This window comes from Sphingomonas suaedae (assembly GCF_007833215.1).
Classification (GTDB): Bacteria; Pseudomonadota; Alphaproteobacteria; order Sphingomonadales; family Sphingomonadaceae; genus Sphingomonas; species Sphingomonas suaedae.
Genome location: NZ_CP042239.1, coordinates 2,361,972 through 2,417,177, shown reverse-complemented (window position 1 = coordinate 2,417,177; position 55,206 = coordinate 2,361,972). Strand labels below are relative to the sequence as shown.

54 protein-coding genes, 1 tRNA gene and 1 pseudogene (2 of these 56 running past the window's edge) are annotated in these 55,206 nt (G+C 66.7%); 23 read left to right on the top strand and 33 right to left on the bottom strand.

Annotation, left to right across the window (positions count from 1 at the left end):
* The 6 genes from FPZ54_RS11525 to FPZ54_RS11505 form a co-directional block, all read right to left on the bottom strand.
* Window positions 1-232: the 5' portion of a DUF2849 domain-containing protein gene (locus FPZ54_RS11525; RefSeq protein ID WP_145847363.1), read on the bottom strand. The gene continues 65 nt to the left of window position 1, outside the view; the window shows 232 of its 297 coding nt (coding positions 1-232); its start codon is at window positions 230-232; its stop codon lies beyond the left edge, outside the window.
* Window positions 229-1,026 (bottom strand): uroporphyrinogen-III C-methyltransferase, encoded by a 798-nt coding sequence (gene cobA, locus FPZ54_RS11520; RefSeq protein WP_145847360.1) that lies wholly within the window; start codon window positions 1,024-1,026, stop codon window positions 229-231. The genes FPZ54_RS11525 and cobA overlap by 4 nt, the downstream gene beginning before the upstream one ends.
* A 66-nt stretch (window positions 1,027-1,092) precedes the next feature.
* Window positions 1,093-1,266: a hypothetical protein gene (locus FPZ54_RS19865; RefSeq protein ID WP_186456744.1), complete on the bottom strand. Its 174-nt coding sequence runs from the start codon at window positions 1,264-1,266 to the stop codon at window positions 1,093-1,095.
* Between the two features lie 63 nt (window positions 1,267-1,329).
* Entirely contained in the window at window positions 1,330-2,673 is a 1,344-nt protein-coding gene (locus FPZ54_RS11515) for a glycoside hydrolase 5 family protein (protein ID WP_145847358.1), read from the bottom strand.
* 37 nt (window positions 2,674-2,710) lie between these two features.
* On the bottom strand, window positions 2,711-4,126 hold the full coding sequence (gene astD, locus FPZ54_RS11510) for a succinylglutamate-semialdehyde dehydrogenase (RefSeq protein WP_145847356.1): 1,416 nt from the start codon (window positions 4,124-4,126) through the stop codon (window positions 2,711-2,713).
* A gap of 68 nt (window positions 4,127-4,194) precedes the next feature.
* Entirely contained in the window at window positions 4,195-5,613 is a 1,419-nt protein-coding gene (locus tag FPZ54_RS11505) for a protein adenylyltransferase SelO family protein (protein WP_145847353.1), read from the bottom strand.
* Window positions 5,614-5,631: 18 nt separating this feature from the next.
* Here FPZ54_RS11505 and FPZ54_RS11500 point away from each other — a divergent pair, with 18 nt between their 5' ends.
* From FPZ54_RS11500 to FPZ54_RS11485, 4 genes are all read left to right on the top strand, one after another.
* Window positions 5,632-6,513, top strand: a complete 882-nt coding sequence (locus tag FPZ54_RS11500; protein ID WP_422396529.1) for an alpha/beta fold hydrolase — start codon at window positions 5,632-5,634, stop codon at window positions 6,511-6,513.
* A 464-nt stretch (window positions 6,514-6,977) separates the two neighbouring features.
* On the top strand, window positions 6,978-8,108 hold the full coding sequence (locus FPZ54_RS11495) for a glycosyltransferase family 4 protein (protein ID WP_145847352.1): 1,131 nt from the start codon (window positions 6,978-6,980) through the stop codon (window positions 8,106-8,108).
* Window positions 8,109-8,168: 60 nt separating this feature from the next.
* Complete coding sequence (locus tag FPZ54_RS11490) at window positions 8,169-9,572, top strand: NAD(P)H-dependent flavin oxidoreductase (RefSeq protein ID WP_145847350.1); 1,404 nt, start codon at window positions 8,169-8,171, stop codon at window positions 9,570-9,572.
* 3 nt (window positions 9,573-9,575) lie between these two features.
* Window positions 9,576-10,268 (top strand): glutamine amidotransferase, encoded by a 693-nt coding sequence (locus FPZ54_RS11485; protein ID WP_145847348.1) that lies wholly within the window; start codon window positions 9,576-9,578, stop codon window positions 10,266-10,268.
* On the opposite strand, the gene FPZ54_RS11480 is transcribed toward FPZ54_RS11485, so the two are convergent.
* The 3 genes from FPZ54_RS11480 to FPZ54_RS11470 all read right to left on the bottom strand — a co-directional run bounded on the left by FPZ54_RS11480 (window position 10,265) and on the right by FPZ54_RS11470 (window position 12,827).
* Window positions 10,265-11,671: a coniferyl aldehyde dehydrogenase gene (locus FPZ54_RS11480; protein ID WP_186456743.1), complete on the bottom strand. Its 1,407-nt coding sequence runs from the start codon at window positions 11,669-11,671 to the stop codon at window positions 10,265-10,267. The genes FPZ54_RS11485 and FPZ54_RS11480 overlap by 4 nt on opposite strands.
* 2 nt (window positions 11,672-11,673) lie before the next feature.
* The gene (locus FPZ54_RS11475; protein ID WP_145847344.1) at window positions 11,674-12,417 is read right to left on the bottom strand and encodes a prepilin peptidase; all 744 of its coding nucleotides are present in this window, start codon (window positions 12,415-12,417) and stop codon (window positions 11,674-11,676) included.
* Window positions 12,418-12,572: 155 nt separating this feature from the next.
* Window positions 12,573-12,827: a hypothetical protein gene (locus FPZ54_RS11470; RefSeq protein ID WP_186456742.1), complete on the bottom strand. Its 255-nt coding sequence runs from the start codon at window positions 12,825-12,827 to the stop codon at window positions 12,573-12,575.
* An 86-nt stretch (window positions 12,828-12,913) separates the two neighbouring features.
* On the opposite strand from FPZ54_RS11470, the gene FPZ54_RS11465 reads away from it, so the two are divergent.
* Window positions 12,914-14,101, top strand: coding sequence for an acetyl-CoA C-acyltransferase (locus tag FPZ54_RS11465; RefSeq protein ID WP_145847342.1), 1,188 nt, complete (start codon window positions 12,914-12,916; stop codon window positions 14,099-14,101).
* A gap of 561 nt (window positions 14,102-14,662) precedes the next feature.
* Window positions 14,663-15,595 (top strand): hypothetical protein, encoded by a 933-nt coding sequence (locus FPZ54_RS11460; RefSeq protein WP_145847340.1) that lies wholly within the window; start codon window positions 14,663-14,665, stop codon window positions 15,593-15,595.
* Window positions 15,596-15,979: 384 nt separating this feature from the next.
* On the opposite strand, the gene FPZ54_RS11455 is transcribed toward FPZ54_RS11460, so the two are convergent.
* Window positions 15,980-16,468: an SH3 domain-containing protein gene (locus tag FPZ54_RS11455; protein WP_145847339.1), complete on the bottom strand. Its 489-nt coding sequence runs from the start codon at window positions 16,466-16,468 to the stop codon at window positions 15,980-15,982.
* A gap of 97 nt (window positions 16,469-16,565) precedes the next feature.
* Between FPZ54_RS11455 and FPZ54_RS11450 the strand changes: the two genes are divergently transcribed.
* The 4 genes from FPZ54_RS11450 (at window position 16,566) to FPZ54_RS11435 (ending at window position 18,651) form a co-directional block, all read left to right on the top strand.
* Window positions 16,566-17,561, top strand: a complete 996-nt coding sequence (locus FPZ54_RS11450) for a 2-hydroxyacid dehydrogenase (RefSeq protein ID WP_145847337.1) — start codon at window positions 16,566-16,568, stop codon at window positions 17,559-17,561.
* The gene (locus tag FPZ54_RS11445; protein WP_145847336.1) at window positions 17,561-17,980 is read left to right on the top strand and encodes a VOC family protein; all 420 of its coding nucleotides are present in this window, start codon (window positions 17,561-17,563) and stop codon (window positions 17,978-17,980) included. The genes FPZ54_RS11450 and FPZ54_RS11445 overlap by 1 nt, the downstream gene beginning before the upstream one ends.
* 61 nt (window positions 17,981-18,041) lie before the next feature.
* Window positions 18,042-18,416: a hypothetical protein gene (locus FPZ54_RS11440; protein WP_145847334.1), complete on the top strand. Its 375-nt coding sequence runs from the start codon at window positions 18,042-18,044 to the stop codon at window positions 18,414-18,416.
* A 159-nt stretch (window positions 18,417-18,575) separates the two neighbouring features.
* Window positions 18,576-18,651 (top strand) — tRNA-Trp (locus FPZ54_RS11435).
* Between the two features lie 146 nt (window positions 18,652-18,797).
* Here the strand turns inward: FPZ54_RS11435 and FPZ54_RS11430 are convergent.
* The 9 genes from FPZ54_RS11430 to FPZ54_RS11390 form a co-directional block, all read right to left on the bottom strand.
* A complete protein-coding gene (locus FPZ54_RS11430) occupies window positions 18,798-19,154 on the bottom strand; it encodes a HesB/IscA family protein (RefSeq protein ID WP_145847332.1) in 357 nt (118 codons plus the stop codon).
* A 127-nt stretch (window positions 19,155-19,281) separates the two neighbouring features.
* Window positions 19,282-19,746, bottom strand: coding sequence for an SUF system Fe-S cluster assembly protein (locus tag FPZ54_RS11425; RefSeq protein WP_145847330.1), 465 nt, complete (start codon window positions 19,744-19,746; stop codon window positions 19,282-19,284).
* Window positions 19,743-20,954 carry a cysteine desulfurase gene (locus FPZ54_RS11420; RefSeq protein WP_145847329.1) on the bottom strand — a complete coding sequence of 404 codons (1,212 nt, stop codon included), beginning with the start codon at window positions 20,952-20,954 and terminating at the stop codon, window positions 19,743-19,745. The genes FPZ54_RS11425 and FPZ54_RS11420 overlap by 4 nt, the downstream gene beginning before the upstream one ends.
* A 115-nt stretch (window positions 20,955-21,069) precedes the next feature.
* Window positions 21,070-22,167: a SufD family Fe-S cluster assembly protein gene (locus FPZ54_RS11415; RefSeq protein WP_239019549.1), complete on the bottom strand. Its 1,098-nt coding sequence runs from the start codon at window positions 22,165-22,167 to the stop codon at window positions 21,070-21,072.
* Entirely contained in the window at window positions 22,164-22,484 is a 321-nt protein-coding gene (locus FPZ54_RS11410; protein ID WP_145847325.1) for a hypothetical protein, read from the bottom strand. Before FPZ54_RS11410 ends, FPZ54_RS11415 begins: the two co-directional genes overlap by 4 nt.
* A complete protein-coding gene (gene sufC, locus FPZ54_RS11405; RefSeq protein WP_145847323.1) occupies window positions 22,481-23,224 on the bottom strand; it encodes a Fe-S cluster assembly ATPase SufC in 744 nt (247 codons plus the stop codon). Before sufC ends, FPZ54_RS11410 begins: the two co-directional genes overlap by 4 nt.
* Window positions 23,225-23,365: 141 nt before the next feature.
* On the bottom strand, window positions 23,366-23,848 hold the full coding sequence (locus FPZ54_RS11400) for an energy transducer TonB family protein (protein ID WP_145847321.1): 483 nt from the start codon (window positions 23,846-23,848) through the stop codon (window positions 23,366-23,368).
* Window positions 23,845-25,308: a Fe-S cluster assembly protein SufB gene (gene sufB, locus FPZ54_RS11395; protein ID WP_145847319.1), complete on the bottom strand. Its 1,464-nt coding sequence runs from the start codon at window positions 25,306-25,308 to the stop codon at window positions 23,845-23,847. Before sufB ends, FPZ54_RS11400 begins: the two co-directional genes overlap by 4 nt.
* Window positions 25,308-25,727 carry an SUF system Fe-S cluster assembly regulator gene (locus FPZ54_RS11390; RefSeq protein ID WP_145847316.1) on the bottom strand — a complete coding sequence of 140 codons (420 nt, stop codon included), beginning with the start codon at window positions 25,725-25,727 and terminating at the stop codon, window positions 25,308-25,310. Before FPZ54_RS11390 ends, sufB begins: the two co-directional genes overlap by 1 nt.
* A 141-nt stretch (window positions 25,728-25,868) precedes the next feature.
* Between FPZ54_RS11390 and FPZ54_RS11385 the strand changes: the two genes are divergently transcribed.
* Both FPZ54_RS11385 and FPZ54_RS11380 read left to right on the top strand, forming a co-directional pair.
* Window positions 25,869-26,858 carry a quinone-dependent dihydroorotate dehydrogenase gene (locus FPZ54_RS11385; protein ID WP_145849757.1) on the top strand — a complete coding sequence of 330 codons (990 nt, stop codon included), beginning with the start codon at window positions 25,869-25,871 and terminating at the stop codon, window positions 26,856-26,858.
* 89 nt (window positions 26,859-26,947) lie between these two features.
* Complete coding sequence (locus FPZ54_RS11380; RefSeq protein ID WP_145847314.1) at window positions 26,948-28,771, top strand: AMP-dependent synthetase/ligase; 1,824 nt, start codon at window positions 26,948-26,950, stop codon at window positions 28,769-28,771.
* A gap of 187 nt (window positions 28,772-28,958) precedes the next feature.
* On the opposite strand, the gene FPZ54_RS11375 is transcribed toward FPZ54_RS11380, so the two are convergent.
* The gene (locus tag FPZ54_RS11375) at window positions 28,959-31,841 is read right to left on the bottom strand and encodes a M16 family metallopeptidase (RefSeq protein WP_145847312.1); all 2,883 of its coding nucleotides are present in this window, start codon (window positions 31,839-31,841) and stop codon (window positions 28,959-28,961) included.
* Window positions 31,842-32,018: 177 nt separating this feature from the next.
* On the opposite strand from FPZ54_RS11375, the gene FPZ54_RS11370 reads away from it, so the two are divergent.
* Complete coding sequence (locus FPZ54_RS11370) at window positions 32,019-32,858, top strand: aspartyl/asparaginyl beta-hydroxylase domain-containing protein (protein ID WP_239019548.1); 840 nt, start codon at window positions 32,019-32,021, stop codon at window positions 32,856-32,858.
* 126 nt (window positions 32,859-32,984) lie between these two features.
* Here the strand turns inward: FPZ54_RS11370 and FPZ54_RS11365 are convergent, their stop codons facing one another.
* Window positions 32,985-33,995 carry a LacI family DNA-binding transcriptional regulator gene (locus FPZ54_RS11365; RefSeq protein WP_145847307.1) on the bottom strand — a complete coding sequence of 337 codons (1,011 nt, stop codon included), beginning with the start codon at window positions 33,993-33,995 and terminating at the stop codon, window positions 32,985-32,987.
* Window positions 33,996-34,062: 67 nt separating this feature from the next.
* Between FPZ54_RS11365 and FPZ54_RS11360 the strand changes: the two genes are divergently transcribed.
* Window positions 34,063-34,905, top strand: coding sequence for an endonuclease/exonuclease/phosphatase family protein (locus FPZ54_RS11360; protein WP_145847306.1), 843 nt, complete (start codon window positions 34,063-34,065; stop codon window positions 34,903-34,905).
* 48 nt (window positions 34,906-34,953) lie between these two features.
* On the opposite strand, the gene FPZ54_RS11355 is transcribed toward FPZ54_RS11360, so the two are convergent.
* From FPZ54_RS11355 to FPZ54_RS11320, 8 genes and pseudogenes are all read right to left on the bottom strand, one after another.
* Window positions 34,954-37,044, bottom strand: coding sequence for a sodium-translocating pyrophosphatase (locus FPZ54_RS11355; RefSeq protein WP_145847304.1), 2,091 nt, complete (start codon window positions 37,042-37,044; stop codon window positions 34,954-34,956).
* A 606-nt stretch (window positions 37,045-37,650) separates the two neighbouring features.
* The gene (thiL, locus tag FPZ54_RS11350) at window positions 37,651-38,523 is read right to left on the bottom strand and encodes a thiamine-phosphate kinase (protein WP_145847302.1); all 873 of its coding nucleotides are present in this window, start codon (window positions 38,521-38,523) and stop codon (window positions 37,651-37,653) included.
* A 512-nt stretch (window positions 38,524-39,035) separates the two neighbouring features.
* The gene (locus tag FPZ54_RS11345) at window positions 39,036-40,355 is read right to left on the bottom strand and encodes a cystathionine gamma-synthase family protein (RefSeq protein WP_145847300.1); all 1,320 of its coding nucleotides are present in this window, start codon (window positions 40,353-40,355) and stop codon (window positions 39,036-39,038) included.
* Between the two features lie 58 nt (window positions 40,356-40,413).
* Window positions 40,414-41,185: pseudogene (gene pgeF / locus FPZ54_RS11340) on the bottom strand (peptidoglycan editing factor PgeF).
* Window positions 41,182-41,697, bottom strand: a complete 516-nt coding sequence (locus FPZ54_RS11335; RefSeq protein ID WP_145847298.1) for a GNAT family N-acetyltransferase — start codon at window positions 41,695-41,697, stop codon at window positions 41,182-41,184. The pseudogene pgeF and the gene FPZ54_RS11335 overlap by 4 nt, the downstream one beginning before the upstream one ends.
* Window positions 41,694-42,773: a class I SAM-dependent methyltransferase gene (locus FPZ54_RS11330; protein ID WP_145847296.1), complete on the bottom strand. Its 1,080-nt coding sequence runs from the start codon at window positions 42,771-42,773 to the stop codon at window positions 41,694-41,696. Before FPZ54_RS11330 ends, FPZ54_RS11335 begins: the two co-directional genes overlap by 4 nt.
* A gap of 88 nt (window positions 42,774-42,861) precedes the next feature.
* Entirely contained in the window at window positions 42,862-43,734 is an 873-nt protein-coding gene (lgt, locus tag FPZ54_RS11325; protein ID WP_145847294.1) for a prolipoprotein diacylglyceryl transferase, read from the bottom strand.
* A gap of 153 nt (window positions 43,735-43,887) precedes the next feature.
* Complete coding sequence (locus tag FPZ54_RS11320) at window positions 43,888-44,571, bottom strand: hypothetical protein (RefSeq protein WP_239019546.1); 684 nt, start codon at window positions 44,569-44,571, stop codon at window positions 43,888-43,890.
* Window positions 44,572-44,663: 92 nt separating this feature from the next.
* Between FPZ54_RS11320 and FPZ54_RS11315 the strand changes: the two genes are divergently transcribed.
* From FPZ54_RS11315 to phbB, 5 genes are all read left to right on the top strand, one after another.
* The gene (locus FPZ54_RS11315; RefSeq protein ID WP_145847290.1) at window positions 44,664-45,482 is read left to right on the top strand and encodes a hypothetical protein; all 819 of its coding nucleotides are present in this window, start codon (window positions 44,664-44,666) and stop codon (window positions 45,480-45,482) included.
* 136 nt (window positions 45,483-45,618) lie between these two features.
* Complete coding sequence (locus tag FPZ54_RS20405; RefSeq protein ID WP_338419510.1) at window positions 45,619-46,521, top strand: molybdopterin cofactor-binding domain-containing protein; 903 nt, start codon at window positions 45,619-45,621, stop codon at window positions 46,519-46,521.
* Window positions 46,437-47,846, top strand: coding sequence for a xanthine dehydrogenase family protein molybdopterin-binding subunit (locus FPZ54_RS20400; protein WP_338419509.1), 1,410 nt, complete (start codon window positions 46,437-46,439; stop codon window positions 47,844-47,846). The genes FPZ54_RS20405 and FPZ54_RS20400 overlap by 85 nt, the downstream gene beginning before the upstream one ends.
* On the top strand, window positions 47,846-48,850 hold the full coding sequence (hemH, locus tag FPZ54_RS11305; RefSeq protein WP_145849756.1) for a ferrochelatase: 1,005 nt from the start codon (window positions 47,846-47,848) through the stop codon (window positions 48,848-48,850). The genes FPZ54_RS20400 and hemH overlap by 1 nt, the downstream gene beginning before the upstream one ends.
* 29 nt (window positions 48,851-48,879) lie before the next feature.
* Window positions 48,880-49,602 carry an acetoacetyl-CoA reductase gene (gene phbB / locus FPZ54_RS11300; RefSeq protein ID WP_145847288.1) on the top strand — a complete coding sequence of 241 codons (723 nt, stop codon included), beginning with the start codon at window positions 48,880-48,882 and terminating at the stop codon, window positions 49,600-49,602.
* A 309-nt stretch (window positions 49,603-49,911) separates the two neighbouring features.
* On the opposite strand, the gene FPZ54_RS11295 is transcribed toward phbB, so the two are convergent.
* Window positions 49,912-50,448 (bottom strand): outer membrane protein, encoded by a 537-nt coding sequence (locus FPZ54_RS11295; protein ID WP_145847286.1) that lies wholly within the window; start codon window positions 50,446-50,448, stop codon window positions 49,912-49,914.
* 179 nt (window positions 50,449-50,627) lie between these two features.
* On the bottom strand, window positions 50,628-51,023 hold the full coding sequence (locus FPZ54_RS11290) for a glycine zipper 2TM domain-containing protein (RefSeq protein ID WP_145847284.1): 396 nt from the start codon (window positions 51,021-51,023) through the stop codon (window positions 50,628-50,630).
* 365 nt (window positions 51,024-51,388) lie between these two features.
* Between FPZ54_RS11290 and FPZ54_RS11285 the strand changes: the two genes are divergently transcribed.
* Window positions 51,389-52,366 carry an esterase-like activity of phytase family protein gene (locus FPZ54_RS11285; RefSeq protein WP_145847282.1) on the top strand — a complete coding sequence of 326 codons (978 nt, stop codon included), beginning with the start codon at window positions 51,389-51,391 and terminating at the stop codon, window positions 52,364-52,366.
* Between the two features lie 95 nt (window positions 52,367-52,461).
* On the opposite strand, the gene rpmB is transcribed toward FPZ54_RS11285, so the two are convergent.
* Window positions 52,462-52,752 carry a 50S ribosomal protein L28 gene (gene rpmB, locus FPZ54_RS11280; protein WP_145847280.1) on the bottom strand — a complete coding sequence of 97 codons (291 nt, stop codon included), beginning with the start codon at window positions 52,750-52,752 and terminating at the stop codon, window positions 52,462-52,464.
* 169 nt (window positions 52,753-52,921) lie between these two features.
* Between rpmB and FPZ54_RS11275 the strand changes: the two genes are divergently transcribed.
* Window positions 52,922-53,203 (top strand): hypothetical protein, encoded by a 282-nt coding sequence (locus FPZ54_RS11275; RefSeq protein ID WP_145847278.1) that lies wholly within the window; start codon window positions 52,922-52,924, stop codon window positions 53,201-53,203.
* Between the two features lie 66 nt (window positions 53,204-53,269).
* A complete protein-coding gene (locus FPZ54_RS11270; protein ID WP_239019544.1) occupies window positions 53,270-53,719 on the top strand; it encodes a nucleoside deaminase in 450 nt (149 codons plus the stop codon).
* A gap of 166 nt (window positions 53,720-53,885) precedes the next feature.
* Here the strand turns inward: FPZ54_RS11270 and FPZ54_RS11265 are convergent, their stop codons facing one another.
* A complete protein-coding gene (locus FPZ54_RS11265) occupies window positions 53,886-54,563 on the bottom strand; it encodes a YiaD family glycine zipper/OmpA-like lipoprotein (protein WP_145847276.1) in 678 nt (225 codons plus the stop codon).
* Window positions 54,564-54,690: 127 nt separating this feature from the next.
* Here FPZ54_RS11265 and FPZ54_RS11260 point away from each other — a divergent pair, with 127 nt between their 5' ends.
* A protein-coding gene (locus tag FPZ54_RS11260) for a hemolysin family protein (RefSeq protein ID WP_145847274.1) crosses the window boundary here: on the top strand, window positions 54,691-55,206 show its start. Its footprint extends 798 nt past the window's final position; only the first 516 of its 1,314 coding nucleotides appear in the window; it begins with the start codon at window positions 54,691-54,693; the stop codon falls past the right edge of the window.

Sequence of the window (55,206 nt, the reverse complement as noted above, 5' to 3'; positions counted from 1 at the left end):
GCCCGAGCGCGCGGATGCGGTCCTTGATATGCGCCGGCCGCGGCCCCTCGGGTGTCGCGGTCGCATCGATCACATACGGGCCGTTGACCCGCCGTGCGCCTTCCTCGGCATGGGCGATCGCCTCGCCCTGATCGCCGACATCGACTGCGTCCTCGACATGGCGCGACCAGCCATTGCCGGTCCACCAGGTGACGTCGCCGGTGGCGAGATCGTTTCCGGTCAGCAGCTTCACCCTTCGTCTCCAAGCATCAGTTCGGCCTTGCGCGCCCAGTTGGCGAGCTTGTCCTGCGCGTCCGACAGCGCGACCACTTCGCCGACGACGATGATCGCCGGGCTCTGCACCGCCTCGCGCGCGACCATCGGGCCAAGATCGGCGAGCAGCGTGCGCAGCGCGCGGCTGCCCGGCAGCGTCGCCCGCTCCAGCACCGCGACCGGCATGTCCGGCGCGACGCCGTCGCCCATCAATTTCTCGGCGATATCGGGGCAGGTCGCGACGCCCATATAGATGACCAGCGTGCGGCCCTTGCCCGCCAGCCCCGACCAGTCCTGATCCTTCAGCCCCTTGCACTGGCCCGCGACGAAGCTGACCGCGCTCGACCAGTCGCGATGCGTCAGCGGCAGCATCGCCTCCGCCGCCGCGCCCAGTGCCGAGCTCACGCCCGGGATCACCTCGACCGGCAGCCCGGCGGCACGCACCGCCTCCACCTCTTCGCCGCCGCGACCGAAGATGAACGGGTCGCCGCCCTTCAGCCGCACGACGATCGCGCCGGTCTTCACATGCGCGACGATCAGCGCGTTGATGCCGTCCTGCGGCACGCTGTGCTTTGACCGCTTCTTGGCGACGCTGATGCGGTGCGCCTGCGGGGCGAGGTCGAGCACTCGGCGGTCGACCAGCCCGTCATGGACGAGCACATCGGCACTCCTGAGCGCCTCGACCGCGCGAACCGTCAGCAGGCCCGGATCGCCGGGGCCGGCACCGACCAGAATCACGCGACCGCGCGCTTGGGGATCGAGTAGGGAAGCCATGCAGTGCAGATGGAACCTGGGCGGGCAGGCCACAACCGAGGGTTGCTTGGGCGACGGTTAGCGAATCTATGCCTTGGCAAGTTCGCGGGCGCGCAACGTCAGCCGCATCGCCTCGTCGATCAGGTCGGCCGTGAACGCGGTATCGGTGTGCCCGACGGCGATGGCGAGGCAGTTGCGGGCTTCCTGGGCGAGGCGTTGGGCACGGGACTGGGCGGGCGACGCGAATGAGATTGGTTTCACGGCCCGCTCAATCCGCCGGCCCCCATTCGGTTCCGCGCTTCGCCGCATCGGTCGGCGGAACATTCAGCGCGCGATCGGCTCCCCGATCGTCGCCAGCGCGCGGGCGTGATCGGCGATCAGCGCGCGGGTTGCAGCGTCGCTGTCATAGACGCCGTACCAGCCCTGCGGCTCGTGCGGCGGGTCGCCGAGCAACGGGTCGCCATGGCGATAGCGATGGTCGCCATGCGCCGCCCGCCCCGCGCCGTTCCACGCCCAGAAATTGCTGCCCTGAACCGGCCCGCCAGTGCGGATACTGTCCTCCACGGCGTCGAATACCAGCCGGTAATATCGGTCGCGGAACCGCGTCGATGCCTCCGGGTCATAGCCCCCGCCATCGCGCGGATAGCCGAATTCCTCGATCACCAGCGGCTTGAGAAGCTGGCTGGCAAGCGCGCGGTGCTGCGCGAGATAGTCGCGCACCTTTTCCTCGCCCGCCGCCGCCGTCGCGGCCAGGTCGCGCGCGTCCACCCAGCTCCAGTTGAGCGGCCAGATATGCGCGGTCGCATAGTCGATTTCCGGAATCGCGTGCGCGGTGCGATAGATGTCGGCGCTCTCGACCGTCCCCTTCAGCCCCTCGCTGCCCATCGAAACGAGGTGATTGGGGGCGACCGTCTTGATGAGCCGCGCCGTGTCGCGAATCCAGGCGTAGAAGCCCGGCAGCTTGGGCGCGGCGTCCCGCGCATCTCCGCCCGGGCGCGGCTCGTTGCACAGCTGCCACGCCATGATCGCCGGGTCGTCGCGATAGGCGATGCCCGTCACCGAATTGCTCCGCCCGACGATCGCGCGGACCCAGTCGTGATAGCGCCTTACCGCCCCGGCATTGCCATAGAAGCGCGACGCGGCGTTGGCGAAGGCGGGCCAGGGATGCGCCGGATCGCCCATATCGATATAGGTGCCGGTCTCGTACCAGAGATAGCTGCTCATGCCCCCCGACCATTCCCAGAAATTGGTCAGGTACAGCACCGCCTTCATCCCGCGCTTGCCCAGTTCGGCCAGCGTCCAGTCCAGTCCCGCCAGCAGCGCGGGGTTCCAGTCCGACGCCTTGCCACGAAAGCCGGGCCGGATCGAGTTCTTGAGCGGCCCTTCCTCCGCGCCTGCCAGGATGCGCAGATTGGTGACCCCGTTCGCCGCCAGCGCGTCCAGCTCGCGCAGCAGTCGCGCGCGATTCCCCGACGGCCCTTCCGCGCCGAGCCATGCGGCGTACCAGATGTTTGCGCCGACAAAGCGATAGGGCTTCCCGTCGAGCAGGAATCGGGTCCCGCTACGGCGGACAAAGGGCGAGCGCGCCGTCGCAGCGCTCGGGCCCGATGCGCCCAGCGTTGCGGCCAATCCCGCAGCTCCGGCCAGAATCGCGCGACGGTGGGTCATGGCCTTCCCCTCTCTCTTCCGGTCGGCCTGTCGCGGTTCAGCCGTCGCGCAGCCCGATCCCGATCGATACCCGCGCCTGCTCCGCCTCGCTCGACACCACCGGGTAAGCGCAATAGTCGGCGGCGTAGAAGGCGCTGGGGCGGTGGTTGCCCGACCAGCCGATGCCGCCGAACGGCGCGGCAGAACTGGCGCCGTTGGTCGGCTTGTTCCAGTTGACGATGCCGGCGCGGATATTTGCCCAGAACTGGTCGTAGAGCTGGGGGTCCTGGCTCACCAGGCTCGCCGACAGGCCATAGCGCGTGTCGTTCGCCTCCGCGATCGCCTGTTCGAACGTCTTGGCGCGGATCACCTGCAGGATTGGGCCGAACAGCTCGATATCGGGCTTTTCGCGGGCGTCGGTCATGTCGATCATCGCCGGCGTCACGAACGGCCGCCCCTCGATCGGCCGCTCCATATGCCGCAGCGGCTTGCCGCCAAGGAAGGAGAGTTCGAGGAAACTCTCGGTCAGCAGATCGGCGGTATCATTGTCGATCACCGGGCCCATGAACGGCGCGGGATCGGCGTGCGGCTCGCCGATGATCAGGCGGCCGATCAGCTTGTTGACCTCGCCCACCAGCGGTTCGAACAGCGTCTCGTCGACGATCAGGCGGCGCGCGGCCGTGCAGCGCTGCCCCGCCGTGGTGAAGGCCGACTGCACCACCAGAACTGCGGCGGAATAGATGTCGGGCGTCGACCAGACGACGATCGGGTTGTTGCCCCCCATCTCGAGCGCCAGGATCTTTTCGGGCTTGGAGGCAAAGGCGCGGTTGAGCGCAATGCCGGTCCGCGCCGATCCGGTGAACAACAGCCCGTCGATCCCGTCATGCCCCGCCAGCGCCTTGCCCTCGTCCGGTCCGCCGATCACCAGACGGATGCACCCCTCCGGCACGCCGGCCGCATGGAAACACTCGACCAGGAACGCGCCGGTCGCCGGGGTCTTTTCCGATGGCTTGAACACCACCGCATTGCCCGCCAGCAGCGCCGGGACGATATGGCCGTTGGGCAGATGCGCCGGGAAATTATACGGCCCCAGCACCGCCAGCACGCCATGCGGCTTGTGCCGCAGCGCGAGGCGCGTGTTCATCGGCGCGTCGATCCGCCGCTGCCCGGTGCGCTCGGAAAAGGCGGTGACCGAGATATCGACCTTGGCGATCACCGTTTCGACCTCGGTCCGCGCTTCCCACAGCGGCTTGCCGGTCTCGCGCGCGATCAGGTCGGTAAAGGCGTCGCTCTTCTGCCGCACGACATTGGCGAAGCGGCGCAGCGCCTCGATCCGGAAGGCGAGCGGGCGCGATGCCCAGTCGGCCCAGCTTTCGCGCGCCTTGGCCACCTCCGCATCGACGTCGCCGATCTTCTGGCGCCACAATACCGCCCCCGTCGCGGGCTCGGTTGAGATGATTTCCGATCCGGGCATTCAGTCTTTCTTCGCTTGGAGCCCCCGAGGATAATGCTCCTCTAGCAGCAATGTTGCGCGTTGCCACCTCACCACAAGATTCCGCCACGGGACAGCGCATCGCCCATCTGCCGGACTGCCGCGACCTTGGCGTGGAACGGCCCCCAATCGTCGTCGCGGTCGATCGCAGCCCAGATCGCCTCGACCTCGTCGATCAGCATCGAACAGGGTTCGCCCGCGAAATAGGGGTGGCTGCGCCCGTCGCCGATCGGGACATAGGGCTCTAGCGCCGCACGCACGGCGTCCCATTCGGCGCCGTAGGACGCGGGCAGCGTACCGCCATAGGCATCGAAAAAGAATCGGTCGATCGGATGCCCGGTCGCGACCAGCGCGCCTTCCACCGCTTCCTTCAGCGCCCAGGCGGTCGCGTCCTCGAACGTTCCATCGGGGGTGTCGATCCCCAGTCGGCGCTCAAGGTGGAGGCCATAGGCGGTGCGATAATGGGCCTCGAACTGCTCCAGCCGCGCGATCAGCGGCGGCGCCTCGCTGATCAGCCGCAGCGATACGGCGAGCTGCGCGACATTCCACAGGATCGCATCGGGCTGCCTCCCGAATGCATAGAGGCCGGCATGGTCGAAATAGGCGGCGGTAAAGCCGGGGTCGAAGGTCGGCGCAAAGCGCCACGGGCCGTAATCGAAACTCTCCCCCGTCACATTGATGTTGTCGGTGTTGAGCACGCCATGGACGAAGCCCGCGACCATATATTCGCTCGCCAGCGCTGCGGTGCGCGCAACCACCAGCTCAAAGAACTGCGCCACCGGGTCCTCGTCCGCTCCGACCAGGAACAGCTCGGCCAGACACCAGTCGACCAGCCGCCGCATATTCTCCGAGTCGCCATGATAAGCGAGCCGCTGGAACGTGCCGATGCGTATATGACCATGGCTCATCCGCACCAGCACCGCGGAGCGGGTGGGGGAGGGCTCGTCGTTGCGCTCCAGCGCCTCGCCGGTCTCGACCAGCGAGAAACTGCGCGATGTATGCACGCCCAGCGCCTGCAGCATCTCGGTCGCCAGCACCTCGCGCACGCCGCCCTTCAGCGTCAGCCGACCGTCGCCGAACCGGCTCCACGGCGTCTGTCCGGAGCCTTTGGTGCCAAGCTCCATCAGGTCCTTCATATGGCTGTTGCGCATCTGCGCAAAGGTAAAGCCGCGCCCGTCGCCAAGGTCGGGATTATAGACCCGAAACTGGTGGCCGTGATAGCGCATGGCGAGCGGCTGGGGCAGGTTGCCCGGCAGCGGTTCGAAGCGCGCGAAATGGCGTAGCCACTGATCGTCGCTCAGCCCCTCCAGCCCGACCTCCTCCGCCGCGCGGTCGTTGCGAAAGCGCAGGATGGCCTGTGGAAACCTCGCCGCCTCGACCGCATCGTAAAATGCGTCGCCCAGCTTCAGCAGCACGGGCTCGGGGTGATACCAGGTTGAAAATTGCGGCGCTTGCGGGAAGTCGGTCATGCGGCGATATGGGGCGCGATGGCAACCGCGCGCAACCTGCCCGACTATTCCAACGGCTATTGGTGGTCCGGGGACGGGCTGCGGCTGCATTATCGCGACTATCCGGGACGGGACGACCGCCCGCCCTTGCTGTGCATCCCCGGCCTCACCCGCAATGCGCGGGATTACGAGAAGCTCGCCGAGCGTCTCGCGGGCGAATGGCGGGTGATCGCGGTCGATCTGCGCGGGCGGGGCGAAAGCGCCTATGCCAAGGATCCGATGACCTATGTTCCGCTGACCTATCTCCAGGATCTGGAGGCATTGGTCGCGGAACTGAAACTCACGCGTTTCGTCGCGATCGGCACCTCATTGGGCGGCATCCTGACGATGCTGATGGCATCCACCCATCCGGAGCGGATCGCGGGCGCATTGCTCAACGATGTCGGGCCGGAGATCGACCCGGCGGGCCTCACCCGCATCCGCGGCTATGTCGGCAAGGCCAATTGGCACCCCACCTGGATGCACGCCGCCCGCGCGGTCGCGGAGGCCAATGCCGATGTCTTCCCGACCTATGGCGTCGCCGACTGGCTCGACATGGCCAAGCGCCTCTATCGTCTGACCAGCGCGGGGCGGATCGTGCTCGATTACGACATGAAGATCGCCGAACCCTTCCGCCTCCCCGGCAACGAGGCGGGCCCCGATATGTGGCGCGCCTTCGACGCGCTGAAGGGCAAGCCGCTGCTGCTGGTCCGCGGCGAAACCTCGGACATCCTCTCCGCCCAGATCGCCGGGCGGATGCACGCCGAGGCACCGGGCAGCGAACTGGTCACGATCCCCGACACCGGCCACGCCCCGACGCTGAACGAACCCGAAGCGCTGGCAGCGATCGACCGGCTGTTGGCGCGGGTGGGAACTTCGTAATCTTTTTCATTCTCGCTTCTTGAATTTTCTTCTGCTCTCGCCGCGTCGATCCGGTCAGCGCGCGAGGACCGCTCGACTGCTTGAAGAGGGTAAGGCGCGAGTTTGAGAGCCGCCCTTCCAATGTTGGATCTAATCTGATCTACGCTTGGGGTGGATACCAGCCGACTCCCTTTCCCTTCGCCGCAGACCCCTGACAGTGTCGTTCCCTCGGCGCTTCGATGTCGCATGGGCGTCGCGTTGCAGGTGCAACGCCGTCGCGTAGCTGTCTCGTGCACGGCGTCCATGTGTCGCTTCCCCGGCGCGCGAGTGACGCGCCACTGTCGCCCACCGGTCGTGTCCCCGTCCAGAACCCGTCGCCTTCCCGTCGCGTCGTGGTCGCTTCGGCCCCAAACCCCCTCATTTACGTCAGCTTCGTCGGACACCCCGGTTGACTCCGCCCCGGAAATCAGGACTGCAAAGCGCCGATGACGCTCAATATCCTCCACCTCCACTCCAGCTTTGACCTTGGCGGCAAGGAAGCCCGCGCCGTCCGCCTGATGAACGCGTTCGGCGACCGCGCGAAGCATGTCATCGTTTCCGGGGTGGAGGGGGCCTATGGCGCCCGCGATGCGATCGCCAAGGGCATCCGCTACGAGATCGCCCAGAACCCGCCACCGCTGACCGGCAAGCCGTCGGTGGCGCGGTATGAGGCGATCGCCAAGTTCATGGCCCGCTTCGATCTCGTCCTGACCTATAATTGGGGGGCGATCGACGGGGTGATGGCGCGGCGGGTGTTCGGCAAGAACATGCCGCCGGTGATCCATCATGAGGACGGGTTCAACACCGATGAGGCGTTCCGCCTCAATCCCGTTCGCAATGCCTATCGCCGCATCGCGCTCTCCGCCGCCCATGCGCTGGTCGTGCCCTCGCATCAGCTGGAAAGCATCGCACTGCGGGTTTGGAAACAGCCGCGCGGGCGCGTCCGTCGCATCTCCAACGGCATCGACGTCGCCGCCTATGGCCGCAAGCCCGATCCCAAGGCGATAGCTGGGTTCAAGCGGCTGCCCGGCCATGTCGTGGTCGGCACACTGGCCGGGCTGCGCACCGTCAAGGACCTGCCGATGCTGGTCCGCGCGGTCGGCGGCACCAAGACGCGGACCCAGCTGGTCATCGTCGGCGAGGGGCCGGAGCGCGAGGCGATCGAGGATACGATCGCCAATATGGGGATGGAAAAACAGGTGCTGATGCCCGGATTTCTGCCCGATCCCCACCGTTATATGGGCCTGTTCGATATCTTCGCGCTCTCGTCAAAGAGCGAGCAGCAGCCGATTGCGGTGATGGAGGCGATGGCGGCGGGGCTGCCGATCGCTTCGACGCCGGTGGGCGACGTGGCGCAGATGGTCGATCCGGAGAACCTTCCCACCATCACCCGCGACTGGAACCCGGTGCATTTGCGCGACCGGATCGAAACGCTCGCCGCGCATCCGGAGGTACGCCGCGCCGTCGGCAAGGCGAACCAGGCGCGCGCCCGTGCGTTGTTCGACGAGAAAGCGATGATCGCCGCCTATGCCAGCCTCTATGCGCAGGCGGCGGGGCGACCCGGGGCGCTTGGCTGATTCCCCTCGTAAAGGGGGGAGATCGCCGCTAGTGTCGCGCGAATTTTCTGGAGGATTTCGTTGTTCAAGGGTTTGAAGCCGATTGTCTATAACGGCCAGGAAGTCTGGCCATTGATTGAAGGCGGCAAGGGGGTTGCGGCGACCAACCATGCCTCGGCGGGGGCCTGGGCCGCGGCAGGCGGGATCGGTACGGTCAGCGCGGTCAATGCCGACAGCTATGACGCCGAAGGCAAGATCATCCCCCAGATCTACAAGGCGCTGACCCGGCGCGAACGCCATGAGGAACTGATCGCCTTCGCGATCGAGGGCGCGGTGCAGCAGGTAAAGCGCGCGTTCGAGATTTCGGGCGGAAAGGGCGCGATCAACATCAACGTGTTGTGGGAGATGGGCGGCGCGCAGCGCATCCTGCACGGTGTGCTGGAACGGACCCGCGGCATGGTCGCGGGCGTCACCTGTGGCGCGGGAATGCCCTACAAGCTCAGCGAGATCACCGCCTCCTATGGCGTCAGCTATCTCCCGATCGTATCCTCGGGCCGTGCCTTCCGCGCCTTGTGGAAGCGCGCTTATTCCAAGGCGGCGGAATGGCTCGCGGCGGTGGTGTATGAGGATCCATGGCTTGCCGGCGGGCATAACGGCCTGTCCAATGCCGAGGATCCCCGCGCCCCGCAGGATCCCTATCCCCGCGTCAAGGAGCTGCGCGCGGTGATGCGCGAAGGCGGCATTTCCGACGATGTGCCGATCGTGATGGCCGGCGGGGTCTGGTATCTGCGCGACTGGGCGGACTGGATCGACAATCCCGAGCTTGGCACCATCGCCTTTCAGTTCGGCACCCGCCCGCTGCTGACCAAGGAATCGCCGATTCCTGAAGGGTGGAAGGCGAAGCTGATGGAGATCGAGGAGGGCGATGTGCTTCTCCACCGCTTCTCTCCCACCGGCTTCTACTCCTCTGCGGTCCGCAACCCGTTCCTGCGCAATCTCGAGGCGCGGTCGGAGCGGCAGATACCCTATTCGACCGAACAGGCGGGGGATCACACCTTCCAGCTCGACGCCGGGGTGAAGAGCAGGAATTTCTGGGTGACGCGCAACGATCTGCTGCGCGCTCGCGAATGGGTGGGGCTGGGCTTCACCGAAGCGCTCAAGACGCCCGACAATACGCTGATCTTCGTGGATACGGCGGAGCGCCAGCTGATTCGCAAGGACCAGGCCGATTGTATGGGCTGTCTGAGCCAGTGCAGCTTTTCGAGCTGGGCGGACAGCGAGACGAACTCCACCGGTCGCCTCGCCGACCCGCGTAGCTTCTGCATCCAGAAGACGTTGCAGGACATCGCGCATGGTGGCCCGACCGATCAGAATCTGATGTTTGCGGGCCATTCCGCGTATAATTTCAAGCGCGACCCCTTTTATTCCAACGGGTTCGTGCCGACGGTGAAGCAGCTGGTCGATCGTATCCTCACCGGGGATTGAACGGTGCGGGCGCTCGTCATCCGGCACAAATCCTATGAGGGGCTGGCGGGCTTCGCGGCGCCGATTTCAGCTGCGGGCTATGCGATCGAGACGGTCGATGTCGGCACCCCGGCCTTCGCGACGGCGGATTTCGCGGCCCCCGACCTGCTGGTGCTGATGGGCGGGCCGATGGGCGTTTACGAGCGGGAGGCCCACCCCTGGATCGAGGGCGAAGTCGCCCGGCTGGCGAACCGCCTCGCCACGGGAAAGCCGACGCTCGGCGTGTGTTTCGGCGCGCAGCTGATCGCAGCGGCGCTGGGGGCGGAGGTGTTCGCCGGGCCGGTCAAGGAAGTGGGATTTGTCCCGGTCGAGCTGAGCGACGCTGGTGCCGGGTCGCCGCTCCGCCACCTTCGCGATGTGCCGATCCTGCACTGGCATGGCGACAGCTTTCCGCTGCCCGAGGGGACCGAACTGCTCGCCTCGACTGCGACCTATCGCAACCAGGCGTTCCGTCGCGGTGCGAACCTGCTGGCGCTGCAATTCCATCCGGAGATCGGGTTGGATGATCAGTTCGAACAATGGCTCGACGGGTCGGATGACTATGTGGCGCAGGGCGGGCTGACGATACCTGAACTGCGCGACCAGCACGACCGGCTTGGTCCCGCTGCTGCTGCGGCGGGACGGGCCATGCTCGGCGAATGGCTGGCCGCGCTCTAGCCGATCTGCCGCTTGATCGCCGTATCGGTCACCTTGCCATAGGGCGGCTTGAGCCCGCCAAGCCTGGCGACATCGAGCCTCGACTGTTTGAACACCGATTTGGCGTGGCTGAAGGTGCGGAAACCCGCTTCGCCATGATAGGCGCCCATGCCGGAGGGGCCGATCCCGCCGAACGGCAGTTCTTCCATCGAGACGTGGAAGATCGTGTCGTCGAGACTGACGCCGCCCGAAATCGTCCGGTCGAGAACCTTGCGGCGTTCACCCGCATCGCTGCCGAAATAGTATAGCGCCAGCGGACGGTCGCGGCGGTTCACCTCGGCGATCGCGCCGTCGATGCTGTCGTACTTGCGGACCGGGAGGATCGGGCCGAAAATCTCCTCCTGCATCACCACCATGTCGTCGGTCGGGTTGCGGACGATGTGGAGCGGGAGCTTGCGGGCGTTCGACGCGCCGAAATCCTCTCTGGCGGGGTCCACCACGATCACCTCCGCCCCCTTGACCCGTGCATCGTCGATCGCGGCGGTCAGGCGTTCATAATGCCGGTCATTGACGATCGAGGTATAGTCGGGGTTCGACAACAGCGTCGGGTACATCGCCGATGCTGCGGCGACGAGGCCGTCGACCGCTTCGGCCTCCTGTTCCGCAGCGACCATCAGATAGTCCGGCGCGATGCAGATCTGCCCGGCGTTGAGCATCTTGCCCATCGCCACCCGCTCGGTCGCCTGTTCGAGGTTGGCGGAGCGGCCGAGGATCGCGGGGGATTTTCCGCCCAGTTCCAGCGTCACCGGGGTCAGATTGTCTGCGGCCGCGTGCAGGATGTGGCGGCCGATCCCGGTGGCGCCGGTGAACAGCAGATGATCGAAGGGGAGTGAAGCGAAGTCCTTGCCCACATCCGGCCCGCCGCTGACGAAGGCGAGTTCAGTGGGGTCGAAATAGTTCGGCGCCAGTTCCTCGAACAACGCGGCGGTGGCGGGGGTGAATTCGCTGGTCTTGACCATCGCCCGGTTGCCCGCGGCGAACACCCCGGCAAGCGGGCTCATCACCAGGTTCACCGGGAAATTCCACGGGGAGATGATGCCGACGACGCCCTTGGGTTGATATTCGACCCATGCCTTTGCGCCGAGCAGGCCGAGGGGAAACATCACCGGCTTTTTCTCGCGTCGCGCCCAGCGATCGAGTGACTTGCGCGCATGGTCGAGCGGCGAGACCGATGCGGCGATGTCGGTTATCATCGATTGCTGGCGGCTGCGATGGCCGAAATCCTCGCTCAGCACATCGCAGAAGCGTGCGGCATTGTCGCGCACCATCGCGGCGGCGCGCTTGAGCCGATCCTTGCGGATGTCGAGCGACACCGGCAGTTCCGCCATGAATGCCGCCCGCTGGGCATCGAGAAGATCGCGCATCGTCACACTCCAACCGCATAGAGCCACGCCGGGAAGGCGGCGATGGCGAGCAATGTGCCGAGCGGAAGGCGGCTCGTCATCCCGATTTCGCGGCCCGAGAGCTTCATCGCCAGCGCGACGGCAAGTCCGGTGATGCTGGCGCCGAGCAGGACCGGGGCGAGCATCGACGCGCCGAGCCACAGGCCGATTCCGCCGAACATCTTCGGGTCGCCGCCGCCCAGCCCGTCGCGGCCCCGGACATGGCGATAGGTGAAGGCGACGAGATAGAGCAGGCCGAAACCGATGACGCCGCCCAGGATGCGGTCGATCCAGCCGGGATCGAAGAAGATGCCGTCGATCAGGCCGGTGACCGCGAGCACGGCTGTGAGCCGGTTGGGGAGCCAGAAAGCTGCGAGGTCGAGCGCGGCCAGGGCGAGCAGCAGCCAGCCGAAGATCGCTCCGGCGACCCCCTCCCAGCCCGGCGCGACGAGTCCCGCGGCGACGCCGATCAGCAGGCCCGCGGCTTCGGTGGCAGGGTGGGCGGGGTGGATCGCCGCGCCGCAGCTTCGGCACCGGCCGCGCTGGATCACCCAGCTGAACAGGGGCACGAGTTCGTGCGCGGCGAGCGCCTTGTCGCAGCGATCGCAATGCGATCGGCCCCGCGTGACCCCGCGCCCCTGTGGCCAGCGGATCGCGAGGGTGGCGATGAAGCTGCCGAAGACGAGGCCGAGGATGCCGAGGAGAGCGGGCCAGGCGAGGTCAGGCATTGGCAGCCCCAAATCCTCCCCGGAACAGGGAGGGGGATCGCGGCGCGGAGCGGCGTGGTGGAGGGGGCGATCCGCAACGGAATCCCGTGCCTTGGGCCCCCTCCACCATGCTGCGCATGGTCCCCCTCCCCGTGCGGGGGAGGATTTTGAGTGGCTTACGCATCGACCGGCTTCTTCCGGATCAGGTAGCGATAGACGCCGAAGATGTTGATGCCGAACAGGACCAGGTTCTGCGACAGCAGCGCCTCTTCGCCCTGGATCAACGCGCCGCTGATCCAGGCGATGCTGGATGCCACGAACAGTGCGAAGCCCCAGCCGGTCACGCGGCGGCCATTGTCGAGGCTGACCATGAAGGCGGCGACGATGCCGCTGATCGAGGCGAACCATTTGAGGATGTCGAGCAGTTCCATCGTGCGTCCCTTTTGTACCTGGCCTTTTGCATTTGAAGGGGCGCCCGCCTAGACCGCCCCCAACGCAAACTCCCGGAGAGACTTTCATGTCCACCGATCCCGTCGTTATCGTTTCCTATGCCCGCACCCCGATGGGCAGTATGCAGGGCGCGCTGTCCGACATGACGGCAACGGAGCTGGGCGCGACTGCGGTCGGCGCGGCGGTTGAGCGGGCCGGGCTGAAGGGCGAAGCGATCGAGCGCATCTATATGGGCTGCGTGCTGCCTGCCGGATTGGGCCAGGCGCCGGCGCGCCAGGCGGCGATCCGCGCCGGGCTGCCGCAGCATATCGAGGCGACGACGGTCAACAAGATGTGCGGATCGGGGATGCAGGCGGCGATCATGGCGTCGGACGCGCTGGCGGCGGGATCGGCGGACCTGATCATTGCCGGTGGCCTCGAGAGCATGACCAACGCGCCGTACCTGTCGATGAAGCATCGCAGCGGCGCGCGGATCGGGCATGACCGATTGTTCGACCATATGTTCCTCGACGGGCTGGAGGATGCCTATGAGCCGGGCCGGGCGATGGGGACGTTCGCCGAGGAGATCGCGACCGAGTATCAGTTCACGCGTGAGGCGCAGGACGAGTACGCCATCGCGAGCCTGACGCGGGCGCAACAGGCGCAGCGGTCGGGCAGCTTCGACCGCGAGATCGTTCCGGTCGAGGTCAAGACGCGCAAGGGCGTGGTGACGGTGGCGGTCGACGAGCAGCCGTCCAAGGGCGATCCCGCCAAGATCCCGACGCTGAAGGCCGCGTTCGCCAAGGATGGGACGATCACCGCGGCCAATGCCTCGTCGATCTCCGACGGGGCGGCGGCGCTGGTGATGACGCGGCTGTCGGTCGCAGAGAAATTGGGGCTGACGCCGATCGCGCGGGTGGTGTCGCACGCAGGTCATGCCCATGCCCCGGCACGCTTCACCACGGCGCCGGTGTTCGCGATGCAAAAGGCGCTGGAAAAGGCGGGATGGGGCATCGGCGATGTCGACCTGTTCGAGGTGAACGAGGCATTCGCGGTGGTGGCGATGATCGCGATGCGCGATCTGTCGATTCCGCATGACGTGCTCAACATCAATGGCGGTGCCTGCGCCATGGGACATCCGATCGGGGCGAGCGGGGCGCGGATCATGGCGACGCTGCTCGCGGCGCTGCAGAACAGCGGGCAGAAGCGGGGCATGGCGTCGCTGTGCATCGGCGGCGGTGAGGCGACGGCGGTGGCGCTGGAGCTGATCGACTGACAGCTGTCCGACGAAGCGGACGTTTTTGGGGGTGTTTTCGGGGATCGAGACTGCGACGCGACGGGATGACGCCCGGGAGGGGACATATACGCGACACCTGCGCGACACTGACGCGACAGTCGCGCGCGCCTTCGCGACGCCGACGCGACTGCCGGGCGACGGGTTCGGGGCGGGTAGCGGACCGGGAGGCGCCATCGTCGCGCCAGCCATGCGACATCGACGCGACGCGGGCGCGGCTGCGCCGCGGCGGGGGCATCGGAATCGACCGGGGCGGGGGACGTGCGCATCGACCATTTTATGCGCGATCCGGGGCGTTGTAGGAAAGGTATTTGTCGCTGGGTAGCGTGCAAAACCAGTGGTCATCCCGGCCTTGTGCCGGGATCCACGTCGCCGACCGCGCTGCGCTTGAGCCGAACTGTTCGCGACCGCTGCGCTTATCCCCTTGATCCGCCTTGACCCTGCATTGAGGATAACCCCATCCTGAATAGCTCGAGAACAAATCCCTACGCTCATGCCCCACCCCCATTGCACAGGGTGTCGATATCGCGTAGGGGGTGAGTCATGACGGGGCAAACATCCTCTACCTCAACCGGTCTGTTTGGCGCCGCCCAGCTCGTGGAGCGGTGGCAGGCTGATCTGGCGCGCCTCGATTCGGAGATTGCCGAGAGGCAAGCGGAGCGCGCCGAGGTAGTGCGCAAGCTCGATGCTGCCGAACTGATTGCGCGAGAACTGGCCAGCCTCTCCGATAATGAGACCGGCCGGGAGGCCCCGGTGGCGGAAAATGGTTCTGCGCCCCAGAATTCACATCCGGAGCAGTTTGGACTCACGCCACCCGCTGCGCAGCCCGTTCACAAGCAGCGTAAACCTCGCAAGCCGCGCGAGGGCTTGACTTGGAAAGCGGTGGTCCTTCCGGCGGTGGGGGAGGCAGAAATGGGCCTCACATATGCCGAGCTGCGCAGTGCGGTCGCCGCATCTCCTTTGGGTTCGAAGCTCGATGCAAGCGACAAAGGGTATCATAACGCAATCTCGCGCCTTGCCGGTGATGGGCTGATCATTCGGGATCATGGTCGAGTGTTTACCCCCGAGGCATTCGATCGCTTCATGGCAGCGGTAGAACGGGGCGAGGCGTCCACCACTGTCCCGCAACCGCTTGCTCACTCCCCGATGGGCGAGGCAATCTTGCGCATCGTTTCAGCTCAGCCTGGATTGCTCAACGGCAAGGGGGTCATTCGTGAGCTGAAAAAAGATCCCGAGTTCAACGCGGCTCTCACACCGCATGAAACCGGGGCGTTTAACATTATCGCGAGGCTGGTGCGTCGCGGTCAGATTGTAAGGCGAGATGACGGGCTAATTCAGCCGGGGAAGAACTTTCCCCCTGAATATGCCCGCCACGAGAATGAGGCGCCGAGCGGCAATACCGCTGGCGCCTCAGAAACCGGAGAAGTTGGCGCTTCTCCAAATGAGAACCGATCCGGCTTGCGCCTGATCAGTTGAACCTTGCCTGCGACGGCAGCCGACCGGGGGCGGTTCAATCCCCCGGAGACAGGAAACCGAGCCATGTGGTGCATGACCCGGAGATTACCGGTTAGTCACCGCTAGGTGACCTTCCGACCGGCCCCCTTCCAGAAGGGGCGCGGAGCAACGGCGTATCCCCGTCCACAGGGGGTGCGTCGTTGTGCATTTGTACGCTATAGGAACCTTATGGAACCGTCAAGAATTTCATTGGCTGATGCAGTTAGTGCGAGGCGATTAAGCGATTTCATCGATCAAGCCGAGCGCGATGGCGTCGGCCCTATCAACCGAACCTAGTTCGATGGGTTGGTGGGGCGCATCACAGCGCCCCGACCAGGTCAAACATTCCGGCTTGCGAGCCCGCCCTCAGGGCACTTCTTCGCCCGGCTCGGTCCCCCAGATGCGGTTCTGTTCGACATAGCCGCCGCGGCCGCGGACGTCGAACCAGCACCAGCCGCGGCGGCATTTGCTGATGCGGCCGACCACGCCGGGGGCGGCGCGCCAGTTGACCTTGCCCGAAAAGCGCGGGCTGTCGCGCATTTCGAGGACCGAACCGACGACGACGGCGGTGCGGGTGGCGGAGAGGAGCGAGACGAGCATCCAGCCCTGGGTGCCGTCCGGGTCCTCGACCTTGCGCCAGTCGTTATACACCTCGATCACCTTGATCGGCAGGTCGGCGCGGACATAGAGCCAGCTGGCGGGATAATTGCGGCCCGGACCGGTGCGCATCCGCGCCTTGCCCGCCGAGATTGACGCATAATAAGGCGGCTTGCGCTGCTGCGCCCAGGCGTCGCCGATCGCGCACACGCCGAGCGCAAGCGTGACCAACGCCGCCAGAACCACACGCAACTGCATCGAATCCCCCAAAGTCCGGATCGACGCGACCTTAGAGGGCGCGATGCGTCCGCATCAACCGTTGACGTGCGCGCGTGGCGGGGCCAAGCGATCCGGCATGGCACAGCCGCGCGTCGCCCGCCCCCGCGTGATCGTCACCCGCAAGCTCCCCGATGCGGTCGAGCAGCGGATGGTCGAGCTGTTCGATACGGCGCTCAATCCGGTCGATGCGGGGATGGAGCGCGACGCGCTGATCGCGGCGATCCAGGAGTGCGACGTGCTGGTGCCGACCGTGACCGACACGATCGACGGCGAGCTGATCGCTGCGGCGGGCGAGCGGTTGAAGCTGATCGCCAATTTCGGCGCGGGCGTGAACCATATCGACCTGAAGGCGGCGCGCGCGCGCGGGATCGTCGTCACCAACACGCCGGGCGTGCTGACCGAGGATACCGCCGACATGGCGATGGCGCTGATCGTCGCGGTGCCGCGGCGGCTGGCGGAAGGCGAGAAGCTGGTGCGGTCGGGCGCGTGGACGGGCTGGTCGCCCGGGGGGATGCTGGGGCATCGCATCGGCGGCAAGGCGCTTGGCATCGTCGGCATGGGACGGATCGGCCAGGCGGTGGCGCGGCGTGCGCGCGCGTTCGGCCTGTCGATCCACTATCACAACCGCCACCGCCTGCCCGAGATGGTCGAGGCTGAGCTGGGCGCGACCTGGCATGCCGATCTCGACGCGATGCTGGGGCAGATCGATATCCTGACGATCCACACTCCACTCAACGACGACAGCCGCGACCTGATCGACGCGCGGCGGATCGGGCTGCTCGGCAGCCATGTCTATCTGATCAATGCCTCGCGCGGGGGGATCGTCGACGAAGAAGCGATGATCGACGCGCTGGAAGGGGGGCGGCTGGCCGGGGCGGGGCTGGACGTGTGGCGGTTCGAGCCGCGGATCGATCCGCGGCTGCTGGCGCTGCCCAATGTCGTGATGACGCCGCATATGGGATCGGCGACGCTGGAGGGGCGGCTGGCGACGGGCGACAAGGTGATCGCCAATATCCGCTTCTGGGCCGACGGACACCGGCCCCCCGATCAGGTTCTGGAAGGATGGATGTGATGACGATGCCGCGCTTTCATTTGGCGATTCCGGTCGACGATCTCGAGGCTGGGCGCGCATTCTATGGCGACCTGCTCGGCTGTCCGCAGGGGCGCGAGGACCCGGATCACTGGATCGATTTCGACCTGCGCGGGCATCAGTTGGTGCTGCACAAGGGCGAAGGCGCCGGGGTACGGCTGCGCAACGCGGTCGATGGCGACGCCGTGCCGGTGCCGCATTTCGGGCTGGTGCTCGACTGGGACGACTGGCACGCGCTGGCCGATCGGGTGAAGGCGGCGGGGACCGACTTTGTCATCGAGCCGCATATCCGCTTCGAGGGAAAGCCCGGCGAGCAGGCGACGATGTTCTTCTATGATCCGGCGGGCAATGCGCTGGAATTCAAGGCGTTTCGGGATATCGGGCAGTTGTTCGCGGTTTAGGGGCGGTTTTTCGGCAAGCTACCACGTTGCGGGAATCGGCCGGGGATGAGAGCCTGTGAGAATGGAAAGAGCTCCCTCTCCTCCGGACTGGTATCAGGAAGACGTGGTCTGTGTGGCAATCGTTCCGATCGGCCAGATGGTCGATTGGTCACCTGACAGTTACGAACCCGACCTATCCCTTTGGCCCCCTGAAGGCACATTCCTGCGATTCCAGTCGATCGCGCGCGAACTGGACCTGGAACCGCTGGCAACCCTCAATCCCTATGAGCAATCGCGTCATAGCAAGGACGTGTGCAAGGCGCTGCTCTCGCGGTGGGACGAACTGGCTGTCGCTGTGGAGAACACCCCGGGCGCTGGATGGGTTGCGGCTATCGGATTGATGCTCAAATGCTGCGTCCGATCCGACGGTGTGGAGTTGCTGATCGAAGGCCCGTGACCGCTTGCCTGCTGGCTGACGAACTCTGACAGGCGATTGCGGCGTTCGTAATCGCCGACTATTCCGCCTTCATGATCACGAACGGACATCTCTGGCGATAAGCGCTGCGCGGCCTGTGTGCCGCATGTCCGGCCGTGCGCCCGCTGCGCACCGCTCCGCACGGGTATAGCTCAACTGGTAGAGTAGCTGGTTCCAACCCAGAAGGTTGGGGGTTCGAGTCCCTCTGCCCGTGCCAGAGTCTTTCAGTCCCGACTGGCAGCCTCGCGCCGTTTCTTCAGCGCGCGGGCGATCAGGATTCCGCCGAGGATGAAGCCGCCCGGCGCGAGCAGCACGGTCGCCGCGATGGCGGCGTTGCGGGCGGTGTTCGATTTTTCGGGGGCGTCAGACAGTGAAGCTCTCGCCGCAGCCGCAGGCACCCTTGGCGTTGGGGTTGTTGAACACGAAGCCGGCGGTGAAATCGTCCTCGACCCAGTCCATCGTCGATCCGATGAGGTAGAGGACCGAGGCGCCGTCGACGAACAGCGTGCCGCCGGGCGTGTCGATCCGCTCGTCCATCGCCACCGCCTCGGTCACATAGTCGACCGAATAGGCGAGGCCCGAGCAGCCGCGGCGCGGGGTCGAGAGCTTGACGCCGATCGCGCCCTCCGGCGCGCGCGACATCAGGTCGGCGATGCGCGCCTCCGAGGCGGGGGTCAGCAGGATCGCGGCAGGGCGGGTGCGGGTTTTCGTCTCGGTCATTCTCAATCTCCAAGCCCCTCCCCTTTAGGGGAGGGGTAGGGGGTGGGGCGTCTCGGTCTCACCGAGACCGGGGCCTGTGTGGACAGGCCCCACCCCAACCCCTCCCCTGAAGGGGAGGGGCTAGTTGCTACAGCATCCCCAGTTCGAGCCGGGCCTCGTCGCTCATCTTCGCCGGGTCCCAGGGCGGGTCCCAGACGAGGTTGACCTCGGCATGGCCGACGCCCGGCACCGCGCCGACGCGCAGTTCGACCTCGCCCGGCATCGATTCGGCGACCGGGCAATGCGGGGTGGTGAGCGTCATCGTCACCACGGCATGGCCCGCGTCGGTCACCTCGACATTGTAGATCAGGCCGAGGTCGTAGATGTTGACCGGAATCTCGGGGTCGAAGATGTCCTTGAGCGCATCGATGATCGCGTCATAGGTGGCGCCGCCGGGCTGGCCGGCGGGGACGTCGGCGGGCTTTTGCGCGAGGAAGCCCTCCAGATAGTCGCGCTTGCGCTCGAAGGTCTCTCGGGCATCCTCGACGCGCGCACGGGGCGGGGCGGTGACCGCCTCGACCTCTTCGACTTCGATCCTGCGTTCTTCGTTCATCCGAAGATCCTCGTCACTCTCTCGATTCCCTTGACCAGCGCGTCGATGTCCGACGCGCCATTATAGACGCCGAAGCTGGCGCGTGCGGTGGCGGCGACGCCCAGGCTGTCCATCAGCGGCTGGGCGCAGTGATGCCCGGCGCGGATCGCCACATCGCCTTCATCCAATATGGTGGCGACGTCGTGGGGATGAACCCCCTGTACCTCGAAACTGACGATTCCGGCGCTGTCGGCGGGGCCGAACAGGCGGACGCTGTTGAGGGCCGACAGCGCATAGCGCGCGCGGGCGACAAGCGCGGTCTCGTGCGCGTGGATGCGGGTCAGGCCGATGGCGTCGACATAGTCGATCGCGGCGTGGAGGCCGGTGACGCCGATGATGTGCGGGGTGCCCGCCTCGAACCGGCCCGGCGGGGGGGCGTAGGTCGTCTTTTCGAAGGTCACCCGGTCGATCATCGATCCGCCGCCCTGCCAGGGCGGCATCGCGTCGAGCAGGGCGTGACGGCCCCACAGCACGCCGATGCCGGTCGGGCCGTAGAGCTTGTGGCCCGAGAAGACGTAGAAGTCGCAGCCGAGATCGGTGACGTTGACAGGCAGACGCGGCACGGCCTGGCAGCCGTCGATCAGGATCTTGGCCCCGACGCCGTGCGCCAGTTCGGTGGCGCGCTTCACGTCGAGGACCGAGCCGAGCACGTTCGAGACATGGGCGAGCGCGACCAGCTTGTGCCGGTCGGTCAGCATCGCGGCCATCGCGTCGAGGTCGATGCGGTGATCGTCGGTGAGCGGCACAACGTCGATGGCCGCGCCGGTGCGCTCGGCGGCCATCTGCCAGGGGACGATATTGCTGTGATGCTCGAGCTGACTGAGCAGGATGCGGTCGCCGGGCTTGAGGTTGGGGATTGCCCAGCTCTGCGCGACGAGGTTGATCCCCTCGGTCGCGCCGCGCACGAACACCACCTCGTCCTCGCGCCCGCCGATGAAGGTCGCGACGCGGCGGCGGGCGGCCTCATAGGCGAGGGTCATGTCGGCCGAGCGCTGGTACACGCCGCGGTGGACGGTGGCGTAATCGCGCGCATAGCCGCGCATGATCGCGTCGATCACCGGCTGCGGCTTTTGCGACGTTGCGGCGGTGTCGAGATAGGCCCAGCCCTGCGGGATCGCCGGGAAATCGGCGAGCAGGTCGAGGGGGGCGGTGGCAGTGAGCGTGGTCATAGCCGGTCACTCTCGGCCTGTTCCCCTGCGAAAGCAGGGGGGCAGAGCCACAGGCGGCGCGCTGCTTGACCCTGGGCCCCTGCTTTCGCAGGGGAGCAGTGGGCGCGAAGAATTTTCACAGCGCCGCCCCCAGCCATGCGTCCGCGTCCGCGGCGAAGGCCTCGCGTACCGCTTCATCGCCGATCCGGTCGATCGCGTCGGCGACGAAGGCGCGGGTGAGCAGCGCCTTGGCCTGGGCCTCCGGAATGCCGCGCGACTCGAGGTAGAACAGCGCGCGCGCGTCGAGTTCGCCGACCGTGGCGCCGTGCGCGCACTTCACGTCGTCGGCGAAGATTTCGAGTTCGGGCTTGAGGTTCACCGTCGCGGTGCGCTTGAGCAGCAGGCCGCGCAGCGACTGTTCGCCATCGGTCTTTTGCGCATCGCGGCGGACCTCCGCGCGCGAGGCGATGCTCGCGGTCGAGGTGTCCGCGGCGACCGCGCGCCAGATCTGGCGGCTGGTGCCTTCGGGCATGGCGTGATCGGCGACGGTGGCGGAGTCCACCTTCTCGCTGTCGCGGGTGAGTAGCGCGCCCCCGGCTTCGCCATAGGCGCCTTCGCCGGTGAGGATCATCTGCGCCTCGATCCGCGCGGTGCGGCATCCGGTGACGAGCGCGGTGCTGGCAAAGCTCGCGGCCTTGCCGATCTGCGCCGAGACATAGTCGGTATGCGCGCCGTCATCCTTGAGTATGCGGACCGCGCGCATGAGGCGCGCGCCCTCGGCCAGTTCGACCCAGAGATTGGCGTTGCTCCAGCCGGGGCCGACATGCGTCTCGACCAGCGATGCGACCGAATCCGCCATCATCACGATCTTGTTCGAGAGGTGCGCGACGCCGCCGGTGGTGGCGTGGATGACCTGGATCGGACCGTCGAGCGCGGCCTGTGCCTTGAGATAGAGGACATAGCCCGCCTTTGCGCTCGCGCACGCCGCTTCCGAATAGGGATTGGCGCGCGTCATGATCGGCGCGGCGGAGATGTCGAGCGGTCCGGGGGTGCTGGCGTCGGCGACCAGGGCGCCGTCGACGAACAACAGGCGCGGGCCGGCCAGGTCGAGCCAGAGATGCGCGACATCGGGCGCGGAACCGCGCGGGGTGGCGGCGATCGCGTCGAGCGGCGCGGCGTCGAACCAGCGCCAATCCTCCGCAACGGGGGCGTCGAGGACGAGACCCTGGGTCACTTGCCACCCCGCGCGCGCTTGCGCAGTTCGGCGATCAGGCCCGGCTTGGTCTTCGCGACGCAGGCCTGGATCGCGGCATCGTCGGACTTGCCCTTCTGGACGCATTTCGTCGTTGCGCGGCACAGCCGCTCATCGAGCTTCGGATAGCCGGTGCTGCCGGTCATCCCGCAATGCCACCGGCCCTTGGGATCGCGTCCGACATTGACCGTCACACCCTGAAGACGCTGCCCCACGATCACGATTTCCGCTTCGGTCATCGGCTCGAGTGGCGGCTCCTGAACGGCCGCAGAGAAGAGGGCGAGTGCAGCCAGGATCACGCGGCCACCTGCGCGTAACCCTCACGCTCCAGCTCGAGCGCGAGTTCGGGGCCGCCGGTCTTCACGATGCGGCCATCGGCGAGGATGTGGACGAAGTCCGGCTTCACATAATCGAGCAGCCGTTGATAGTGGGTGATCAGCAATACCGCCTTGTCGGGGGCGCGCATGATGCGGTTGATGCCCTCACCGACGATGCGCAGCGCGTCGATGTCGAGGCCGCTGTCGGTTTCGTCGAGGATCGCGAGGCGGGGGGCGAGGATGCCCATCTGCACCATCTCGTTGCGCTTCTTCTCGCCGCCCGAAAAGCCGACATTGACCGGGCGCTTGAGCATTTCGGCGTCCATCTCCAGCGCGGCGGCCTGGGCACGCGCGAGTTTCAGGAACTCGGCTCCGGACAGCGGTGCCTCGTCGCGCGCGCGGCGCTGGCTGTTGAGGCTTTCGCGCAGGAACTGGACGTTGGAGACGCCGGGGATTTCGACCGGGTACTGAAAGCCGAGGAACAGGCCGGCCGCGGCGCGCTCATGCGGCTCGAGTTCGAGGAGATCGGTGCCGTTGAAGGTCACGCTCCCCTCGGTGACTTCGTAACCGGGCCGGCCGCCCAGGACATAACCGAGCGTCGACTTGCCCGCGCCATTGGGGCCCATGATCGCATGGACCTCGCCTGCGTTGAGGCTGAGGGTCAGGCCCTTGAGGATCGGCTTGCCGTCGATTTCGGCGTGGAGGTTGGTGATCTGGAGCATGTTATCCTGCGTGCAAATTCTCAAAATCGTCACCCTGAACTTGGCTCGGGCTCCACCCATCCAGAGGCGACTGACCCGCTGGTGGTGCGGTGGATGCTGAAACAAGTTCAGCATGACGGAAGGAGGGGAATGGCGTGATGCTCACCTCGGCTCCTCCTGCTTCATCGGGCCGAGCGTGATCGCGGGTGTGCCGCTCTCGTCCTTCGGCGGGGGCGGGAGTTTACCGAGGCGGTTGGGGTCCTCGTCCTCCTTGCCCGCGACGACCGGGCCGACGGCGGGGGTCTTGGGCGGTTCGGGCGTGAGCAGTTTGCCGAGGCCGAGCTTCGGTTCGGGAGTCGGCATCAGCTTCGGCGCGACGGCGGTCAGGCCTGCGCCGGTACCGCCGCAATATTCGCGGCCTGCGGTCGAGGTGAGGCAATCGGGGAGCGAGGTGCAGGCTTCGTCATCCACCCGCCTGGTGCCGCTCGACACGAACACGCGGCAGTTGATGAGGCGACCGTCCGGCGCGCGATCGAAGATCAGCGCGACGCGGCCGACCCGCGCCGTGACGACGACTTCCTCGACGTCCTCCACGGCGGGCGCGGCCTGCGGAGCGGCCAGCATCAGGACGGCAGCAGCGATCATCCCACGCTGCCTTCCAGCGAGATGCCGAGCAGCTTCTGCGCCTCGACCGCGAATTCCATCGGGAGCTGTTGCAGCACCTCTTTCGCGAAACCGTTGACGATCAGCGCGACCGCCGCTTCCTGATCGAGGCCACGTTGCATGGCGTAGAACAGCTGGTCCTCGCTGATCTTGCTCGTGGTCGCTTCATGCTCGATCTGCGCACTGGGATTGCGCACCTCGATATAGGGGACGGTGTGCGCGCCGCAGTCGGAGCCGAGCAACAGGCTGTCGCACTGAGTGAAGTTGCGGACGCCCTCTGCGCCCGGCGCGACGCGGACGAGGCCGCGATAGGTGTTGTCGCTGCGCCCCGCGCTGATCCCCTTGGAGATGATCGTCGAGCGCGATCCCTTGCCATTGTGGATCATCTTGGTGCCGGTATCGGCCTGTTGCCGGTTGTTGGTGACCGCGACCGAGTAGAATTCGCCGACGCTGTTTTCGCCGTTAAGCACGCAGCTCGGATATTTCCAGGTGATCGCGCTGCCGGTCTCGACCTGCGTCCACGAAACCTTGGAATTGCGGCCCTGGCACAGCGCGCGCTTGGTCACGAAATTGTAGATGCCGCCCTTGCCATTCTCATCGCCGGGGTACCAGTTCTGGACGGTCGAATATTTGATCTCGGCGTCGTCGAGCGCGACCAGTTCGACCACGGCGGCGTGGAGCTGGTTCTCGTCGCGCATAGGCGCAGTGCAGCCTTCGAGATAGCTGACATAGGCGCCCTTGTCGGCGACGATCAGCGTGCGTTCGAACTGGCCGGTATTTTCGGCGTTGATGCGGAAATAGGTGCTGAGCTCCATCGGGCAGCGCACGCCCTCCGGGATGTAGACGAAGGTGCCGTCGGAGAAGACCGCGCAGTTGAGCGCGGCGAAGTAATTGTCGTGCATCGGCACGACCTTGCCGAGCCACTTCTTCACCAGCTCGGGATATTCGCGGATCGCCTCGCTGATCGAGCGGAAGATGACGCCGGCTTCCTCGAGCTCCTTGCGGAAGGTGGTGGCGACGCTGACGCTGTCGAACACCGCGTCGACCGCGACCTTGCGCGCGCCCTCGACCCCGGCGAGCACCTTCTGCTCCTCGATCGGGATGCCGAGCTTTTCGTAGACGCGCAGGATTTCGGGATCGACCTGATCGAGGCTGTCGAGCTTGGGCTTGGCCTTGGGCTCGGCGTAATAATAGGCGTCCTGATAGTCGATCGGATCGATGTCGAGCTTCGCCCAGTCGGGGGCGGTCATGGTCAGCCAATGGCGATAGGCCTTGAGCCGCCAGTCGAGCATCCATTCCGGCTCGTTCTTCTTGGCCGAGATGAAGCGCACCGTCTCTTCGCTCAAGCCCTTGGGCGCGAAGTCCTGTTCGATGTCCGAGGAGAAACCCCACTCGTACTTCTTGTTGGCGGCGGCGATCGCCTCTGCGTTCTTGGTGGCCATTATGCGGGTACCGGCTGGGAGGAGAGGGAGGCGAGGGTGACGCCCGCGAGCGCGCCGCGGACCGAGGCGTTGACGGTGTTCCAGTGCGGCTTCACGCGGCAGCTTTGTTCGATGCAGCAGTCATGCTTGCCGGTATCGACGCACGCGGTGAGCGCGATCGGTCCTTCGATCGCCTCGACGATATCGGCCAGCGTGATCGTCGCAGGCGGGCGAGCGAGGCGGAAGCCGCCACCGGTGCCGCGCGCGCTTTCGATCAGGCCTGCCGAGGACAGGCGGCTGACGAGCTTCTGCACCGTGGGAAGGGGGAGCCCGGTCTTCTCAGCCAGCAGCGTCGCATTCAGCCGCCCGCTGACGCCACAATGGCGTGCGGCGGCGGAGAGCATCACGACGGCATAGTCTGTCTGGGCAGAGAGACGCATGAATTTCCTTGTTGGGCCTCCGCGCAACAGCGCTGCGGCCTGAGCAAGTTGCGAGCCATTCTCAAATCGGAATGATTCGTTCCGATTGGGCAGATGGGCTTGGGCGTGGCGTTCGTCAACCCGTCGTCCTATGGGGCGTTCATGCTGTACGACCTGCTGAAGCCGCTGATCTTCACCCTCGATGCCGAGCGCGCGCACCGGCTGGCAATCCGCACGCTGGCGCTGGCGCAGGGACCGGCCGGGCCACCGATCCGCGACATTCCGCGCGTTCGGCCGGTGACGATCGCGGGGCTGGAATTTCCCAATCCGGTCGGGCTCGCCGCCGGACTCGACAAGGATGGCGAGGCGATCGACGGGCTGATGGGGCTGGGCTTTGGCAGCGTCGAGATCGGATCGCTGACCCCGCGCCCGCAGGCGGGCAATCCCAGGCCGCGGCTGTTCCGGCTGGTCGAGGATCGCGCGGTGGTCAACCGCATGGGGTTCAACAATGACGGCATCGACGCGGCGGTCGAGCGGGTGAAGTCCGCGCGCCGCCCGGGCGTGCTCGGCATCAATGTCGGCGCGAACAAGGACAGCGACGACCGGGTGGCCGACTATGCGCTGGGCGTGGGCAAAGTCGCGCCGCATGCCGATTATGTGACGATCAATGTGAGTTCGCCCAATACGCCCGGACTGCGCGACCTCCAGTCTCGACCTGCGCTCGACGAACTGCTCGCGGCATCGAGCGCGGCGCGGATGCTGGCGGATCGCCGGGTGCCGCTGTTCCTGAAGGTCGCGCCCGATCTCGACCGTGATGGCATGACGGGCGTGGTCGCCGCGGCGGCGGACGCGGGAATCGACGCACTGATCGTCGGCAACACGACGATCACCCGGCCCGAAACGCTCGCCTCACCGCTGGCGAAAGAGGCGGGCGGGCTGTCGGGGCGGCCGCTGGCGGTGCTGGCGCGGGCGAAGCTCGCCGAGGCGGTGGAGATTGCCGACGGAGCACTGCCGGTGATCGCGGTGGGCGGGATCGACAGCGCGGACGAGGCGCGGGCGCGGCTCGATGCCGGGGCGGCGATGGTGCAGCTCTATTCGGCGCTGGTATTCGAGGGGCCGGGACTGGTGCGGCGCATCCTGAAACGACTTTGACGTAGCGGCATTGCGCTTGGAGACGGTCGCGCTAGGGTTCGTCGCGATGCGCGCGGGCACGGATCCGCGCCACAGGAGTTAGGGTCAGGATGCGCAAGCTCGAAAAGTTCGACAATCTGGTTTCGATGTTCTTCACCCGGGCGCGGGAAAAGGGCGACGCCCCGTTCCTGTGGGCGAAATCGGGCGGGGCATGGCACCCGACCAGTTGGGCCGAGGCGGCGCGGCAGGTGGCGAACCTAGCGGCGGGGCTGCGCAAGCTGGGGCTGAAGCCCGGCGACCGGGTGATGCTGGTGAGCGAGAACCGCCCCGAATGGTGTATCAGCGACCTGGCGATCATGGCGGCGGGCGGGGTGACGGTGCCCACCTATACCACCAATACCGAGCGCGATCACCAGCATATCATCGACAATTCGGGCGCGACGATGACGATCGTGTCGAGCGCGAAGCTGGCCAAGACCCTGCTGCCCGCCATTCTGCGGACGGTTGGAAGCACCGGCCATGTCGTGATCGGGATCGAGGAGATGCGGATCGGCCAGTCGGGCGCGATCGATTTCCATAACTGGAGCGCGCTGATCGCCGAGAATGTCGCCGATGTGACGGTTGCCGCTGCGGAGGCCGCCCGTGTCGGCCGCGATGCGCTCGCCTGTATCATCTACACCAGCGGCACCGGGGGCAGCCCGCGCGGGGTGATGCAGCATCACGGGGCGATCCTGATGAATGTCGAGGGATGCTGCGAAATCATCAGCGAGGATTTTGGATGGGAGGATGAGGTGTTCCTCTCCTTCCTGCCGCTCAGCCATGCCTATGAGCATACCGGCGGCCAGCATTTCCCGGTCGGACTGGGCGCGCAGATCTATTATTCGGAAGGGCTCGACAAGCTCGCCTCCAATATCGAGGAGGTGCGCCCCACGCTGATGGTCGTTGTCCCGCGTCTGTTCGAAGTTCTGCGGACCCGCATCACCAAGCAGGTCGAGAAACAGGGCAAGTTCGCCAATTACCTGCTCGACCGCGCGGTTTCGATCGGCGGCAAGAAGGCGGCGGGGAAGGGCTCGCCGCTCGACCTGCCGATGCAGCTGTTCCTCAGCAGGACGCTCAAGCCCAAGCTGGCGAAGCGGTTCGGCGGGCGGATCAAGGCGATGGTATCGGGCGGCGCGCCGCTGAACCCCGAGGTCGGCATCTTCTTCGAAAGCCTCGGCATCACCTTCCTCCAGGGCTATGGCCAGACCGAGGCGGCGCCCGTCATCAGCTGCAACCGGCCCAAGGCGGGCCTGAAGCACGACACGGTCGGACCGCCGTTGCCCGGCGTCGAGGTGCGAATCGCCGAGGATGGCGAGATTCTGGTGCGCGGCGAACTGGTGATGCACGGATATTGGCGCAACGAGGCGGAAACCGCCCGGGTGCTCAAGCCAGATCCGGCGGAGCCGAACAAGGGCGCTTGGCTGCATACCGGCGATATCGGGGTGATCGACGAGAAGGGCCGGATCAAGATCACCGACCGCAAGAAGGACATCATCGTCAACGACAAGGGCGACAATGTCGCGCCGCAAAAGGTTGAGGGGATGCTGACACTGCAGCCCGAAATCATGCAGGCGATGATCGCCGGGGACCGCAAACCCTATATGACCGCGGTGATCGTTCCCGATCCCGAATGGACTCAGGAATGGTGCGCGCGGAACGCGGAGAAATGCGACCTCGCGGCGCTGCGCGAGGACCATGACTATCGCGCCGCGGTGGGCGCGGCGGTCGAGCGGGTGAACAAGGATTTGTCGGTGATCGAGCGGGTGCGGCGGTTCATCCTGGCGGACGAGCCGTTCACGATCGAGAACCAGCAGCTGACGCCGAGCCTGAAAATCCGCCGCCATGTCCTGCGCGAAGTGTACGGCCAGCGGATGGACGCGCTGTACAAGCAGTGAGCGTAATCTTCCCCGGCACGGGGAGGTGGCAGCGCCCTTCGACGCCGCCTGCGGCGACGCTCAGGATAAACTGCTCCAGAGGAGCAGCGCTGACGGAGGGGGCCCTCCCCGCAGCGTCTCGCTTGCCTCGGGCTCCCTCCACCACCGCCTTTGGCGGCGGTACCCCTCCCCGTGCCGGGGAGGATTGCTACTTCTTCGCCTCGGGCAGTACGACCATCGTCCAGTCCTTGTCCGGCCCCAGATATTTGACCGCCAGCGCCTGAAGCTCCTGCGGCGTGGTCTGGACATAGTCGGTGCCGATCGACGGGATGGCGGCGAGGCGGCGGGGGTCGAGCGTCCCGCCCTCGGTCTGCTGCATCCAGAACGGATTTCCCGTCGCGCGGCGCGACACCATCTGCGCGGTCGGCACGATGGCGCGACGCAACTCGTCGAACTCGATCGGCTTGGCGATCAGGTCGGCGGCGATCTCGCGCGCCACGCTGATGAACAGGTCGGTCTTGTCGGGCGGCAACAGGGTGAGGCCGATGATCCGCCCGCCGCCGGGCTGGCCGACCGGCCACTGGCTGATGACCGTCGGTGAATAGCTGACCCCTTCGCCCGAGCGGATGCGATCGAGGATGCGGTCACGCATCACCGCGGCGAGGATTTCGAGCTTGCGCCCCTCACCGATATCGACCGCGCCCCCGCCCGCCTGCCAGGCAATGACTGCGGCGGCCTGATCGGGCTGGCCGGTATGGCGCAGCACGACCGGCGTTTCGACATGGTCGGGGAAACGCACCGCCGCCGAGACGATGCGTGAGGCGCGGCGCGGCTTCATCGCGCCGAAGCTGGTCCGCACCGCCTCGATCGCCTTTTCGATGTCGATATCGCCGAACACCTGCACCTCGATTGGGCCGGTGGCGAGCAGCGGCTCCCAAAAGGCGCGGAAATCCTTGGCGTTGAGCTTTTCGATGTCCTTGAGATCGGGAATGCCCCAGCGCGGATCGCCGTCGCGCAGCAGGCGTTCCAGGTCGCGCGCGATCACCGCGTCGGGGGTCGCCGATTGCGCGGCATGGCCGGAAATCGCGATCGCGCGCGCCCGCGCGACCGGCTTCGGGTCCCATCCCGGCGCCGCGAGCTTGGCGGCGAGAAGACGCAGCTGGTCGGACAGGTCGTCCGGCGACGTCTGGCCGCCAAGCACGAAGGCATCGTCGCCAATGCCGAATTCCATCGAAATCTGGCGGTCGCCGGTCAGCTGGTCGATTTCTTCCTGCCCCAGGTCGCCGATGCCGCTGGCGAGCAGCGCGAGGTTCGCGGCCCAGGCCGGGGTCTGACGGTTGGAGGGCAGCGCCTGCATCCCGCGGCCGAAGCGGACGCTGACATAGACGCGGCCGACCTCGCCCTCGTTGCGGAAGAACAGGCCCGTGACCCCGTTGGAAAAGCGGACCTGCTCGATCTGGGGATCGGCGACCGCGATCGCGCGCGACGCGACCTTGCCCGGCGTACCCAGTTTTGGAAGCGAATCGAAGGTTACGTTGCGCGTGGCGGCGCGGGTTCCGGCGAGCGACGAGACGTCCGCCTCCAGCACCGCCGCCAGCTTGGTCTGGATATTCGCGTCGGGCGCGCGGGTGGTGACGATCGCGCGGGTCGCGGTCCCCTGAAGTACCCGGCGGGTGGAGGCGAGCACGCGATCGGGCGTGAACATCTTTTTGTCGATCGCGCCCTTGAGGATGTCGTAGCTGGTCTGCTCGCTGGTCACGACCTCATTGATGTCGATCGCTTCCACCAGATTGTCCGCACGGCGGGTGCCTGCGGTGACCGGCGCGGTGGCGATCGAATTGCGCATCTGCGCATCGATTTCGGTCACCTCGCGGTCGATCTCGACCTGGGTCGGCGCATTGGCGAGCGCGTCGGCGATCACCGCGCGCACGTCCTTGACGGCGGTTTCCCAATCCTCGCCGAGCGGGAGGACCTGGATCGAGGTGATGTTGGCGGAGCGGACGGCATCGGACAGGTCCGCGCTGGCGCCGATATAGCTCGATCCCGCGCGGGCGCGCCGTTCCAGCCGCCGATTGATGATCCGCATCGCGACGAAATCGACCATCCGCTCCTGATTGAACTTCACCGTATCCTCGAACACGGTCCAGGGACGCAGCACCGCCATCGACACGACGGGGGGCAGGGTCGGCTCGACGATCGCCGCGCTCTTGGGCTTGGTCGGGTCGGGCTTGCCGAAATCGGGGGTTTCGGGATTGGGGCCTTCGCCCTTCCAGCCCGCGAAATTCTTGACGATCAGCCGCTCGAAGAGATCGGGATCGAGATCGCCGACGATGATGAGCGTCGCGCGTTCGGGGCGATACCAGCGCTGGTGAAACGCCTTGACCGAGTCGGCGGTGGCGCCGTTCAGAGTCTCGACGGTACCGATGACCGGACGCTCGGCGAAACGCTGCCCGGCGAACAGCAACTGGCGCTGCGCTTCCTCGAACCGGACTTCGGGGCGCAGCCGCTCGCGCTGTTCGGCGAGCACGACGGGGCGTTCGGCGGCCAGCATCGCCGGGGTGATCGCGGGCGCGGCCATCATGTCGGCGAGGATGAACAGCGATTGGTCGAGGCTCGACTCCTTCGCATCGGGCAGGTCGAGCTTGTAGGTCGTCGACAGCGGCGTGGTGCTGGCGTTGCTGTCCGACCCGAAGGTGACGCCGAGCCGCTGCCACACCCGTTTCGATTCGCCGTCCGGAATCTTGGACGAGCCGCGGAAGGAGAGATGTTCGAGGAGATGGGCAAAGCCCTTTTCCGACTCCTGTTCCATCAGCGAGCCGACATCCATGCGCAGCCGCACCGCGACCTGCCCCGGCGGTACGCCGTTCTTGCGCACCGCATAGCGCAGCCCGTTGGGCAGGGTGCCGAAGCGCCATTCGGGATCGTGCGCAATGTCGCTGCCCTTGTAGAGCCAGGGCGTCTTGTCGATCGCGACGGTCGGCGCGGCCTCGGTCGCAGGCGTCGGGGGCGTGCTCTGCCCCAGCGCGGGCAGCGCAGCGGCGAACAGGAGAAGGGGAAGGGCGAGCGGCCTTACGCGCGGGAACAATGCCATCGCGCACGAACTTAGCGCGCTTCGTCCGCCGCCGCCAGCCATCCGCGTCCGCCGGAATTATGCCCTGATCGCACGGCTTTGGCGCAGGTTCCGCCATGTTTTGGACCCATAGCGCCCCTAGCCCCGATGGCGTGCCGTCGGCCGGAGTCGCGGCCGTGGGGCGGATGGGGGTGTCAGGTGGCGTATCGATATGGGGCGCGGGCGACGGAGCGGGAGGTGGCGCGGGACGCGCGCGTTGCACCGGACCTCGCGCTTGTGGCTGTCGCCGATCCTCCAGGCCCAGCGCATGGCAAGCGGCCGCTGACGATCCGTGTCGGCAAGCGGTTGCGCGGCGCGTTCGACCGGATCATCGGTGCCTTCTCGCTCGTCCCCAACGATCCGGTGCTGGATGTGCGGGATTTCGGCTGGACCGAAATGCTGCGCGACAATTGGCGGGCGATCCGCGACGAGGCGCTGGCAACCGCGCTGGCGCATGAGGATGCGGCGCCCTCGCTGGCGATCGTCTCACCCGATCACCGCGCGATTGCGCCGATCAACAAATGGCGGTCTTTCTTTCTGTGGGGCTATGGCTATGCGATTGACGAGAATGTCGCGCGTTGCCCGGTCACCGCTTCGTTGGTGCGCCGCATCCCGGGACTCAACAGCGCGTTCTTCTCGATTCTCGCTCCCGGCACCCACATCCCGCCGCATCGCGGGGTGACCAAGGGGCTGTTGACCTGTCATCTCGGCCTGATCGTCCCGCGCGACGGTGATGTGCGGATGCGCGTCGGTGATCGCGTCGTCCGCTGGGCGGAGGGCGAGACATTGCTGTTCGACGACACCTGGGACCATGAGGTGTGGAACGATACCGGCGGTACGCGGGTGGTGCTGCTGATCCAGCTGCGCCGTCCGCTGCGCCAGCCGGGGCGGTGGTTCGCCGATACGGTGATCGAGCTGATCCGCCGCTCGCCCTTCGTGCAGGAGGCGCGGACCAATGTCGCGCGCTGGAACCTGGCGATGCGCGCGCTGGAGGAGTGAGTTTGAGGGTCGTTTTCAGTTAGGCGGCACCGGCCCGCTCCCCCACCCGGCCACCCACTCAGTGTATTCTATGGGTGGCCGGGTGGGGGAGCGGGCCGGTGCCGATTCAGCGAAGCTGAACACGACCTAGCCCTTCGGGGCGGGACCGGTGCTGGCGCGGGCGATGAGGCGGGTGTCGAAGGTCAGCCGGTCGCGCGGACGCTGGGGGTCGAGCAGCAGGTCGGCGGCGCTGCGGGCGAGCTCATGAACCGGCTGGCGCACCGTGGTGAGCGGGGGCCAGACCGCGGCGGCTAGGTCGGAATCGTCGAACCCGGCGATCGACAGCTGATCGGGCACCGGGATGCCGCGCTCATGCGCGACGGCGAGCGCGCCTGCGGCCATATCGTCATTGCCGGCGAAGATCGCGCTGGGCGGCATGGCGCGGTCGAGCAGAGCGCGTGCGGCGCGGCGGCCCGAATCGAAGCTGTAATCACCGGCGACAACCAGATCCGGATCGAACGCGATCCCCGTTTCAGCGAGCGCGGCGCGATAGCCCTTCAGCCGCTCGACCGAAGAGATATGCGTGTCCGGCCCGGTGACGAAGGCGATGGCGCGATGGCCATGCGCGATGAGATGCGCGGTCGCTTCCTGAGCTGCGGCGGCATCGTCGATTGTCACCGACCGGCCCTGATCGCGGTTGAGGCCTGGCTCGATCCGCACATAGGGTAGCCCCCGCTGGTCCAGTTCGGCGAGCAAGGCGGCGTTTTCCGTGACCGGCGGCGAGAGGATGAGGCCGTCCAGATGCGTTTCGTCGATCAGCGCGGTGACGTCCTGGATCAGGCCCGGCGCGCCGCTGTCCACCGGCTGGGTCAGCAGGCGATAGCCATGGTCCGCACACCCCTCCTGCGCGCCCGCGAGCAGGTGATAGACATAATAGGGGCTGGGATTGTCATAAAGCAGCGCGACCTGGAACGATTTGCGCCCGGCCAGCGTGCGCGCAGCGAGGCTGGGCCGGAAATTGAGCTCGGCAACGACCTGTTCGACGCGGCGGCGGGTTTCGTCGCTGACATTCTTCTCGTTGTTGAGCACGCGCGAGACGGTCTTGAACGACACGCCTGCGAGCTTCGAGACTTCCTTGATCGTCGGCCGTCGCGCCATTTGCCTCCCCTGACCCGGTCAAGGCATAGGTGACAGCGTTGGCAAGAGGCAAGAGCGGAGTTTCGGCATGAATCGGCGCAAGATGTTGGCAGGAATCGCAGTGACGGGGTTGGGACCGGGGGTCGCGCGGGGGGTGGCGCGACCGCATCTGCGGGTGATGAGCTTCAACGTCCGCCTGCCCATGGACTCGGATGGCCCGAACCGGTGGGATGCGCGGCGCGACCTGTTTGTCGAGACGATCCGCAGCGCGGCGCCGGACATCATCGGCACGCAGGAATTGTGGAAGATTCAGGGCGAGTGGATCATGGCGAAATTGCCGGGTTTCGCCTGGTTCGGGGTTGGCCGACGCGGCGGAGATAGCGACGAGCATATGGGCGTTTTCTATCGTTCCGATCGGTTGCGGGTGATCGAGCGGGGCGATTTCTGGCTATCCGATACGCCGACGCAGCCCGGCAGCATCAGTTGGGGGCATCCTCATCCGCGCATGGCGACCTGGGGATTGTTCGAGACGGTGCCGGAGGGTGAGCGCTTCTGGTTCATCAACACTCATTTTCCGCATCGTCCCGAGAGCGAGGCGGCGCGGCAGAAGGCAGCGACACAGATTGCCGCCTGGGTCGCGGCACGGCCGTCGGGCGATCCGGTGGTTCTTACCGGCGATTTCAACACGATACCGGATAGCGTACCCCATCGGATATTGTCCGCGACATTGGCCGATGCCTGGTTGACGGCGGCGGAGCGGGCGGGGTCCGAGGGGACCTCGCACGGCTTTTCCGGCGTCGCGCGGCGGCGGATCGACTGGATCATGGCGCGGGGTCTGGAGCCGGTGCGGGTCCGGACGATCGACCGGGGCGAGGATGGGTTGTGGCCGTCGGATCATTTCCCGGTGGTGGCCGAGTATCGCTGGCCCTGAGAAAAGGCCCCGCCCGGACGCCGGGCGGGGCCTTGAAGGTCGGTCGGATCAACCCGCCGCAAGTGCCGCGAGCAGCAGCAGGGCGACGATGTTGGTGATCTTGATCATCGGATTGACCGCCGGACCCGCCGTATCCTTGTAGGGATCGCCGACCGTGTCGCCGGTCACCGCGGCCTTATGGGCTTCGCTGCCCTTGCCGCCGTGATTGCCGTCCTCGATATACTTTTTCGCATTGTCCCATGCGCCGCCGCCCGAAGTCATCGAGATGGCGACGAACAGGCCCGATACGATCACGCCGAGCAGCATCGCGCCGACCGCGGCAAAGGCATTGGCCTGGCTGTCGACCGCCAGGATGACGAAATAGAGGACGATCGGCGACAGCACGGGGAGCAGGCTGGGCACGATCATTTCCTTGATCGCCGCCTTGGTCACGATGTCCACCGTGCGCCCGTAAGCGGGGCGGCTGGTCCCGGCCATGATCCCCGGATTGTCGCGGAACTGGGCGCGGACATCCTCCACCACCGCACCTGCCGCACGGCCCACGGCGGTCATGCCGAAGGCGCCGAAGAGGTAGGGCAGCAGCGCGCCGAGCAATAGCCCGACGATGACGAAGGGATTGCTGAGCGAGAAATCCACGACGATGTCGGGGAAGTAGCGCGTCAGATCCTCGGTATAGGCGCCGAACAGCACGAGCGCGGCGAGCGCGGCCGAGCCGATGGCATAGCCCTTGGTCACCGCCTTGGTCGTGTTGCCCACCGCATCGAGTGCGTCGGTGCGGGTGCGGACGTCATCGGGCAGCCCGGCCATTTCGGCGATGCCGCCGGCATTGTCCGTCACCGGACCATAAGCGTCGAGCGCGACCACCATCCCGGCAAGCGCGAGCAGCGAGGTGGCGGCGAACGCCACGCCGATGATCCCGGCGAGCTGGAACGAGGCGATCACCGCGACGACGATCACGATCGTGGGCATCGCGGTCGATTCGAGGCTGATGGCGAGGCCCTGAATCACGTTGGTGCCGTGACCCGTCTCCGACGCCTTGGCGATTGAGCGGACCGGGCGGTACTGGGTGCCGGTATAATATTCGGTGATCCACACCAAAAGGCCGGTGACGCCCAGACCGATCATCATGCACCAGAACAGGTCCATGCCGGTGAACGCCTGGTCGCCGATCGGGGCGTTGAGATCGCCCAGCGTATATTGGCTCGCGAACCAGATCGCCGGGATGGCGAGGATCGCGGTGGTCCAGAAGCCCTTGTACAGCGCCCCCATGATCGACTGGCCCGAGCCGAGGCGGACCATGTACGTGCCGATGATCGAGGTGAGGATGCACACACCGCCGACGATCAGCGGCAGCGCCATCAGCGCGAGCAGCTGTTCGCTGGTGCCGGCCACGAGCAGGGCGATCGACACCATGGTGAGGCCGATGGTGACGACATAGGTTTCAAACAGATCGGCGGCCATGCCCGCGCAGTCGCCGACATTGTCGCCGACATTGTCGGCGATCACGGCCGGGTTGCGGGGATCGTCCTCCGGGATGCCAGCCTCGACCTTGCCGACCAGATCGGCGCCGACGTCCGCAGCCTTGGTGAAGATGCCGCCGCCGAGACGCGCGAAGATCGAGATCAGCGACGCGCCAAAGGCAAGCGCGGTCAGCGCCTTGATGATCTCATCGCCATTCGGTGCGTTGCCTGCGACATCGACCAGATACCAGAAGATCAGCGCGATTGAGAGCAGACCGAGGCCCGCCACCAGCATCCCGGTGATCGCGCCGGAACGGAAGGCCAGCGTGAGTCCGCCCTGAAGCGAGCCGCGTGCCGCCTCCGCCGTGCGGACATTTGCCCGGACCGAAATGTGCATTCCCGCAAAACCGGCGAGACCCGACAGCACCGCGCCGAGCACGAATGCGGCGGTCGACAGCGCGCCGAGCGTGAAGAACAGCACCGCCGCGACGACCACGCCGACCACGGCGATGGCGGTATACTGACGGACGAGATAGGCTTTTGCGCCCTCCTGAATGGCGGCCGCGATATCCTGCATCTTCTGGTTGCCTGCCGGTGCGCGAAGCACCTGCTGCGATGTTACCAGGCCATAGAGTACGGCAATCAGGCCGCACGCGATGGCGATGTACACAATCGTCATCTGGTATCCTTCCCCTGTGAACTCTGCGCGCCGCCCGGGTCTTGGTGCCCGGTACGGCGTGCGTCGGGGCGGAGCGTAGAGAGGGGCGGGGGGCTGTCAAGCGGCCTGGTATGTCGCCGGGTTGTCCGACGAAGCTGACGAAAAAGCGGGGTGTCCTGGGCGGGGGGCGGGGACGCGCCCGGTTGGCGACTGGAACGGGGCGGGTTGGCGACCGGGGCGCGACGCGGGCGCGACAGGCTGATAACCGGGGCGCGACAGGGAAACGACAGGCTGACGACTGCGACGCGACTATGGGGCGACGGGCTGACACCAGATACGCGACCGGCACGCGTCCGGTCGGCGACGCGGGGGTGGGCGAGTCGGATGGGGTCGGCTTCATCGATCGGGGTAGATCAGACAAAATCCAACATTTGAAGGGGGGTCTGGCGGGCAATTCCTCCCCTGCTCCGCAGGGGAGGTGGCAGCGCGCAGCGCTGACGGTGGGGCCGCCGCTGCAAGCGGCGGAATTTTGCCGAGATGTCCACGGCCGTCTACGCGGCCGCCCCTCCACCACGCCCTTCGGGCGCGGTCCCCCTCCCCCAGCAAGCTGGGGGAGGAATTTTCGAGTCAGCCGTGGCGGTAGCCGAGCCTGGCGGGGAGGGGGACGGGGGTGCCATTCGCGGTGAGCGTGAGGCCATTGCCGGGGCTGGCGGTACCGATGCGGGTGGCGGCGACCGGCGGGGTAACGCCTTCGGGCAGGGTGAAGAGCAGCTCGTAGTCATCGCCCGCACAGGCGGCGTCGAGCACCGGGCCGGGAAGGGCGAGCGGGATGACGTCGAGGTCGATGTGGATCGCGATGTCGCTTGCCGCCGCCAGCCGCTGGGCGTCGATGAGGAGGCCGTCGGAGATATCCATCATCGCGGTGGCGAGTGGAGCGAGCGCCTGCCCTTCGGCGACGCGCGGGACGGGGTGGAGGTAGCGGGCGAGGTCGCGCGGCTGTCCATCCGCGCCGAACGCCGCGCCGCCGATCGTGCCGGTGACCCAGAGCGTGTCACCCGGCTGTGCGCAGGAGCGCAGCGGGACTTTGGTCGGCGCGGTGCCGATGGCGGTGAGCGTGAGGCTGCGCGGCGCTCCGGCCGGCATCGCGACCGTGTCGCCGCCGATCAGTGGCATGGCGTAGGCGGTGAGCGCTTGATTGAGGCCGTCGAGAAAGGCGCGATCCCAGGCGGCATTGCCCGACAGGCTGTAGTTGAGCAGGCAGGCGAGCGGCGTCGCGCCCTTGGCCGCGAGGTCCGAGAGATTGACCGCCGCCAGCCGCCAGCCGACCGATCCCGGCGGGTCGTGCGGGCGGTAATGGACCGACTCGACCATCGTGTCGCTTGTGAGGATGAGGGTACCCGCCGCGACTTCTAGCTGCGCCGTGTCGTCGGCGAGGCCCGCCGCCGCAGGGTGCGTGGTGATGGCGCGCAGGTCGGTGAGGAAGGTAAATTCGTCGGGCATTACCGACGAGCATAATGGCACTAGCCCCTTCCACGCCATAAGCTTTAGCTCACGGGAGCCGTGTAGGTGTAATAAAATAAGCTGTAATCTACCTAGCGCGCTTCACATCCAAGATCACGTCAATCAGGCTCGGGTACGACGCCGCGCCCATTGCAACTACCACAAGTATATCCGGAAAAATCTTTCCCGGATCCTCGGCAGGCAGGGCAAGGGTTCCAGCGAATATTAAGCGATGAGAGGGCGCGTATCAGCATTATTCATTCTCCGCTAATAACCGAAGTCCGAATCGTTCACAAACTATATCGCATTCTAGAGATATTGCTAGGCGTTCGCGCGCTATATTAAAAATCGTTGATATTCAGTCGCATATCCTAGTGCGGTTACAATTATTGTCGTGCGCAATGTTCGCCGAGTTCGGGGGGGCGTAGTTAAAGAACCGCTCTATATATCACCTGCGCCCTCCAGCAAAGAAGAGGGGTTGGATTAATGGGGCGGCTAGCCGCCGCCCCTCTTCACACCGCCTTCAGCGCCTCCTCGAAGTCCGCGATCAGGTCGTCGGCATTTTCGACGCCGATCGAGATGCGGACGAGATTGTCGGTGATGCCGAGCGCCGCCTTGCGGGCGTCGGGGACCGAAAGGTGGGTCATGGCGGCGGGGGCGCTGGCAAGGGTTTCGGTGCCGCCGAGGCTGACCGCGAGTTTGGCGATCTTCAAGGAGTCGAGGAAGGCGAAGGCCTCCTTCTCGCCGCCCTTGAGGTAAAGCGAGAAGGTCGAACCGGCGCCGGTGCAGTGGCGGTCGTAGATGTCGCGCTGGCGGCTGCCTTCGGGGAGGAAGCCGAGATAGCCGACGCTTTCGACCTTGGGATGGGTGCGCAGATAGTCGCAGACCTTTGCCGCATTCTCGCCCGCGCGGCTCATGCGCAGTTCGAGCGTCTCGAGGCTGCGCAGCAGCATCCACGCGGTGTTGGGATCGCAGATCGTGCCGATCGTGTTGCGCATCATGCGGATGGTGTTGATCAGCGGCTTGCTGCCGAGCACGCCGCCGGCGACAAGATCGCTGTGGCCGCCGGCATATTTGGTGAGCGAATAGACGACGAGGTCGGCGCCCTGCTGCAGCGGCTTCGCCCAGAGCGGGCCGAGAAAGGTGTTGTCGATGGCGATGGGCGGCCTGGTGTCGCCGAACACGGCGTCGCGCGCCGCGGCGACCGCCTCGACATCGACGAGCACGTTGGTGGGGTTGGCGGGGCTTTCGAGATAGATCAGCGCGACATTGCCCGACGAGGCCTTGTGCAGCGTTGCTTCGATTTCCTCACGCGTTGCGCCGGCGGGGAAATCGACCCAGTGAACGCCGAACTTGCCGAGGATGCGGGCGATCAGCGTTTCGGTCGCGGCGTAGAGCGGGCCGCTATGGACGATGGTGTCGCCGGGCTTGACCATCGCAAGGAACAGCGTGGCGATGGCCGACATGCCGCTGGAGAAGGCGAGCGCATCTTCGGCTTCTTCCCACACGCCCAGGCGATCCTCGAGGATTTCCTGGTTGGGGCCGTTGAAACGCGAATAGACCAGGCCCTCCGCGCCGCCGGGGCGCTTGCCGGTGACGCCCTCGAAATGGCGCTTGCCGGCGGCGGCATTGGGGAAGACGAAGGTGGAGGTGGCGAAGATCGGGGGCTTCAATGAGCCTTCCGAGAGCATCGGGTCATAGCCATGGCCCATCATCAGTGTGCTGGGGCTGAGCTTGCGGCCGCCGACGGTGTCAATGTCGGGCTTGGGGCGGCGGCGCGGGGTGGTGGCGGTGAGGGCGGCTTCGTCCGGGGTGGTGGGCTTATCGGTCATGGGGCGTCCGCTCCTGGTATCAGATGAAACTAGTTACCGCAGCCGTCGCACCGATGCGTCATTCCGTCAATGCGATCACCGAAATCTGGCGCCCGTAATCGGGGGCGCCTTCGTGCGTGGCGCGGCGATAGCTGAAGAAACGCGCGGGGTCGGCATAGGTGTCCGCGCCGAGTGCCTCGATCCGGCGGACCCCGGCGGCGGCGAGGCGGTGGACGACATAGGCCTCCAGGTCGAACCGGTGGTGGCGGGGCTTTGCCGGGGGTGAAGAAGCGTTCGTTCGCCGGGTCGGTGGCGGCGAAGCGGGCGAGGAATGCGTCGTCGACCTCGTAGCTGGCGCGGGCGATGCAGGGGCCGATGGCGGCGACGATGCGGCTGCGGTCGGCGCCGAGCTGCTCCATGCGCGCGATCGTCGCGTCGGTGACGCCGTGCAGGGCGCCCTTCCACCCGGCATGGGCTGCGGCGACGACTCCGGCCTGATGATCGGCGAACAGCACGGGCGCGCAGTCGGCGGTAAGGATGCCGAGCAGCACGCCGGGGCGGTCGGTGACGAGCGCGTCGGCATGGGGGCGATTGTCCTCGTCCCAGTCGGTGTCGACGATCACCGCTTTGGGGGAATGGACCTGGTGGAGCGTGGCGAAGCGGCTGCCGGGCGCGATGGCGGCGATGACGCGGCGCTGGTTCTCCTGCAGCTCGAGCGTCGGAGGCAGGCCGCGACGGCCCATGTCGAGGCTGGCGGTGGGGCCAGTGGTGACGCCGCCGGTGCGGCCGAGAAAGCCGTGGGCGACGCCGTCGAGCGCCGTTGCGCGCAGGATGGTGAGGGTTTCTGTCATAGCGCCAGCCGCATCACGAGGTCGCGGTCGATCTGGCGGCCGACCGGGAAGGCATAGTCGCCGACATGGACGAAGCCATATTTGGCGTAGAAGGCAATCGCGCGGTGGTTTTCCTCGAACACCGTCAGCAGCAGGGCGGGCGCGCGGCGGGTGCGGGCGGTGGTCATCGCCCAGTCCATCAGTGCGTGCGCGACGCCGCGGCCGTGCCAGTCGGTCGCGACATAGAGCTGCGCGAGCTGCGCGTCGGCGGGGCCGGCCTGTTCGAGGGTCGGCGGGACCATCTTGGCGTAACCGGCGATGGCGCCGTCGGCGCGCGCGACGGCCCAGCTGATCGCCGGGTTGGCGAGGTCGCGGCGCAGGCGGCCATCCTCGCCGAAATTCTCGTCGAGAAAGGCGGCAAGGTCTTCGGGCTTGTAGAAATGGGCGAAGGTGTCGCGCCAGCTTGCCTCCGCCATCGCGTCGAGCGCGGCGGCGTCAGCGGGAGTGGGGGTGTCGAGGGTGAGAGTCGTCATTTTACGTCGTCATCCCCCGCAAACCCCGCGGGGATGGGCCAGCCGGGGGCGGTGAGGGCGATGACCTTGAACAGCTCACCCATCGCGTCGTCGCCGATCAATCGATCGCGCGCGGTGGCGATTTCGGCGGCGCGGCCGGGGGCGGCGCGCGAGAGCGCATCCGTGCGCGGGCCGATGCCGAGCTCCTTGAGCCAGGCGCCCTGCGGGATGGGGCCATAGGCGGCCAGCCCCTCGACCCGGGCTGCCTCCATCAGCGTGCCGAAATCGACATGGGCGGTGAGGTCCGCCTCGCCCGGATCCTCGAACGGATTGACATAGGCGTGGCCGCGCACCGCCTGAAGCGTGTCGCCGATCGCCGGGCCGGCATAGCCATAGTCGATCAGGATCGCCGCGCCGCCCTGTTCGAGCAGCCGCGCGGCGAGCGCGCGCAGGATGGCGACGCTGGGCGGCGAGGTTTCGAGGATCGATCCATCGGGCGCGTCGCGGAAGTCGGGCGGGATGATCGGGTCGAAGATGGTGTTGCCGATCACGGGGATGAACAGCGTGTCCTGACAGGCGACCAGCCGCTCGCGCCACCCCCGCGGCGTCTTGACCAGCTGGCGGATCGGGAGCGCGTCGAAGAATTCGTTGGCGATAACGAGCAGCGGCTTGTCATCGGGCAGGCCGATCAGGTCGAGCGACCATTCGGCACCGGGCACCGCCTTTGCCTGCTCGGCGCGCAGCATCGGGCTGTTCTCGACGAAATGGACCGGCGGGGTGAGGCCCGCACCGCGCATCGCGCGCAGCGCATCGGCGGCGAGCGTGCCGCGACCCGGGCCGAGCTCGACATAATGGACGTCGGGGCGCCCGGCGCGGCCCCACAGGTCGGCGAGCGCGAGGCCGACCAGTTCGCCGAACATCTGGCTGATCTCGGGCGCGGTGGTAAAGTCGCCGCGCGTGCCCAGCGGGTCGCGGGTGGCGTAATAATGGGTGTTGGCCGCGCCCATGAACTGGGAAAGCGGGATCGGCCCCGCAAGCGTGATCGCGCGGGCGATCCGTTCGGGCAGCGGACCTTCGGAGTTGGGCGCGTCGGTCATCGCGGTCCCCCTAACCGTTCGGGCCGAGCTTGTCGAAGCCCCGCGCCCCGGCGAGAGCGCGCTTCGACAGGCTCAGGGCAGACGACCGTCAGGCGACGCTGGGGCCGCCCGCGATCGGCTCGACGCGCTCGCGGCGCTTCTTGGCGGTGGCGATGAGGTAGAGACCGCCGAGGATCATCGGCACGGTCAGCAACTGGCCCATATGCAGCCCCGGCGTCGCGAAGATCGTGCCGTCGAACTGGACATCATGCTCGCGGAAGAATTCGACGAAATAGCGCGACAGGCCATAGCCGAGAATGAAGGTGCCGACGAGCTTGCCCGGCTGGTAGCGGGCGTCGGTCTTCCAGAACATGAAGGCGAGCACGGCGAACAGCAGCAGCCCCTCAAGCCCCGCCTCGTAAAGCTGGCTGGGATGGCGCGGGAGGGCGACGCCGGTGCGCTCGAACACGATGCCCCAGGGAACGTCGGTCGGGCGGCCCCACAGCTCGCCATTCACGAAATTGGCGAGGCGGCCGAAGAACAGGCCGAAGGGGACGGCGCAGGCGACATAATCATGGACGCGCAGCCAGGACAGGCCGTTGCGGCGGCACAGCCACAGGATCGCGAGCATGACGCCGATCATGCCGCCATGGAAGGACATGCCGCCTTCCCACAATTGCAGAAGTTTGAGCGGTTCGAGGAACAGTTGCGGCTGGTAGAAGATCGCATAGCCGAGCCGCCCGCCCAGGATGATGCCGAGCGTCGCGTAGAACACCATGTCGTCGGCATGGCGCCGCGCCATCGGCGCGCCCGGCTGGTCGAGCAGCTTGAGCAGATACCACCAGCCGATGAGGATGCCGCCGATATAGGCGAGCGAATACCATTTGAGCTGGAAGAAGCCGAGGTCGAGCGCGACCGGATCGAGCCCGAGGTCCTTGAAGTGGATATAGGATGCGGCTTGCGCGGCGGCGGTCAGGATCACGGTTGGGCCTCCCCGGGGGTTCGGGGCTGTCCTATCCGGATATGACGGCAACGCCAAGACAATGGATCGGATCGCGCGCAGCTTTCCTGCAGACGAACCTGTGGAAGCGCGGCGCGCTTCCTGGCGGCCATTGCGTGCGCCAAATGGACTGGATCAATCGGATGCGGGATCGGCGCGCGCGAAGAGGATCTTTCCTTCCGGGCGCGTCAGCACAAGGTGGTCGCCGTCGCGCTCAAGATACGCGCCGGTCAGGTCGACAACGCCGAAATCGTTGGGCGTCAGCAGAAAGATCGCGACCGTTCCGGCATCGGCGCGCAGCGGCAACGGCCCGGAATCGATCCGATAGCTTTTCTTGCTGAATGTCACGAAGCGCGGGCGCCGGGTCTCATCCGCGGGTAGCGTCCAAGGCCCCCCGGCCACATAGGACTCCAGCGGTTGCCCGGTATCGAAATCGATGCGCAGGTCGATGCCGGGAATGTCGCGCCCATTGGGCGCGACAAGGCGGATCGCAAAGGCGTTGTCGAGACCTTGTTCGATCCGGCTGGCAGTAATGGTCGGCGCCACCGGCCGGGGATCGCTGACAAGTTCGATCCGGTCACCCACCCGCGCCCAGCGGCCCCGCGCCCGTTCATCCAGCGACCCGACGGTCAGGCCATAGTCGAAGGTGCCGTCCCGATTGAGACGGAGTCCTGCCGCCAGTTCCATCTGCACCGAGGAATAGTCACCCACGACCGGATCGACGGCGATCGCCGGGGCAGCTTCCGCGCTATCCTGTGCGCGCGCGGGCTGGATCAGGAGCGCCGCCGCCGTACAGAGTCCGGCAATGCATCTGAACATCGACATCGCCGTTTGTATAGGGGCGCGGTCGTGCCGTTCAACCGCCATGGGCGCGTCTGCGGAACATGTCCTGCGAAGCCGGGGAGAAAGATATGCGGATGATATGGGCAGTGTTGGTCATGGTGATCGCCGCGTCAGCAGGGCCGAATCCGGCGATCGCCGGGTCGGCGCGCGGTGGCGCAGGAGCCACGGCCATCCAGGCCCCTTCAGACTGCACGCGCGACGCGAATGTCGACAGCTGCTGGCGCGCCGCGGTCCAGGCGGAGAAACGCGGCGACGCGGTTGCGGCGCTTGCCGCGTATGAAGCTTCCTGCGCGGCGGGCTTTCAGATGGGCGGCTGCTACGAAGCGGGCAAGATCTATTTCCTGAATGCGACACTGCGCGACTATGGCAGGTCGAAGGCCAGGATGGTGCGGGTCTGCCAGTCCGATGATGTCGGCATCGCCCCCTATGCCTGCAAATATCTGGGGATCATCTATCAGAAGGGGCTTTCGGTGAAGCCGCAGCCCGGACAGGCCTTCAGCTATCTTGCGCGGTCGTGCTTTCCGAACGGCGAGCCGTTCATCGATGGCGGTGGCTGCGAACTGCTGGGCAATCATGTTCCCGATGCGGATGCGATGGAGGTTGCCGATGATGTCTGGCACCCGGACTATATCGCCTATCTCGCGTTCGCGATGGGATGCAGCGACGACATGGCAGCGCAGTGCAACCAGGCAAAGGCGCTATATCGACGCGCGGTCGCGGAGTCGGCAGGCTGGCTGGCGCGCTGCGCGGAGGACGCGGACGCGGTGGCCCTGGGGGGATGCGAAGACATGGTCGGTTCGGCTTCCGCCGACGATCATGAAGCGCGCCAGGCGTTTCGCCTCGCCATGGTACGGGCCTTTCGGCGTGCGACCGATTATGCCGGATGAGCGGAAGGCGCCCGCGATGAATTGCGGCATTTGGCGTAAGGTAGCGGCGCTTCCCGGTTCTGTCGGTAGCGCCATGCCGATCGGCGGCGAGCATTGAGTGTGGCGTGCTCCGCGCGGCGCCGCTAGAGCCGTCGCGATGGAGCGCAAGGGTTTGAGAGGGATCGACCGGCGGACGCTGCTGATCGGCGGCGGGGCGGGGATCGGGCTGGTGGTGGCCTGGGCCGTCTGGCCGCGCACCTATCTGCCCAATCTGCCGCTGGCCGAGGGCGAGACCGGGTTCGGCGCCTATCTGAAGATCGCGCCAGACGGGCAGGTGACCATCGCCGTGCCGCAATGCGAATATGGGCAGGGCGTGTTCACGACGCTGCCGCAGGTGGTGGCCGATGAACTGGGCGCGGACTGGCGCCGGGTCGGGATCGAGGCCGCGCCGCTCAGCCCGCTTTATGCCAATGCGCTGGCAGCGGGGGAGTTGTTCCCCGGGGTGTTGCCTGAACGGCTGCGTGAGACTCACGCCGTGCGCAACGCGCTGATGCTGACCGGGGCCTCCACCTCGATGCGCAATTTCGAGGCGCCGTTGCGCGAGGCTGGCGCGGCGGCGCGGGCGATGCTGTGCCAGGCGGCGGCGGCGCGCTGGGGCGTCGACTGGCGTGCGTGCGGCACCGCCGACGGCTTCGTGGTCAACGGCAAGCAGCGGCTGGGGTTCGGCGAACTGGCGGCGGAGGCGGCGGACTATGACGTCCCGCCCGATCTGCCGTTGCGCGAGGGCGACGGCGAGCGCCTGCTGGGCGAGCCCGCGCCGCGGCTCGATGCACCGGGCAAGGTCAATGGCAGCGCCAGCTTTGCCGCCGATATCCGTTTGCCCGACATGGTGTTCGCTGCGATCCGCCAGGGGCCGGTCGGAACGGTAAAGCTCGCGGCGCTTGACGAAGCGGCGGCGCAGACCGTTCCCCGGGGATGCTGCACATCGTCAAGAATGAGCGCTGGGTCGCGGCGGTCGCCAATAACAGCTGGGCGGCGCAGCGCGCGCTGGACGCGATGAAGCCGAAGTTCGAGGTCGCGACCAGGGTGGACAGCGCGTCGATCCAGGCGGCGCTCGACGCCGCGCTCGATAGCGAGGGCACGCGGATCGCCACAGAGGGCGAGCTGTCGCCGGTGTTCAAAGGCGCGCGCGTGGTGACGGCGGAGTATCGCGTCGGCGTGGCGCTGCACGCGGCGATCGAGCCGATCACCGCGACTGCGGCCTGGGATGACGGACGCATCCGCATCTGGATGCCGACCCAGGCGCCGGGGCTGGCGCGCGGCGCCGTGGCGCGCGCACTGGGCATGGATCCGGGCAGTATCGTTATCCATCCGGTGTTTGCCGGGGGATCGTTCGGACAGAATCTGGAGCATCAGGTCGCCGAGCAGGCGGCGCTGGTCGCGCGCGAATTGCGCAAGCCGGTGCAGCTGACCTGGTCGCGGGGCGAGACGTGCCTGCACGACCGCTATCGCCCGCCCGCCGCCGCACGGATGACCGCGCGGCTGGGTGCCAATGGCACGGTAGCGGGCTGGCTGGCGAAGATCGCGGCGCCGTCGAGCGGGCATGAACTGGCGCGGCGGCTGATGGGCGGGGACAGCGCGGTCGGCGCGGGGCTGGCGGTCGGCGGCACGGGCGATCCGGCGGCGGTGGATGGCGCGCGGCCGCCCTATCGCATTCCCAATTATGCGGTGGATCACCATCCCGCCGATATCGGCCTGCCCACGGGCTATTGGCGGTCGGGGGCACACAGCTATACCAGCTTCTTCACCGAGAGCTTCATCGACGAGCTGGCGCATGTCGCCGAGATCGAGGCGCACAGTTTTCGCATCGCGATGCTGGGCGGGGTGCCGCGGCTGGCGCGCTGCCTGTCCACCGTCGCCTCGCTCGGCGGGTGGCAGGGCGGGCTGGCGGGCAGCGGGCAGGGGCTGGCGTGCCATGCCTTTCGCGGTTCCTATATCGCGGTGATGGCCGAAGCGTCGATCGGCGGCGACCAGAAGATCAAGGTCGACCGGCTGGTCGCGGCGGTCGATTGCGGGCGGGTGGTGAACCCCGACGTGGTGCAGCAGCAGATCGAGGGCGGGCTGATCTTCGGCATGGCGGGGGCGCTGGGCGTCACCACCGGCTTTACCGGTAACATGGCCGAAGCGCGCAGCTTTGCCGATCTCGATCTGCCGCGCCTGGCCGATACGCCCGAGATCATGATCGAGCTGATCGCGAGCGAGGCCGATGCGGGCGGGGTCAGCGAGCTGGCGGTGCCGCCGGTCGCGCCCGCCATCGCCAATGCGATCCATGCCGCGACCGGCGTGCGGTTGCGGCAGCTGCCGCTGATTCCGGGGGGTGAATGATGGTGTTGCCTGAGAGGCATCCGGCGATCCCGCCGCGCCGGGTGGGCGTGCTGCTCGTCAATCTCGGCACGCCCGATGCGCCTGATGCGGGGGCGGTGCGGCGCTATCTGGGCGAGTTTCTGTCGGATCGCCGCGTGGTCGAGATCCCGGCCTTGCTGTGGCAGCCGATCCTGCGCGGGATCATCCTGCGCACCCGGCCCGCCAAGTCGGCACATGCCTATCGACAGGTCTGGACCGATGACGGATCGCCGCTCGCCGCGATCACGAAACGGCAGGCGGAAGCGGTGCAGGCGGGGTGGCCGGATGTGCGCGTCGACTGGGCGATGCGCTATGGCAATCCGTCGATCCCGGACCGGCTGAAGGCGATGAAGGAGGGCGGGTGCGAACGCATCCTGGTCGCGCCGCTCTATCCGCAATATTGCGCGGCGACGACCGCCACGGTGGTGGACAAGGCGTTCGAGACGCTGGCGGCGATGCGCTGGCAGCCGGCGCTGCGGACATTGCCGCCCTATCATGACGATCCGCGCTATATCGCCGCGCTGGCGGAGTCCGTGAAGGCGCAGCTGGCCGCGCTCGAGTTCGAACCGGAGGCGGTGCTGGCGAGCTTTCACGGAATGCCGCAAAGGACGCTGGAGCTGGGCGATCCCTATCACTGCCATTGCCGCAAGACCGCGCGACTGCTTGGCGAGGCGCTTGGAAGGGAGCTGACGGTGACCTTCCAGTCGCGCTTCGGGCGGGCGAAGTGGCTGGAGCCGGCGACCGATACGGTGCTGGAGGGACTGCCGGGCAAGGGCATCAAAAGAATCGCGATCGTTGCGCCGGGCTTTTCCGCCGACTGCCTCGAGACGCTGGAGGAGCTGGCGATCCGCGGGCGCGAGAGTTTCGAGGCGGCGGGGGGCGAGCGCTTCGCCTATCTGCCCTGCCTGAACGACAGCGCGCCCGGCATCGACATGTTGCGCAGCATTCTTGCAACGGAACTTGCAGGCTGGACCGACCTTCCCTAGCCTTTGCCCAAATCGGCTTAGGAGAGATTATGGCACGGGTAGCGATCGTTACGGGCGGCACGCGCGGCATCGGCGAGGCGATCAGCGTTGCGCTGCGCGACATGGGCATGACCGTCGCCGCCAATTATGCGGGCAACGACCAGCGCGCGGCCGAATTCACCGAGCGGACCGGGATCAAGGCGTTCAAATGGGACGTCGCTGATTATGACGCGTGCCAGGCGGGCATCGCGCAGGTCGAGGCCGAGCTGGGGCCGGTCGATGTGCTGGTCAACAATGCGGGTATCACGCGCGATGGCACGATCCTGAAAATGACCTACCAGATGTGGAAGGAGGTCATGGACACCAATCTCGGCGGGTGCTTCAACATGGCCAAGGGCGTGTTCCCGGGGATGCGCGAGCGCAAATGGGGGCGCATCGTCAATATCGGCTCGATCAATGGACAGGCCGGGCAGTACGGCCAGGTCAACTATGCTGCGGCGAAGAGCGGCATCCATGGCTTCACCAAGGCACTGGCGCAGGAAGGCGCGCGCGCAGGCGTGACGGTCAACGCGATCGCGCCGGGCTATATCGACACCGACATGGTCGCCGCGGTTCCGGCGGAAGTGCTGGAGAAGATCGTCGCCAAGATTCCGGTCGGCCGACTGGGTCAGGCGAACGAGATCGCGCGCGGCGTGGCATTCCTGTGCTCGGAGGATGGTGGCTTCGTCACCGGATCTACGCTGTCGATCAATGGCGGGCAGCATATGTACTGACCCCGGCTTGCGCCGGGGCAAGCGGGTCGAGGCGCGTCGCCCCGGCGTAAGCCGGGGGACGGCGTCGGCGCGCCAACGGCGCGCGACCCGGCACGGACGGCGGGGCCGCGCAGCGGAGCCCGTCCGACGCCAAGCGCGGGCTTTGCCCGTGCTGACCCAGGCAGAACCGCGACTGTGGCGAACGAAGGGTCCTCTGCACCGGAGAAGGTTGCCTCGCTCCCCCTCCACCACCGCCTTTGGCGGCGGTCCCCCTCCCCGTGCCGGGGAGGAATTTGCGGGCCGACCCCTCAGCGAGTCGGCCCTGGTAATTCAGAACCGCAGGCCAACACCCGCGACGATCTGCTGGCGCTCCACATCGGCTTCATAGTTGGAATAGCGATATTCGACCTTGGCGAAGACCGTGTCGGTCAGCTTCTGCTCGACGCCCGCGCCGACGCGGATGCCGTCGCCATTGCTGTTGCCCGCGACCGACTTGATCCGCGCATTGGTATAGCCGACCTTGCCGTAAATCAGCGTCTTGCCGGTGACGAAGCCGACGCGACCGCCAATATAGAGGTCGCGGCCGGTTTCGGCGATCGTAGCGCCGCCGGCCTTGAGCTTGGCGGTCGAATCGGCCACCTCGCCCTCGATCCCGAACACGGCGCTGCCCTTCTGAATGTCATAGCCAAGACCGATGCCGTAGATCAGGCCGTCGGGATTGCGCACGCCCGGGGTGTTGAGATCGACCACGTCATAGCCGGTGATGATGCTGGCCTTCGCACCGCTGAAATCGGCGGGTTCCTGCGCCAAGGCGGGGGTGGCGGCGGCGGTGAGGGCGGCGGCGAGCGCCAGAGCGAATTTCTTCATGTCGAACACATCCTTGATACCGTTACAGGCGCGGCACGATGCCGCGGTGAGGCGGTATTGCGGCGTGGACAAGCGCGGGGCCACTGACGGAAACTGATGCGTGAGAGGCGTGATCGCGACATGCGAAAGGGCCGATCCCCTTGGAGGAACCGGCCCTTCGCGGTCACATGATCAATGGATCAGCGGCGGCGATCGCAATAGCGCGGCTGGCCCGAACGGTCGATCTCGCGACCGGCAAAGGCGCCGACTGCACCACCCAGGATCGTCCCGATGGCGCGGTCGCCACGCCCGGCGACGCTGTTGCCTAGCAGGCCGCCCGCAATCGCCCCGACGATGGTGCCAGCGCTCGAATCGCAGCGCTGATCGGTCCGGCCGACATAGCGGCGATCCTGCCCGCGATAGCGGCGCGCGTCACGATAGCGGCGGTCCTGGCGGTAGCTGCGATCATAGCCACGGTCGTAGCTGCGCCCGTCGCGATATTCATAACGGCTCTGCGCCGCAGCCTCGGTGGCGGGGATCAGGGCGGTGCCGGTCATCGCCAGCGCGGCGCCGATCAGGGAAAGCTTCTTGAACATGTCGTGTCTCCTTGTTCCTTGGTCGATGCCGGTCCTGCCGACTTCGTTGAACAAGGGTTTCGCATGTTCGGCTTGAGTCGTTGCTGAATGCCGCCGTTATCCACCGTTCAGCGAATGATGCGAAGAAGAAGGGGGGTGCCGGCACGCGTCGCGACGTTCGAGGGGGGGTGCGCCCGGTCCCGATACGCAACGCGGGATTTGGGGCGGAACGTGCGACGCGCACCGACATGTCGGGCGGGCCGACGGCATATGCCGCGCGGCCCGTTGCCTGTCGTCTAGATGAACGGGGGCGAACGCTGGCTGAACGGCGCTGTTATCGCAGGTTCAGCTATGCGGCGCGAATGGGGCCGGTATGAGGGGGCGCAATGCGTATCCTGTTGTCCGTGCTGTTGTGCCTCATCTTCGTTCCGGACTGGTCGGGAGCGGTTCGGCTGCCCCTGTTGCCCGATACCGTCGAGATGACGGCGGAGCCGGTCGCGCTGGACTGGCGCGATCCCGATCGCGTGCGATTGGGTGGGCTGACCTTTCTGGGCGGGGTCGAGCTGCGCGGGCCGTCCCCTGCCTTTGGCGGATTTTCGGCGATGCTGGTCGATGGCGATCGGTTCACCCTGCTGAGCGACGGCGGCAATCTCGTCTCGTTTCGGCTCGACCGCGCATTCCGGTTGAGCGCGCCCCGAGTCGCCGCATTGCCCGACGGCCCGGGCAGGGGTTGGGAAAAGGTGGATCGCGACAGCGAATCGCTGACCCGCGACCCCCATACCGGCCAGATCTGGGTGGGGTTCGAGCGCGCCAACGAAATCTGGCGCTATTCGCCGGGCTTTACGCGGGCCGAAGCGCACGCCGCGCCGGGCGCAATGGCGGACTGGCCCGCCCATGGCGGGGCCGAGGCGATGGTCCGGCTGCGCAATGGCAGCTTCCTGCTGTTTGCCGAGGACAAGATGGGCAAGGACCATTACACGGTGCAGGCGCTGTGGCTGGCACGGGACCCGTCGATCGGCGGTGCGCAGCGCGGAGTCCGCTTCACCTATCGGCCGCCGCGCCCCTACAAGCCGACCGACATGGCCGAACTGCCCGACGGCAGGCTGATCGTGCTGAATCGCGACGTGTCGCTGCGCGCGGGGTTTACCGCGATCCTGACCATCGTCGACCCCAGGGCGATTCGCCGGGGTGCGATCGTCGAGGGTCAGGAGATCGCCCGATTCGCCGCGCCCGTGGTCCATGACAATTTCGAGGCGCTGGCGGTGACGCGGGAAGGCGGCGACACCATCCTCTGGATCGCGTCCGACGACAATCAATGGGCGGTGCAGCGCTCTTTGCTGCTGAAGTTCAGATTGGATATCTGACTGGTCGCGGCCCGGTGCCGGAAACCTTATCAAACGACGAACGGCCCGCGTCCCATCGGGGAGCGGGCCGGTCGAAATCAGAAACCCCAAGGGGTTCAGGCTGCGGCGGTCGCCTTCTTGGCGATTTCGCGCTTCAGGCGGCGGGCGCGCAGCGACAGCTTTTCGTCGCCGGTCTTCAGCAGCCAGTTGTCGAGGCCGCCATTATGCTCGACCGAGCGCAGGCCGTGCGTCGACACGCGCAGGCGGATCGAGCGCTCAAGCGCTTCCGACATCAGCGTCACATTCTGCAGGTTGGGCAGAAAGGTACGCTTGGTCTTGTTATTGGCGTGGGAAACATTGTGTCCCACCTGCCGGCCCTTGCCGGTCAGCTCGCAGATGCGCGACATGGTTCGATCCTAGGTTTCTGGCCTGTCCGGCAATGCCGGGAAAGAGCGGCCCGATAACGGGACAGGTGGCTGCAGTCAACCTGCAAGCGCCCGATTGCCCCCACCGGTGCAACCCCTATGGTGAATCGCGCGTTATTTCGCAAACGATTCGAATAGGGAGATCGGGCCGATGCGTGGACTGTTAGCGATTCTGGGCCTCGCGGCCGTCGTCATCGTCGTACTGATGTCGCTGGGGATGCTCAGCATCAACATGAATTCGGGTTCGCTCCCGACGGTGAAGTTCGAAGGCGGCAAGGCCCCGACCGTCGCCGCCGACGTCGGCGAAGTGGGCATGGGCACCACCAACAAGACCATCCAGGTGCCGACCATCACCATGGAAAACAAGACGATTCAGGTGCCCACTGTCGAAGTGCAGAAAGCGCAGCCGACGCCCGCGCCCGCAGTCGAATAGGCGAGCGATTCGCGAGGGCGCCCCGTCGAACTGGCAGGGCGATGCGGGTTCGGGCATAGCGGAACGATGTTTCCGCTGCCCGAACCCATGCGCGCCGCGCTCGATGCGGCGCGCGCCGCCGCCGAAACCGCCGAAGTGCCGGTCGGCGCGGTGGTGATGCAGGGCGACCGCGTGGTGGCGGTGGCGGCGAACGCGCCGCGCACGCTGCACGACCCCACCGCCCATGCCGAAATGCTGGCGATTCGCGCCGCCGCTCAGGCGCTGGGTCGCGACCGGCTGGAGGATTGCGACCTGTGGGTGACGCTGGAGCCGTGCGCGATGTGCGCCGGCGCAATCGCCCATGCCCGAATCGCACGCGTCTATTATGGCGCGGCAGACCCCAAGGGCGGTGCGGTCGAACATGGCCCGCGATTCTTCACCCAGCCGACCTGCCACCATCGGCCCGAAGTCTATTCGGGAATCGGCGAAGGCGAGGCGGGGGAATTGCTGCGAGAGTTCTTCGCGGCACGGCGGTAAGGCGCGAAGCGATGGCAAGATCGCGCATGTCCCTCTCTCCGCTGCGGGAGCGGGCCGGGGAGAGGGGCGTGTCAAAATTGCGACTTCCCGAGCGGCTAAAGGCCCCTCTCCCGGCGGCGCTTCGCGCGCCACCCTCTCCCCGCAAGCGGAGAGAGGGTAGAAAAGTTCACCGCATATCGGTTTCGCGTACCGGCACGATCTTGATTTCGACGCGGCGGTTCTGGGCGCGGCCTTCGGGCGTGTCGTTCGAGGCGATCGGTTGGGTCTCGCCATAGCCCAGCGTTTCGAGCCGTGCGCTCTCGACCCCGCGCATCACCAGATAGTCCGCGACCGCGACCGCGCGGCGCTCCGACAGGGCCTGGTTATAGGCGTCGGTGCCGGTCGAGTCGGTGTGGCCGTACACATCGACATAGGTCTGGTTGTAGCGATCGAGCACGTCGGCGACCTTGTCCAGCGTCGGGCGGAACTGCGGCTGAACGGTCGAACTGTCGGTCGCGAAGGTGATGCCCGAGGGCATCGAGAGGATGAGGTCGTCGCCCCTGCGAATCACCTCGACATCGGTGCCTGCGGTACGCTCGCGGATCTCGCGCTCCTGACGGTCCATATAGGCGCCGATCCCGGCGCCCGCGACCGCGCCGATGCCCGCGCCGACGATCTTCTCGGTCCGGTCGCGGCGTCCGCCGACAATGTCGCCGAGCAGATATCCGCCCAGCGCGCCGCCGATCGCGCCGATGCCCGCCTTGGACATACGCTGTTCGCCGGTCACCGGATCGGTCACGCAAGCACCGGTCAGCACGAGTGCGCCGATGGCGGGAATAAGGGGCCAGTTGGCTGGAATACGCATTGAATACCTCCTTGAATCCATGCGCCCCAAACGGCCTGAAACCCGTCCTTGTTCCGGGTGCGCACCAAAACCCTTTCAATCAGGCGTTGTGAAACGGCGATGAATGCGCTTATGGGGAGGCAGGCCGATGGACCCGCTCCCTCCCATACCCTGGATCGACGTCGCGATCATCCTTGCCCTGGTCGCGCTCAATGGCGTGTTCGCCATGTCCGAGCTTGCGATCGTCTCTGCGCGCAGGGCGCGGCTGGAGGCGATGGTGCGCGCCGGGCGGCGCGGGGCGCAGACTGCGCTCAACCTGGCGGCGGATCCGGGCAAGTTCCTCTCGACCGTCCAGATCGGCATCACCCTGATCGGCATCATCAACGGTGCCTATTCGGGCGCGAGTCTGGGGATGCCGATGGCCGCGCGGATCGAGGCGCTGGGAGTCGAGGCGGAGCTGGCCGAGACGATCGGCTTTGCCATCGTCATTGCCTTCACCACCTACGCCTCGCTCATCATGGGCGAACTGGTCCCCAAACAATTCGCGCTGCGCTCGCCCGAACCGATCGCGGTACTGGTCGCGACGCCGATGCTGTGGCTGGCCTGGCTCACCGCGCCGGTCGTGTGGGTGCTGGACCAGAGCAGCGCGCTGGTGTTCCGCCTG

What these genes read in the sequence shown, in the direction of transcription:
- cobA (WP_145847360.1), bottom strand. Translation starts at nt 1,026, where the DNA reads ATGGCTTCCCTACTCGATCCCCAAGCGCGCGGTCGCGTGATTCTGGTC.
- FPZ54_RS11515 (WP_145847358.1), bottom strand. Translation starts at nt 2,673, where the DNA reads ATGACCCACCGTCGCGCGATTCTGGCCGGAGCTGCGGGATTGGCCGCA.
- astD (WP_145847356.1), bottom strand. Translation starts at nt 4,126, where the DNA reads ATGCCCGGATCGGAAATCATCTCAACCGAGCCCGCGACGGGGGCGGTA.
- FPZ54_RS11505 (WP_145847353.1), bottom strand. Translation starts at nt 5,613, where the DNA reads ATGACCGACTTCCCGCAAGCGCCGCAATTTTCAACCTGGTATCACCCC.
- FPZ54_RS11500 (WP_422396529.1), top strand. Translation starts at nt 5,632, where the DNA reads ATGGCAACCGCGCGCAACCTGCCCGACTATTCCAACGGCTATTGGTGG.
- FPZ54_RS11495 (WP_145847352.1), top strand. Translation starts at nt 6,978, where the DNA reads ATGACGCTCAATATCCTCCACCTCCACTCCAGCTTTGACCTTGGCGGC.
- FPZ54_RS11480 (WP_186456743.1), bottom strand. Translation starts at nt 11,671, where the DNA reads ATGCGCGATCTTCTCGATGCCCAGCGGGCGGCATTCATGGCGGAACTG.
- FPZ54_RS11475 (WP_145847344.1), bottom strand. Translation starts at nt 12,417, where the DNA reads ATGCCTGACCTCGCCTGGCCCGCTCTCCTCGGCATCCTCGGCCTCGTC.
- FPZ54_RS11470 (WP_186456742.1), bottom strand. Translation starts at nt 12,827, where the DNA reads ATGGAACTGCTCGACATCCTCAAATGGTTCGCCTCGATCAGCGGCATC.
- FPZ54_RS11465 (WP_145847342.1), top strand. Translation starts at nt 12,914, where the DNA reads ATGTCCACCGATCCCGTCGTTATCGTTTCCTATGCCCGCACCCCGATG.
- FPZ54_RS11460 (WP_145847340.1), top strand. Translation starts at nt 14,663, where the DNA reads ATGACGGGGCAAACATCCTCTACCTCAACCGGTCTGTTTGGCGCCGCC.
- FPZ54_RS11455 (WP_145847339.1), bottom strand. Translation starts at nt 16,468, where the DNA reads ATGCAGTTGCGTGTGGTTCTGGCGGCGTTGGTCACGCTTGCGCTCGGC.
- FPZ54_RS11450 (WP_145847337.1), top strand. Translation starts at nt 16,566, where the DNA reads ATGGCACAGCCGCGCGTCGCCCGCCCCCGCGTGATCGTCACCCGCAAG.
- FPZ54_RS11445 (WP_145847336.1), top strand. Translation starts at nt 17,561, where the DNA reads ATGACGATGCCGCGCTTTCATTTGGCGATTCCGGTCGACGATCTCGAG.
- FPZ54_RS11440 (WP_145847334.1), top strand. Translation starts at nt 18,042, where the DNA reads ATGGAAAGAGCTCCCTCTCCTCCGGACTGGTATCAGGAAGACGTGGTC.
- FPZ54_RS11430 (WP_145847332.1), bottom strand. Translation starts at nt 19,154, where the DNA reads ATGACCGAGACGAAAACCCGCACCCGCCCTGCCGCGATCCTGCTGACC.
- FPZ54_RS11425 (WP_145847330.1), bottom strand. Translation starts at nt 19,746, where the DNA reads ATGAACGAAGAACGCAGGATCGAAGTCGAAGAGGTCGAGGCGGTCACC.
- FPZ54_RS11420 (WP_145847329.1), bottom strand. Translation starts at nt 20,954, where the DNA reads ATGACCACGCTCACTGCCACCGCCCCCCTCGACCTGCTCGCCGATTTC.
- sufC (WP_145847323.1), bottom strand. Translation starts at nt 23,224, where the DNA reads ATGCTCCAGATCACCAACCTCCACGCCGAAATCGACGGCAAGCCGATC.
- FPZ54_RS11400 (WP_145847321.1), bottom strand. Translation starts at nt 23,848, where the DNA reads ATGATCGCTGCTGCCGTCCTGATGCTGGCCGCTCCGCAGGCCGCGCCC.
- sufB (WP_145847319.1), bottom strand. Translation starts at nt 25,308, where the DNA reads ATGGCCACCAAGAACGCAGAGGCGATCGCCGCCGCCAACAAGAAGTAC.
- FPZ54_RS11390 (WP_145847316.1), bottom strand. Translation starts at nt 25,727, where the DNA reads ATGCGTCTCTCTGCCCAGACAGACTATGCCGTCGTGATGCTCTCCGCC.
- FPZ54_RS11385 (WP_145849757.1), top strand. Translation starts at nt 25,869, where the DNA reads ATGCTGTACGACCTGCTGAAGCCGCTGATCTTCACCCTCGATGCCGAG.
- FPZ54_RS11380 (WP_145847314.1), top strand. Translation starts at nt 26,948, where the DNA reads ATGCGCAAGCTCGAAAAGTTCGACAATCTGGTTTCGATGTTCTTCACC.
- FPZ54_RS11375 (WP_145847312.1), bottom strand. Translation starts at nt 31,841, where the DNA reads ATGGCATTGTTCCCGCGCGTAAGGCCGCTCGCCCTTCCCCTTCTCCTG.
- FPZ54_RS11365 (WP_145847307.1), bottom strand. Translation starts at nt 33,995, where the DNA reads ATGGCGCGACGGCCGACGATCAAGGAAGTCTCGAAGCTCGCAGGCGTG.
- FPZ54_RS11360 (WP_145847306.1), top strand. Translation starts at nt 34,063, where the DNA reads ATGAATCGGCGCAAGATGTTGGCAGGAATCGCAGTGACGGGGTTGGGA.
- FPZ54_RS11355 (WP_145847304.1), bottom strand. Translation starts at nt 37,044, where the DNA reads ATGACGATTGTGTACATCGCCATCGCGTGCGGCCTGATTGCCGTACTC.
- thiL (WP_145847302.1), bottom strand. Translation starts at nt 38,523, where the DNA reads ATGCCCGACGAATTTACCTTCCTCACCGACCTGCGCGCCATCACCACG.
- FPZ54_RS11345 (WP_145847300.1), bottom strand. Translation starts at nt 40,355, where the DNA reads ATGACCGATAAGCCCACCACCCCGGACGAAGCCGCCCTCACCGCCACC.
- FPZ54_RS11335 (WP_145847298.1), bottom strand. Translation starts at nt 41,697, where the DNA reads ATGACGACTCTCACCCTCGACACCCCCACTCCCGCTGACGCCGCCGCG.
- FPZ54_RS11330 (WP_145847296.1), bottom strand. Translation starts at nt 42,773, where the DNA reads ATGACCGACGCGCCCAACTCCGAAGGTCCGCTGCCCGAACGGATCGCC.
- FPZ54_RS11320 (WP_239019546.1), bottom strand. Translation starts at nt 44,571, where the DNA reads ATGTTCAGATGCATTGCCGGACTCTGTACGGCGGCGGCGCTCCTGATC.
- FPZ54_RS11315 (WP_145847290.1), top strand. Translation starts at nt 44,664, where the DNA reads ATGCGGATGATATGGGCAGTGTTGGTCATGGTGATCGCCGCGTCAGCA.
- FPZ54_RS20405 (WP_338419510.1), top strand. Translation starts at nt 45,619, where the DNA reads ATGGAGCGCAAGGGTTTGAGAGGGATCGACCGGCGGACGCTGCTGATC.
- FPZ54_RS20400 (WP_338419509.1), top strand. Translation starts at nt 46,437, where the DNA reads ATGCTGCACATCGTCAAGAATGAGCGCTGGGTCGCGGCGGTCGCCAAT.
- hemH (WP_145849756.1), top strand. Translation starts at nt 47,846, where the DNA reads ATGGTGTTGCCTGAGAGGCATCCGGCGATCCCGCCGCGCCGGGTGGGC.
- phbB (WP_145847288.1), top strand. Translation starts at nt 48,880, where the DNA reads ATGGCACGGGTAGCGATCGTTACGGGCGGCACGCGCGGCATCGGCGAG.
- FPZ54_RS11295 (WP_145847286.1), bottom strand. Translation starts at nt 50,448, where the DNA reads ATGAAGAAATTCGCTCTGGCGCTCGCCGCCGCCCTCACCGCCGCCGCC.
- FPZ54_RS11290 (WP_145847284.1), bottom strand. Translation starts at nt 51,023, where the DNA reads ATGTTCAAGAAGCTTTCCCTGATCGGCGCCGCGCTGGCGATGACCGGC.
- FPZ54_RS11285 (WP_145847282.1), top strand. Translation starts at nt 51,389, where the DNA reads ATGCGTATCCTGTTGTCCGTGCTGTTGTGCCTCATCTTCGTTCCGGAC.
- rpmB (WP_145847280.1), bottom strand. Translation starts at nt 52,752, where the DNA reads ATGTCGCGCATCTGCGAGCTGACCGGCAAGGGCCGGCAGGTGGGACAC.
- FPZ54_RS11275 (WP_145847278.1), top strand. Translation starts at nt 52,922, where the DNA reads ATGCGTGGACTGTTAGCGATTCTGGGCCTCGCGGCCGTCGTCATCGTC.
- FPZ54_RS11270 (WP_239019544.1), top strand. Translation starts at nt 53,270, where the DNA reads ATGTTTCCGCTGCCCGAACCCATGCGCGCCGCGCTCGATGCGGCGCGC.
- FPZ54_RS11265 (WP_145847276.1), bottom strand. Translation starts at nt 54,563, where the DNA reads ATGCGTATTCCAGCCAACTGGCCCCTTATTCCCGCCATCGGCGCACTC.